Here is a 49,406-nt window from a genome sequence, read left to right as displayed (position 1 = left end):
CGACCGCTCCAACGCCTCCCACGACGTCTCCAGCAGCAACCGCTGCTGCGGATCCATCGCCAGCGCCTCCCGCGGACTGATCCCGAAGAACCCCGCGTCGAACTCCCCCGCCGCAGCCAGGAAACCCGCCTCACGCTGGTAGTAGCGGCCGGCACCGCGGCCGTGCGGATCGTAGGCGCCCTCGGTGTCCCAGCCGCGGTCGGCGGGAAAACCGCTCACCGCGTCGGTCTCCTCCGCCAGCAGCCGCCACAGCTCCTCCGGGCCCTCCGCACCACCCGGATAACGGCAGCCCATGCCGACGATCGCCACCGGCTCGTCCGGGTCGGCATCGAGCGGCTCGACGGACACGGCGTCCGTGGCGGACACGGCCGGCCCGCCGGTGAGGACGGTGTCCAGGTGGGCGGCGACCGCCTCGACGGTGGGGTGGTCGAAGACCAGCGTGGTGGGCAGGGCGAGGCCCAGTGCGGTCCGCAGCCGGTTGCGGAGGCCGACCGCCATGACCGAGTCGAAGCCGTGGTCCTTGAACGGGCGCCGCGCGTCCCACGCGGTCGGATCCTGCACGCCGGCCGCCGCGGCGGCCTCGGCCCGCACCAGGTCCAGCAAGCCGCGGCGGCGCTCGGCGGCGGGCAGGGCGCACAGCCGGGCGCCCTCGCCCTCGACCGCGTCGCCGGACGCCGGGTCCGGGCCGGACTCCCAGGTCTCACCGGCCTCGCCGATCGTGCGCGTCAGCTCCGCCGCTGCCTGGGACGCGGGTGCCCCGGCCGGGTGGAGCGCCGTCCAGTCCGGTTCCGCTCCCCGGACGTACAGCTCGCTCAAGGACCGCACGAACCGTTCGGCGGTGCCCGCCCCACGACGCAGGGTCTCTTGCACCGCGAGCTGCCGCCCGCCCTGCTCGGCGGTGGTCTGCAACGCCGCCGTCAGCACCGGGTGCGGGCTGATCTCGACCGCGATCCGGTGGCCGTCCCCGACCGCCGCGGCGACGGCCTGCCGGAACCGCACCGTGCTGCGCAGGCTGCGGCACCAGTAGTCCGCGTCGGTCACCTCGTCCCCGACGCGCCCGCCCAGCAGCGAGGAGTACAGGGGAACGGACGCAGGCACCGGGCGGATCGGTGCCAGGTCGGCACGGAGCCGGGGCACGATGGCGTCGATGTGCGGCGAATGCGCGGCGAGTCCCACCTCGATGCGCCGCGCCTGCACCCCGTCCTCGGTGAAGCGGCGCAGCATCTCCTCGGCGGCGTCGGCATCCCCGGAGACGATCACCGCGGTGGGGCTGTTGACCGCGGCGACGCTCAGCCGTCCCCGCCAGGGCGCCAACCGCTCCCGGGTCTCCTCCTCGGGGAGCAGTACGGACACCATCTCGCCCGTACCCGCCAAGGTGGCCTGTGCCTTGCTCCACAGGGCCGCGACCAAAGCGGCGTCCTCAAGAGTGAGCGCCCCGGCGACGCAGGCGGCAGCGACCTCGCCGAGGCTGTGCCCCACGACCGCGTCCGGTTCGATCCCGCAAGAGCGCCACAGTTCGGCGAGGGCCACCATGACGGAGAACAGGGCCGGCTGCACCACGTCCGCCGCCACCAGGGGCGGGGCGTCGGCATCGCCCCGCAGGACAGCGGCCAGCGGCCAGTCGATGTGCGGCGCGAGCGCCTCCTCGCAACGGCGGATCGCCGCCGCGAACACCGGCGAGGACTCCAGCAGCCCCGCCGCCATGCCCGGCCACTGGGACCCCTGCCCTGGGAAGACGAACACCATTCCGCCGGCGGCCGACTCCCCGGTCACGAGCCCGGGCACCGGGCGTCCGTCGGCCAGGGCCCGGGCGGCGGTGCCCAGTTGTGCCTCGTCCGCCCCCAGGATCACCGCGCGGTGGTCCCGGCCGGTACCGGCCTCGCGCAGCGCCTCGGCCACGGCGCCGGCCCTCCAGCCCGGCCGCTTCGCCAGGTGGTCGCACAGCAGCCGGGCCTGCGTGCGCGTCGTGGCCGGACCGCGGCCCGACAGCGGCCACACCCAAGGCGCGGCCGTGAAGGCGGCGAAGCGCGGTTCGGTCGCTGCGTGGTCGGACATTGTTCCCCCGTTTCAGGCGTGGACGCCGCGCGTCGGCTGGTGCGGCGCTGTGGTGACGGACTGGTGCGGCGCTGTGGTGACGGACCAGTGGGCTGCCACGTACCGCAGGCACGCGTCCCGGCCGGTCTCGGCCAAGACGGTGCGCCAGCCGTCCGGAACGGGGCGCCGGGCGGGCCAGAGCGACAGTTCGGCCTTGTCGTTGACCAGCACGGTGAAGCGGCCTTCAGGGTCGTCGAACGGATCGTCGGGCATGGTGGAACGGCTCCTGTCGGCAGGGGTGGACCGGATTCGGCGCGGGCGGCAGGCCCGTCACAGGACAGGTTCGGTGACCTGGTGGCGGGGGCCGCTCAGCAGTGCGGCGAAGGCGCGGGGCGTCGGGTTGGCGAACAGGTCGGCCAGTCGGAGTGCGGCACCGGTGGCCTTCTTGACCCGCTGGACGAGCTGGGCGCCCAGCAGGGAGTGCCCGCCCTCGTTGAAGAAGCTGGAGTCGGCGTCGATGTCGCCGCTTCCCAGGAACTCCCCCCAGACGCGCACCAGCGAGCCGGTCAGAGCGCTCTCGGCGGGCGACGGGCCCTCGGCCCCCTCCTCGGCGGCGCGCCGCTGCCCGGCGTGCTGGGCCGCCAGCAGCTCGCGGTCCGGGTGCCCGTTCTTGACCGGGAGGGCGAGGACGCGCACGACGTCCCGGGGCACCGCGGCGGCCGGCAGCGTCGCTACGCAGTGCGCGCGCAGCGATTCGGCCAGCGCGTCGTCGCTGCCCAGGTCCCCCTCGGCCACCACCCAGGCGGCCAGTGCGGGTCCCGCGCCGGCGTCCTCCGCCGGGACCGGCGCGACCGCGGCGGCGGTGACATCCGGGTGTGCCAGCAGGGCGAGTTCGGCCCGGTCGGCACGGTGGGCGCCGAACACCTCCAGCGTGCCGTCGCCGATCCAGCGCGCGGCGTCCCCGGTGAACCGCGGGGCGTCTTCGGACCCGAGGGCCAGTCGGCCGCGCAGCCCGGGCGGCAGCGGGCTCCCGTCGGGGGCCGCGACGAACGGTGCGGCCCCGGCCAGCGGCTCGCCGCCGGTCCGCTGCGCGCCTTTGGCCTCGGTCACGCGGCGGACGGCCACCAGTTGCCGCGTGCCGTGCGGGCGGCAGCCGCTGAAGACCTCCGCGCCCCGGTCGAGGAGTTGCGCGGCGGCGGCGGGCGGCAGCGGTCCGCCGGAGATGAGGACCTTCCGGCCGGACAGCGCCGCGCCCGAACCCGGCAGTTCCGCCGCCTCGTGCGGGGTGACCAACAGGACGTCGGGGGCCGCGGCGGCATCCGGTTCGACGGCGGTCCCGCCGCAGGCGAGCGCCAAGAACAGCTCGGTGACGCTCTCCGGGGTGCCCGAAGCCGCGGCCCAGCGCACCGTCGTGCCCGGCCCCGCACCGATCGACCGCGCCAGTTCGGCGGCGGTGGCGGCCACCCGCCGCGCTGCCGGAGAAGGGGCGCCGTCGAGCCCTGCGGCGGCCGGATCGCCCGGCGGTTCGGTGGAGGCGTTCCGCAGGGCCCGCAGGGCGGCCACGGCCTCCGCGGCCCGCTCGTCGCCGACGGCGGGAGCCGCCTGCCCGGTGACGCCGCGCCACAGCTGCGCGTAGCTGAGGTCGCCCGCGCGGGTGCGCAGCGCCGCCTGCCCGGGGGCAGCGCCGGCCGAGGTGCGCACGGCCTCGTACAGGCCCTCGGCGCGTCCGGGCCGGCTTCCGGCTTCGGGCACGGCCCGCCGGTCGGCGCCGCTCCAGCGGGACAGCTTTCCCACGGGGGTGTCCAGCGCGTCGGGCAGCCTGGTGAGCAGGTCGTCATAGCGGGCCACCAGCGCGGTGATGTCGGCCGCATCCAGTACCTGGGTGTTGAACAGCACGCTGAGCAGGGCGGTGTCCGCCGACTCGGATACGAAGAACTCCAGGTCGTACTTGCACGTGCCGTTCTCCACCAGGCGCTGCACCGCGGGCAGGCCGGCGACGGTGAAGGTGTTGCGGAAGTCGGTGGGCACGTAGTTGAACACGTGCCGGAAGAGGGTGTTGCGCCAGGCGGGCCGGTCGCCGCGGTCCTGCGGGAGGAAGGTCTCCGCCGGGACGTCCGGGTGGGCCAGGGCCTCGAAGAAGGCGGCGCGCACCTCGGCGGCCACCTCGCGCACCGTACGGTCGGGGCCGAGACCGGCCCGCAGCGGCAGCATGTTGACGTGGTAGCCCACGGCGTCCTGCGAGGCCGAGTCCCGTGTGCTGGCGGGTACGCCCACCACCAGGTCAGGGCCCGCGCCGTGCAGGGCGAGCGTCACGTAGTAGGCGGTCAGCAGCGCCACGGCCTTCGGCGCGCGCAGCTCGCGGCGCAGCCGGGTCACCGCGGCGTCCGCCCCGGGGGACAGCGGGTGGTGGTACACCTCGCCCGCCAGCGTCACCTCCGGGGCGCCGTCCTTGTCGCACCACAGGCCGAGCCCGTCCCCCCGGTAGCCGTCCAGGTGCCGCTTCCAGAACTCCAGGCTCTCCGCGGACGGCAGGCGCTCCGGCAGCGTCCGGCCGGTGCCGAATCCCTCCGGCAGCGGGGTGCCCGCACAGTGCGCCTCGTAGGCTTCCACGAGATCCTTCAGCACCACCCCACCGGACATCGCGTCGAAGACCAGGTGGTGGGCGACGAGGCAGACGGTGTCGGACTCCGTGCCGCTGAACAGCGCCGCCCTCAGCAGCGGCCCGCCCTCCAGGGCGAACGGCTGCGCGATGTAGCGCCGCAGCCGCTCCTCGCCCGCGGCCGGTTCGCCGTCGGCCTGCCGCAGTTCGAGAGCGACCTCGCCCTCCTCCCGTACGTCCAGCGCGAGGCCCTGCTCCGTCACGTGCGCGACGGTGCGCAGAGCGCGGTGCCGGGAGACCACGTCCCGCAGCGCACGCCGCAGGGTCTCGGCGGAGAGACGGCCGGCGACCTCGAAGACCACTGAGAGGTTGTTCACCGGGGTCTGCGCCACCAGCGTCTCCAGCAGCCACAGGTCGTTCTCGCGCCGGGTAGCGCTGCTGCTCATCAAGACAGCCCTCCGTTTCCGCGGGCCGCGGGGCCCCATCCGTACGAGGCGGTCGGTTCGCTGGGCTCCACACAGCGCCAGGAGGGCGCCGGCAGGTCGGCCCGCGAGGCCACGCCGAGTTTCCGGTATGCCTTGGTCAGGTGTTGTTCCACGGTGCTCACGGTGATGAACAGCCGCCTGGCGATCTCCCTGTTGCAGTAACCAGCAGCCGCCAGCGCGGCCACCCGCGACTCCGCGGGCGATACCCCCGCGAGCGGCAGCGGCACCGCGCGGGGTCCCCCGGCGGACGTCGCGCGCGCCGCCGGACGCTCCGGGGCCGGGGTGGCCGCGGGCGCCGGAGCAAGGGCGCCGAGGCCCTGGAGCGCCTCGGTGAGCGGAGGCCGCTGCGGGTCGGCCGCCGGTTCGGCCGGGGGCGTCGTGCGGGCCAGCGCCCGGAGCGCGCCGGCCGCCGCCGGCCGCACCTGGGGCTCTCCTCGCGTGGGGAGTGACCGCACGATCCGGCCGATGCTGCCGTGCGGGTGGGGCTGTGGTGCGGCGCTCGCGGTCATGGGAGATCACCGGCCAGCGCGCGCACGGTACGTCCGTGCAGGATGTCGCGGAGCGAGAAGTGCATGCCTTCCTTGCGGGCCCGCGAGGCGAGGCGCGCCGCCAGGACGCTGTCCCCGCCCAGCGCGAAGAAGTCGTCGTCCAGGCCGACCCGTGCGACACCGGTGAGTTCGCCGACCAGGTCGCACAACGTCCGCTCGGCCGCGGTCCCCGGCGCGGTGTAGCCGGTACGGGTAGTGGAGTCGGGCGCGGGCAGCCGCTTCGCGTCGAGCTTGCCGTTGGCGGTCAACGGCAGCGCCCGCATCAGCACGACGGCGGAGGGGACCATGTAGTCCGGCAGGCTGCTGCCGACGTGCTTGAGGACGTCGTGCGGTTCGATGTGCTCGCCTGTCTCCGGCACCGCGTAGGCGACCAGGCGGGCGCCGCGGCCCGGCTCCTCCCGCACGGTGACCACGGCATGGCGCACCGCGGGATGGCCGATGACGGCGGCCTCCACCTCGCCCAGTTCCACACGGTAGCCGCGGATCTTGATCTGGTCGTCCATCCGGCCGAGGAACTCCAGCTCGCCGTCGGGACGTTCGCGCACCACATCGCCCGTCCGGTACATGCGGCTGCCCGGTGGGCCGTAGGGATCGGCCACGAACTTGCCCGCCGTGAGGGCGGGCTGGTTCAGGTAGCCGCGCGCCAACTGGTCCCCGGCGATGTACAGCTCGCCGGTTCCACCCGGCGCGACCCGGTCCAATCCGGCATCGAGCACGTACAGCCGGGTCCCCGGGGTCGCCCGGCCGATCGGCACCGCGCCGGGGCCCACCTCGGCTCCGGGCGCCACCGTGCGCACGCAGCAGCCCACGGCCGCCTCCGTGGGGCCGTATTCATTGACGACTTCGGTGCCGGGGTTGGCGCGGCGCCAGTTGTCCAGCGTCGTCCCGGTGAGCATCTCGCCCCCGACGACGAGCTGCCGCGACGGCGAGCAGTGCGGGACGGCGTCCCGCAGGAGGGCGAGGTGCGAGGGAGTGACCTTCAAGAACGTGGGCGGCTCCTCCCCGGCCACCGGACGGCTGTCGGTGAGATCGGTGATCCGCACGGTGCCGCCCGCTGTCAGCGGCGCGTACAGCGTGGTCACGGCCATGTCGAAGGAGACGGACGAGTGCAGCAGGCAGACCCCCGCCACGCTCGGGTAGCTGTTTCGCGCATACGTCAGATACGCGCCCAGTGCCCGGTACTCGACCACGACTCCCTTGGGCCGGCCGGAGGACCCGGACGTGTAGATGACGTACGCCGCGTCATCCGGACCGCCCGGCCGGACCTTTTCCGTTTCACCCAGCGGGGCGGCGTCCTGAGCCTCCAGCTCGTCCTGGAAGTCCGGGGTGTGCCACCGGAGCACCGGCAGTTCGTGCCCCTCCGCGGCGGGCATGGGCACGTCGGCGACCGATGCCGAGGTGAGCACGGCGCGCGCCGCCGAATCGCTGAGCACCCATGCGACCCGCTCGTGCGGATCTTCCGGGTCCACGGGCACGTAGGCGGCCCCCGTCTTGAGGACGGCCAGCAAGGAGACGACCAGTTCGACGGAGCGCCCCAGCAAGACCGCGCACACGTCACCCGGCCCGATGCCCTTCCCGGCCAGCAGCCGGGCCAGTCGGTTGGCACGGGCGTCGAGCTGCGCGTAGGTCAGCTCTTCGCCGTCGGCCAACGCGACCGCATCCGGGGTGCGGGCGGCCTGCCGCTCGAAGGAGGCCGGCAAGCTGACGAGCTGGTCGGTCACCGCCTCACGCCTCCTTCGGCCGCAGTACCGCCGCAGCCGCAGCCGCGGCCTGGGGGGACCGCAGGAGTTCGTCGTGGCTGGTCTCGAAGCGCAGCTCTTCGACCGCCTGCCGGGCACCGGTGCTGGAGCCCACAGAGGTGATGGCCGTCGCCTCCCGCCAGCCCCGGGAGGGGTCGAGCTTCCGGGCGGCAGCCAGGTAGGACACGTACGCGCGGAAGAGGCCCAGCAACTCGGCGCCCAGGTCCTCGTCCAGACCCAGCCGTTCGAAGGCCGCGCCGCCCGCCTCCTCGTACAGCTCGATCAGACGGCCGCTCACCGCGTCGAACTCCTCGCCGTGCTCGGCCCGCACCTCCTCGGCCCGCTCCAGCAGCTGCTGCTTCTCCTCCGCGGAGAGCACGGACATCATCTCGGTGACCTTGCCGAAGTCCCGGTAGAGGCTGAGGGTGTTGGGCATCTCCGGGTCGAACAGGAGGAGCCGCGGTCTGCTGCCCTGGGCCTTCTCGATCTCGTCGGCGAGTTCCGAGGCGAAGACGCTGCCCACGCAGTAGCCGAGCACCGTGCTGACCGGCTTGCGCCCCTTGCCGGGGTACTCCCGCCAAAACGTCAGGTAGTCCTGGGTGGCCAGCATGCGGCGGTAGCTCTCCGCCGGTGGCACCGTCTGCCAGACCGCTACGGGTTCGGGCAGCAGACCGACCAGATCCCGGAAATTCGCCTCCAGTCTTCCCGTGACATCGAAGTCGACCGCAAGAATGATTTCTTTCTCGGGGCCTTCACCAATTTTTACCCAGGGATCAACTGTGTCGGTCATCTGCCTTGCTCAACTCCCTAAACTTCGCGAACCAGCGCCGGAGCCGAACACTAGCGCGGGTCCACAAAGGGGAGAACCCCTATTTTTTTCACCTTCGAAATACCAGCTGTACGGGGCCTGAGAAGAGATACCGAGTCATGCGGCTGGAGGCTGGACGACCGATCCGGCCGCATTGAAGTACACCTCACCGGGCAGCATCGCCACCGCATGACGGTTCTCCGGCTCGTGCCGTACATGTGCCACCACGCATTTCACAGCGCTGCCCAGCGGGTGGCCGCGAAGGACGCTCGCGTATTCCGTCCCGCCTTCCGCAGGATGCGGGATCACCCGGCGTCCCGCCGGTGAATCGATGAGAAAACGCATCAACCGACGGTACGTCGGATTGTTCATCCCCTCACCCAACGCGTTCGCAACCAGCGGCACCCGGAGAACCCTCCGGGGATTTCCATGCGGCACCGGGCCCAGCGCCCCGGGCAGGGCTGCACGGAAAGGAAAAGGGGACGCGAAAGGGAGAAGCGGGTGGCCCGCCCCATCGGGCCGGCCACCCGCCGGGCCCGCGTCATCAGCCCTGGGACTCCCCGCTCCCGAGCCTCGCGAGGGCGGCCCTCCCGGTCCCCGCCACGGCGGCGGTTCGAGCGGCCCGGTCCAGTTCACGGGCCGCCCAGTCGGGAATGTCGAGCCCCTCTTCCTGTGCGGCCCTCCGCCACGCCTCCTGGTGCTCCGGCGGGACCTGCAACCGCAGCAGGAGCGGGCTCGGCACCGGCCGCTCCGCCTTCCGCCCGGCCCGGATCTGCGCACGCAGCGTGTTGCGGGACCACTTCTGCTCCAGCGCCCGGCCGAGCCAGTACGTCTGCTCGTCGGAGGGCAGCGACGCCACCTCGGCGTGATGCTGGAAGCTGAGCCCGTACCGCCGGCGGGACAGCGGCACGTTCCTCGCGACCCAGGCGTAGTTGCGCAGCGTCTGGTAGTCGAGCGCGGACTCCTCTATACACCGGCGGTACCGATTGGAGAACCGTTCTTGCCCGTACACCAACCAGTCGCCCAGCCACCATGCCGATGAATTCGCCACGACCGACACGTAACCACCGAGCCGGCTCCAGGACCCGAAGCTGATGCCGTCGGAGATCGACATCCCGAGATCTGTCGTCCGGACCCCCTGGAAGTCCAGCGGGTCGCCCATCTCCATGACTTCCCCGGCTCTTCCTCCACGGCTCTTCCCGCTCGGTACTCCCGTACTCCGCTCTCGCCCGTCGCTCATTTCCCCGTTACCTTCCCTTTGTTCTGGCTTTCTTCAGCACGGCCCCACGCGCCTCGCCAGGGGTGCGACCACGCCGTCCCACCGCCCGATGACCCCGACGCCTTGGTGCCGGTTCACGCGGAGACGTCGTGCCGGTGCCCCAGGTCCCGCGCGGTGCGCTGTTCGATGACCTCCAGCACTTCAGGCGCATGTTCATCCACAAAGAAATGACCGCCCGGGTAGAAGAGCACTTCGGCGCCTCCACGGGTATGCCGACGCCATGCCTCGGCCTCGGTTCGCGTCGTCTGCGGGTCGCTCTCCCCGGTGAAGACCGTCAGCGGACAGCCGACTTGCGCGTCGCCGGCCGTATAGGTTTCCACCGCCTGGTAGTCGGCGCGCAACGCGGGGAGAAACATCGCCCGAATCTCCTCGTCCTCCAGCAGATTCGAATGCGCGCTCCCCAGTCTCCTGAGGTGGGCGACGATTCCCTGATCGCTGCGGAGATGAATGTTCTCCGTCCGCCGGCAAGACGGTGCTCTTCTGCCGGACACGAAGAGCCTGCGCGGGCCGCCCTGGCCCTCGCTCTCCAACAGCCGGGCGACCTCGAAGGCGAGCAGCGCGCCCATGCTGTGCCCGAAGAGGGCGTACGGCTTGTCCAGCCACGGGCCCAGTTCCTGCCGGACTCCGGCGGCCAGGCCCGCGAGGGAGCCGACCGGCTTTTCCCGCCGGCGGTCCTGCCGCCCCGGGTACTGGACGGCGAGCACCTCGGTCCGGGGCCCGAGGGCCTGGGCGACCGAGTGGTAGTAGCTGGCGGAGCCTCCCGCATAGGGGAAGCAGATCAACCGGGCCGCTGCCTCGGCCGCTGGGCGGTAGAGACGTAGCCACAAGCCGGTGTCGGGGGAATCGGGGGAATCGGGGGAATCGGGGGAATCGGGGGAATCGAGAGAAGAAGCCATGGCTAAACCCCTCCGGTCGGGCTGAACGGCAGGGCAGTGCAGCGTGGTTGGTCGCAGGTGCCGGAAGGGATACGCGGGAAGAAGGAGAACCGCCGGGCCGGAAGCCGCGCGGTGCGGTGGCCTCGGAGTCGTAGCCGGTGACGAGGAAGAGGGACCGCGCGCCGGCACGATGCGCGAACGACGGCCCACGCCGGCCCTGTCGATTCGCCGTCGGGGACACGTACGGGACACCGACGGGTACGGCGCTCCAAGCTTCCCGCCCGACCGCGTCGAAGACGGGCCGAGGTCCGTCTCACGAGGGCAGCCTCGTGGCACCGGCACACCCGGAAATACATGCAATTCCCCCATCCTGACCGACCCGCACGGCAACGAAATCGGTGGCTCCCCTGCCTCGGCGTCACCAGGGCGACACCGGCGCAGCAACATGCCGGGCATCAAAATCGCGGTCAGTGATGCAAGCTAACTTTTCGTGAGGCCACGGTCAACGGTCGCCTGCGGCCAGGGCGTTCGGCCCTTACACCGCGGCTGGACCCGGCGCACCCCGGCCGAACTGCGAAGATCCTCTGCGGCGGGCATATGACAACTGCCCGTCGAGCGATCATGTCCGTCGGTGACCTATCTCACTACCCTCGAAACTCACCGCCGACCAGCCCCACCTCGCCCTCGACCGCAACCCGGCCCCCGCGCGACGTGAGCCTTCCGGCCCGCACGGCCCGCACCCGCGCCGTCTCCATCTGTCCGCCCACCGGCTGTCCGCCCACCGGCTGTCCGCCCACCGGGGCGGCAAGGACCACCCCGGCATCCGACGAGCACGGTGGGCCCCGGCCCTCGGCGTGCTCGCCCGGCCTCGCACCGTGATGAGGTAGCGTCTGTATACAAACTGTATGCGAGGTTTGGGGGTTGCCGTGGCGTCCGGGCGGGAGAAGGCGTACGCGTATCTCAAGGAGACGGTGCTGACGGATCCCGAGATGCAGGGGGCCTTTCTGTCGGAGCAGGAGCTGGCCGACCGCATCGGCGTCTCCCGCACCCCCATCCGGGAGGCACTGCTGATGCTCGCGGCCGAGGATCTGGTCGAGCTGGTGCCCAAGCGGGGCGCCCGAGTGGCGGCGTTGACGGGGCGGGAGATCCGCGAACTGATGGAGCTGCGAGGCATCGTGGAGCGGTACGCCGCCCAGCAGTTGGTCGCCGGCGGCCGGTCACCCATGGAGGAGCTGCGCTCCCTGCTGGAGCGGCAGCGCGAGCTGACCGGCGCCGCACAGGCCCGGGAGTTCATCGCCGTGGACCACCGCTTCCACTCGGCGATGGTGTCCGCCGTGGGAAACGCCCTCCTGGACCGGCACTACGACGGCCTGCGCAGCCGCCAGGTGCGCGCGGGCGTGGTGGCCGTCTTCAGCCAACAGGGGCGCCAGGAAGACGTGCTGGAAGAGCACGGGGCCATCCTGGACGCCCTGGCCGCCGGTGACGCGCAGTCCGCGTGCGCCGCCATCGACCACCATCTGGAATCCACGCTGAAGGTGCTGCTCGCGGGCTAGGGGGACGCGGACTCTTGGCTCCGGACCGGGGCCGCTGACCGGGGTCTCCTCCGGTCAGCGGCCCCTGTCGTCCCGGTCAGCAGTCCCTGTCGCCGTCGTCGGCCGGGGTGTGCCACAGTGCGCCCGGGCGGTGGAATTCCAGTTCGGGCTTGTTCACCGCCACAGCTCCGGGCGGCGGTTGGCCAGCACGGAGGTCTTCTCCCGGACCGTGGTGACCTCCTCGGCGTCCAACTCGGCCACCAGCAGCTCCGGTTCGGCGCCCAGCGCGTGCCGGACGCTCCCGTCGGGCCCTACGACGCGGCTGTGGCCGATGCCCGTCGGTGCGGCGCCCGGTCCGGTGCCGGGGTCGGCCTGGCCGACGGCGGCGAGCCAGACGGTGGCGTCCAGGGCGCGGGCGCGGACCAGCAGTTCCCACTGGTCGAGCTTGCCGGGGCCCGCGCCCCAGGAGGCCGCCAGCAGTGTGGCGACGGCTCCGGCGTCGGCGTGGGCCCGGAACAGTTCGGGGAAGCGGACGTCGTAACAGGTGGCCAGGCCCAGTCGTAGGCCGTCCACCTCGATCACCGTGGTGCCGGTGCCCGCGGCGACGGTGTCGGACTCGCGGTAGCCGAAGGCGTCGTAGAGGTGGATCTTGTCGTACGAGGCTTCGACCCCGGGCCCGGTGGCCAGCAGGGTGTTGGCCACCTTGCCGCCGGGGGCCGGGGTGAACATGCCGGCCACGACGACCGTGCCGGTGGACCGGGCGATCTCGCGCACGCCGTCGGCCCATGGCCCGTCCAGGGGCTGGGCGAGCGGGGCCAGCGGGGTGCCGAAGCAGGCCATCGACGCCTCGGGGAAGACGACGGCGCGGGCTCCGGCGTCCGCTGCGCGCCGTGTCCACTCCCCGATGAGCCGGAGGTTCTTCTCGGGGTCGGGGCCGGTGGTGAGCTGGCTCAGGGCGATTCGCATGGTGCGGCTCCTCCGTATCGGGATCGGCGGGTGGCGTCGGTCGAGCGGGCTGCGGGGCCAGGGGGCGGCGGGTTGCGCGGGCGGGCTCGGGGGCGCGGTCAGCGGGTGACGGCGGTGTCCGCCGCGACCCGGGCCGCCGGTGCGGCGAGCTGGTCGTCCTCGTGGACGGCGGCTTCGGGGCCGCGTCCCAGGGCGACCCCGGCCAGGGAGACGGCCGAGGCGATCGCGATGTAGGCGGCCAGCGGTATCCAGGTGCCGTAGGCGCTCAGCAGTGTGGTGAACAGCAACGGCGCGATGGCGCCGCCGATGACCCCGGCCAGGGTGTAGGCGAGGGAGGAGCCGGTGTAGCGCAGCCGGGGCGAGAACTGCTCGGCGATGAAGGCGGCCTGCGGCCCGTAGAGGCAGCAGTGGATCACGAGGCCGACGACGACGCCGGTGGCCAGCGGGACCCAGGTGCCGCCGCCGATCATGGGGAAGAACGCGAAGGGCCACACCCCGGCGGCCACGGCGGAGCAGCCGTACAGCAGGCGGCGGTTGACGCGGTCGGAGAGGGCGCCGGCCAGCGGCATGAGGAAGACCTGGAGCGAGGAGCCGATGAGGACGGCCGCGAGGGCGGAGCCGCGCGACATGCCGAGTTCCTTGGTGGCGTACGTCAGGACGAAGACGGTGAACATGGCGTACAGCACGTCGGGGCCCACGCGGCACAAGATCGCGGCGAGCAGGGCGCGGGGCTGGGTGGTGAAGACCTCACGGATGGGCGCCTCGGGCCGGGTGTGCTCGGCCTCCATGGCCTTGAACACCGGGGTCTCTTCGAGCTTCGCCCGGATCCACAGCCCGAATCCGACCAGGACGCCGGAGAAGAGGAAGGCCACGCGCCAGCCCCAGGACTCGAACTGGGCCTCGGTCAGCAGCGCGCCGAGGGCGGCCAGGACGCCGTTGGCCAGCAGGTTGCCGGCGGGCGGGCCGACCTGCGCGGCGGACGCGTAGAAGCCCCGCCGCCGTGGGTCCCCGAACTCGCTGGAGAGCAGTACCGCGCCGCCCCACTCGCCGCCGACGCCGACGCCCTGCGCGAAGCGCAGCACGACCAGGGCGATCGGGGCGGCCACACCGGCCGTCGAGTACGCGGGCAGGACGCCGATCAGGAAGGTGGCAGCGCCGATGAGCAGCAAGGTGGCGATCAGCACCTTCTTGCGGCCGATCACATCGCCGAGGCGGCCGAAGACGAACCCGCCGAGCGGACGGGAGACGTACCCGACCGCGTAGGTGGAGAACGCCAGGAGCGTGCCGGTGAGCGGGTCCTCCGAGGGGAAGAACAGGTCGCCGAAGACCAGGGCAGCGGCGGCGGAGTAGACGGCGAAGTCGTACCACTCCAGGGCCGTGCCGGTCAGGCTCGCGACGAAGGCCCGGCGGACGCCGGATTGCTTCTCGGACGCCTTCGCCTCGTCCTGCGGGGTGTCGTGCATGGTTCCCATCCTTGCTCGGGGACATCGACCTTCCGGCATACTTCTTGTATACAGGTCGTATGCGCAAGCCCCGCGCGTGAAGTCAACCGTGAAGAAATCCGGATCCGCGGACAAATGCGGACCCGCGGACCGTCACCCGATCTCTGGGAGCGCCTCATGGCCGTGCTGACCTTCGAACTTCCCGACGGATCGACCCGCGAGGTCGATGTCGTCCAGGTCCTCAACGCCGGGTACGCCGGGCGCAGCCAGGAGGATGTCGCCGCGCACGTCGCGGAGCTGGCCGAGCTGGGCGTGCCCGGCCCGTCCGTGACACCGGCCCTCTACCCGGTCTCCCCCTACCTGGCCCAGCAGACCGACCGGATACAGGCACAGCACGGACACACCTCCGGTGAGGCGGAGTGGGCCCTCGTCGTGGCGGACGGCGGGGAGCTGCTGCTGACAGCCGCCTGCGACCACACCGACCGCGACCTGGAGGTGCACGGCGTGGCCTGGAGCAAGAACGCCGGGCCCGACGTGCTCGCCCGGCGCGCCTGGCGCCTGGCCGACGTGGAGTCCCGCATCGACGAGCTGACCCTGCGGGCCTGGGTCACGCACGACGGCGAGCGGACCGAGATCCAGCACGGCACCCTCGCCGAACTCCTGACCCCCGCCTACTGGGTCGATGTCCTGCGCTCCCGCGACGCGCTCGTCCCCGGCACCGTCCTGATCTCCGGGACCATCCCCATGACCCCCGGCGTCGATCAGTTCGCGGACGGCTGGAGCGTGGAGCTGAGCGACCCCGCCACCGGGGACACGATTCGCCTCGCCTACGACGTCCAGCCCATGCCCGCCCCCATCGGCTGACGCGCCGACCACTCGCGAACAGGCCATCGGCACTGCCCCACGCGGTCGGGGACCGCCGACGGCCGCGGGCGTCCCGCCGGATGCCCGGGGCGGCCCGGGCGCCTGGGGCCCTCCCACCCGGCAGGTGGGAGGGCCCCAGGGCTTCAGTCCAGCAGTTCCAGGTCACCGTCGCACCGCAGTTCCGGGAACGCGGAGTTGGCGACGACGGAGAGTTCGTAAGGGTGCCGGGTGCCCTTCTTCCACTGCCCGCCGGCCAGGCGCACGGTGGCGACGTTGGGTACGGGGCCACGGGTCCAGTCGAGCGGGCCCGCCATCGTGTCCAGGCGGGCCCGGGCGACCGCTTCGGCGACCGCCTTGCGGTCGTGGGGGTCGTCGGCCGTGGCCAGGGCGTGCGCGGCGACCTCGAAGAGCGCGTGCGCCAGGCCCAGCGGCTGGAGCCACTGGTTGCCCGTGGCCTGCTCGTAGGCGTCGGCCAGTTCGGCCGCCGACATGCCGTCGAACGCGGAACGGTAGGGGTGGCGGGGCGTCCAGTAGACCAGCGACGCCACGTTCGCCTCGGCCGGATCATGGGCTCCCGCCGCGCTGACCGGATAGGTGAGCCAGCGCGAGCAGGTGATCAGGCGGGGGCGCAGGCCGCGTTCGGCCGCCTGCCTGCGGAAGAGGCCCAGGTCCGTGCCGGTGGCCGCGCTGGTGACGACATCCACGTCCTCGGCGAGGAAGGCGGAGATGTGGTCTTCGAAGCCGGCCGCCGGCTCCTGGTAGCCGGGAGGGTCGATCAGGGTGTGGCCCCTGGCGGCGGCCGTTCGGGGAAAGCCCATCTCGGGGTGGCGTGACCAGTTGCCCTGCGGACCGCCGTTCCACAGGCAGCCGACCCGCCGTCCGGCCCCCGCCATCTCCCACATCTCGGCGAACGTCGCCGCGATGTCGTCCAGGCCCCAGCAGTAGTGGTAGGTCCAGTCGAAGGACCGCTCCAGGGTTGCGCCCCGGCCGAAGTAGTACACCTGCCAGGGGAAGGTGCTCGTCACACAGGGGGTCTCCAGGGCTTCGCAGGTGTCGGCCACCGCGGGGAGCACCTGGGTGCCGGCCAGGGTTACGACGATCTTCGCCTGCTCGTCACGGATCAGCTCCTCGGTCGCCAGCCGGGCGCCCTCGGGATCGGAGCGGCTGTCGCGGCTGACCAGCCGGACATCATGGCGCCGGCCGCCGTTGACCACGTGTCTCAGTCTCGGCTCCAGCAGTTCCTTCACGAACGTCAGGGGACTCCCCAGCTTCGCCAGCCTTCCGCTGTGTGCCACCACGACGCCGATGGTGAGCGTCTCGGCGTGCTCGCTGTCGGTTATTCGCATCCGGTGCCGGCCTTTCGGTTACGCGCATGAGGTCATACGGGCTCAGCAGTGCTCTCCGCACCGGCAGCCGCCCGGATTTCCGGAACTCCGGCTTCCCGCATACGGATGCGGCGATGCTATAGGAACGCATATACGTATTCCGGTCCGCGGGCCGGGCGTTCGGGCCGCGTCAGAGACCGCCGGCGTCCGGTGCGGCGGGGGCGACGCCCGGAGTGGTGGGACCGGCCGGCGGTGTGGTGGGGTCGGCGCAGGTGGTGGCCGGGGTTTTGTCTTTGGCGAGGAAGATGGTCTGCGCCATCATCCGGTAGCCCGTCATCCCCTCGCGCAGGGTCTCTATGGACTCCTCCGGGTGCACGGAGTCGATCACCGCGTTCGGGCCCACCGCGTTGAACTGGTGCGACACCCCGCGCGGAATCTGCATGTCCACCCAGGAGTTCGGCGGCACGATCACGTTGTGCCGGTCCCGGTGCAGACCGGGAGGCGTGCCGGGGAGCGCGTCGGTGAACGTGTCCAGCGGCCCGGGCCAGCCCGCCGTGGGGCGCACCGTGACCGGGGACAGGCTGGAGACCCGGATCGTGGTCCCGGGCCCGGTCATCATCCGCACGAACCGCAGCCCGGTGTGCAGATGCATGCGCGAGCACATGTCGCGTTCGGCGGTGTCGTAGAAGTCCATGAGGTAGCGGTCGGCGAAGAAGCCCTCGAAAGGGGGCTCCAGCATGAAGACATCGCCCTCCTCGAACTCCTGCGCCTGTTTGAGCGCACCGGCGGGAGCCGGGCTCGCCTCCTCGCCCGCGTGCGCGGTCCGCACGAGCCCGGCCAGGGCGTCGACCACGGCCAGGGCGACGTCCGCCGGCAGCTTCACCACGGGGGTCAGCCGGTTCCGGCCCGGGTCCTGGTGCCGGCGGACGTCGAGGATCTCGTCCTCGTGGTCGGGCGCCTGCTTCATCCGTTCCGTGCGGCCGGTCATCCCGGTGCTCTGGGTCATTCCGCAGCTCCACAGTGCTCGTTCGGTCCAGGGTCCGGGCGGCGTGCCCACAGCACGCCGCCCAGGTCGTGACGCCCGGCGCGCAGTACCGAGCAGCCGGCGGTGGTGAATCCGCGCTCGCGCAGCCGCGCGAGCAGCCGCCAGCGGTCCGGCCCGGTGTCCGCCCCGCCGGAACCGCTCGGTCCGCCGCCGGAACCGTCCGGTTGCGTGCCGGGACCGGTCACTTGCGCACGGTGGCCGCTCCCTTGTGCCGCGGGGCTCTTGGCCTGTGCACCGGGGCTGTTCGCACGCGGCCCAGGGCCGTCCGCCTGCGTCGCGGGGCTGTGCAGAAAGGCCAGCAGCACGTCCAGCGGACGGGCCGGGGCCGCACCGTCGGCGGCCGGACCGTGTGGGAGGACGAGCAGTGCGCCGTCCCCGTAGCGGGCTTCGGTGCCGAACGGCACCGGCGGGCCCTCGTACCCGTGGCGGGCCGCCACCTCGGCGGCGAGTTCGGCGTGCACCGCCAAGGGCCACTCGGTGCGCAGCGTGGTGAGCCAACGGGCCTTGGCCCGGCGGAATTCCGCGTCGCTCTCGCGGTGCCAGTGCTGCCGCAGGAAGTCGAAGGCGGCGATGACGGCTTCGGCCCCTTCCCCCTTTTCTCGTTCTTCCTCCGCCTGCCCCGGTGCCGCCGCTGACCCGTCCGGCATCGGCCGGGTGGCGGCCAAGGACCGCAGGGCGGGGTGATCGGCGCCCTCGTGCAGCAGTTCGTGTGCGGTGAAGGCGGCGTGGCGGAGCAGCCGTTCGTACCGTGCGGGGGCCAGGCGGCGCGCGGCGAGGGTGCGGCTCATCGCCGTGCGCCGGGGCTTGCCGGTGGAGGTCGCCAGGAATCCGCCGAACTGGAGCGCGACCGGCCGCAGCGGCGCCCGCTCGTACAGTTCGCGCACGGCGGCGACCGGCTGCCGCTCGTCGACGATCAGTCCGAGGTCCTGGCCGAGGGAGGGCTCGTCCACCGCGACCGCCGCGAACCGCCCGGACAGGCCCGCACGCCGCCAGCCGTGTTCGACATCGAGCGGGTAGTGCTTCTCCCCGCCCCGGTTGACGCGTTCACCGGCCCGCCCGCGCAGCACGAGCAGTCCGTCGCGCAGTTCGCCGAGGTCGCCGGTGCGCAGCCAGCCGTCGTCGGTGACCGTGGCGGCGCCGGCCCGGCTGTCCTGCCAGTATCCGGTCATCAAATCCGGGGTTCTGATCCACACCTCGCCCGATTCCAGGTGCAGTTGGGTATCGGGCAGAGGCTCGCCGACCGGCGGCACCCGCTCCAGGTACTGCTCACGGAAGGCGGCGTCGTCGAGCCGGGGCATGGTGAAGCTGAAGTTGACCGCCTCGGTCAGGCCGTAGCCCTGCCGCAGGCGCGGGCCGTAGCGGCGGTGGAAGCGGCGGGCGAGGTCGCTGGTCAGCGGGGCCGCCGCCGTGATCAGGTACTCCAGGCCCGCCGGCCAGTCGGGGCCCTCTTCCAGCAGGTCCGCCAGCAGCGCGGGCACGATGGCGGCGGTCCTGGCCCCGGCGGCGTCCAGCGCGGCGAAGTACCCGGCCGGGTCGGAGGCAGCCGTGTGCAGGGTGAGCGGCGCGCCGGTGAGGTGGGTGCCGAGCAGGGACATGACCAGCGCGTTGCAGTGGTACAGCGGAAGGCAGGTCCCGTGCGGACGTTCCGGGGTCAGCCCGTGCAGAGCCGCTGTCTTGGCCGCGTTGCCCAGGACGGCCTGCCGGCTGAGCATGATCCCCTTCGGCGGGCCGGTGGAGCCCGAGGTGAACATGATGAAGGCGAGGCCGTCGGGGGGCGTGTGGGCGTCGGGGAGGCCGGTGCGGTGCGGCCCCCGGGGGTCCACCACGGCTGTCGCCGAGACGCGCTCGGCGATTGCCCGGACCTCCGCTTCGGTGCTGCGCGGGTGCAGCGGAACGGCGACGAGGCGCAGTCCGAAGCAGGTGAGCAGCGTGTCCGCCAGCGCGCGGCCGTTGGGCAGCCGGATCACCACCCGTGCCCCGGCGGGCAGTTCGGCCAGGGCCCCGAGGCCGGGGATCCCGGACCCGGCGAGGGTCCCGGACCCGGCCAAGGTCTCGGGTCCGGTCAAGGTCTCGGGTCCGGTCACGCACTGCGGGCCGGTCGCCGTCCCGGCACCGGGCCCGGGCACGTCCTCGAACCCGGCTCCGGTGCCGGGTCCTGTACCCGTGCCCCTGCCCCTGCCCCTGCCCGTGCCTGTGCCCGTGCCGGTCACCGTGACCTCCTCAACAGGTCGCGGAGCTGCGCTCCGATGTGGTCCACGTGCTGCGGCTGCATCACCCGGTGGTGGGGGGCGGGGGTGTGGCCGACGGTCAGCTCGCCGCCGACGTGGGGCCGCCACAGTTCGTGGTGAGGGGTCCCCCTCGGCGTGGGCGCCGCCGCTTCTATGTAGGTGGTGTCCCCCGGGTAGCGCGGTGGACGGTAGGCGCGCATCAGGGTGTCGTTGTGGCGGGAGACGGCGATGACGCGGCCGATGTCGTCGCCGGTGAAGCGCGCGAACACGCTTCCCTCGCGGTGCAGCAGCGCGGAGACGGTCTCGAAGTCGAGGTCCTCCGTGGCGAAACGGGCGTCGTCCAGGCCCGCCGCCGTCAGCAGTACCCGGTGGACGCGCCGGTCGTCGATGGGCTCGGCCGGTCCGGTGCCCTCACCCGCCACCGTGTCCACCAGGAACAACGACCCGGCGGGTGCGCCGAGTTCGTGCAACCGGACCGCCATCGCGTGCGCCACGAGCCCGCCGAAGGACCAGCCGACCAGGTGGTACGGGCCGTCGGCGCGCACCGAGCGCAGCAGGTCCACGTAGTGCTCGGCCATCGCTTCGACCGAACCGGGCAGGGCGTCCACGCCGCCGGGGCCCTCCGCCTGGATGCCGTAGACGGGATGGTCCCCGTCGATGTGCCGCAACAGGCCGGAATACAGCCAGCTGAGGCCGCTGATCGGATGGACGCAGAACACCGGCGCGGCCCGGCCGCCGGTCCGGAACGGTACGAGGTGGGCCGGTGCGGCGGGCCGGGACGATGACTGCCCGAGCAGGCGGCTGAGCGCGGCGGGCGTGGCCGCCTCGAAGATGTCGCGGACCCTGGGCTCCAGCCCGAGTACGGTGCGCACGCGGTCGGCCAGCCGGGCCGCCAGCAGCGAGTGCCCGCCCAGTTCGAAGAAGTTGTCGCCCGGTCCGGCCCTGGGCACGTCCAGCACCTCGGCGAACAGTTCGCACATCAGGTGCTCGCGGAGGTTCTCCGGCGGCAGGCCGCCGGTGGCCGACCAGTCCGGCCGGGGCAGGCGGTCGCGCAGCAGTTTCCCGTTGGCGCTGAGCGGGAGCCGGTCCAGCGCGAGCAGCCGCGCGGGCACCATGTGGTCGGGCAGGTGCCGGGCCAGGTGGGCGCCCACCGCGCGCACATCGGCGTCGGCGGGGGTGACGTAGCCGACCAGGCGGCGGTCGTGCGCGCCCCGGTCATGGACGGTCACCGCCGCCCCGGCCACCTCCTCGTGGCGGGACATCACGGCCTCGATCTCGCCGAGTTCGACGCGGTGGCCGCGGATCTTCACCTGGTCGTCGGTACGGCCGTGGAAGCGCAGCGCTCCGTCGCCGGTCCAGGACGCCAGGTCGCCGGTGCGGTACATCCGCTCTCCCGCCGGGCCGAAGGGGTCAGGGACGAACCGGGTCGCGGTCAGCCCCGCCCGGCCGAGATAGCCCGTGGCCACGCCGGCGCCGGACAGGTACAGCTCACCGGACACGCCGGGCGGCACCGGCCGCAGCCGGGCGTCGAGCACATAGCAGCGGGTGTTCCACAGCGGGCGGCCGAGCGGCACGGTGGCGGTCCTCGCCGGGCCTGTCCGGTCCGTGCGGTCCAGTCGGCCTGCCTGGCCCGTCCCTTCCGCGCGGCCCGCCCCGCCGGTGCGGTCCACCTGGTGGGTGGTGGACCAGACGGTCGTCTCGGTCGGCCCGTAACAGGCCAGCAGCGAGGCGGTGAGGCCGCTCAGGGTTTCCGCCAGTTCCGTGGGCACCGCCTCGCCGCCGATGACCGCGCGGACATGGCGCAGCCGCTCGGGGCGCCGCGCCACGAGGACCTGCCACAAGGAGGGCGTGGCCTGCATGACGGTGACCTGGTGCCGCTCCAGCAGCGCGGCCAGCTCGTCGGGCTCTCGCAGCGCGCCCTGGCCGGCGAGGACCATGGTGGCCCCGGTGATCAGCGGGAGGTACAGCTCGGGCTGCGACATGTCGAAGCCGGCGGGCGCGGCGGCCAGTATCCGGTCGCCCTCCCCGACGCCCAACTGCTCGCGCAGGGCGGACAGCAGGTTCACCAGGGCGCCGTGCGGCACGACAACTCCCTTCGGCCGCCCGGTGGAGCCGGAGGTGTACATCACGTACGCCGTGTCCGGCGGCACGGCCACCGGTTGCGTGTCGCCGGGGGCGAAGGCGAGCCGGTCCTCGGCGGCGCGATCGTCGGCCGGGGCGCGGTCGTCGGCGGGAAGTCCGGCGAGGCTCTCGTCCCGCACCGTCGGGATGTCCCCGTTGCGCACCACCAGTGCGGGGCGGGCATCCGCCAGCAGGGCCGCGATGCGGCGCGGGGGCAGCGCGGGGTCGATCGGCAGGGCGGCGGCGCCGAGCGACTGGACGGCGAGCAGGGCGGCGGGCAGGTCGGGGTCGCGCCGCAGTTCCAGGGCGACCAGGGTGCCGGGGCCGACGCCGCGCGCGCTCAGCCCGGCCGCGATCTGCCCGGCCCGCTCCGCGAGTTCGCGATAGGTGAGCCGGGTGCGGTCGTGCCGTACGGCGCAGGTATCCGGCGTGCGCCGGGCCTGCCCGGCGAACAGTCCGGCCACGGTGGCCCCCGGCACCTCGCGGGCGGTGGAGTTCCACCGGCCGGTGATCCGCTCCCGCTCCCCCGGTACGAGGAGCGGAAGGTCGGCGACCGGGCGGTGGGGATCCGCGACGGCGGCCCGCAGCAGCACTTCCAGCCGGGTGAGCAGCAGCCGGGCGGTGGCGGGGGTGAACAGCTCGGTGTCGTACTCCAGCAGGCCCTCGATGCCGGCTTCCGCCCCGTCGTCGGCGTGGTGCTGGCGCAGGCTCCACAGCAGGTCCATGCGGGAGGCGCCGCCGTGCGCCGCGACCGGCTCGACGCGCAGGCCCGGCAGGTCGAACGTCGCGGGCGGGGTGTCCTGGAAGGCCAGCATCACCTGGAAGAGCGGGTGGGCGGAGAGGGAGCGCGGCGGATTGACGGCCTCGACCACCTGCTCGAAGGGCAGTCGCTGGTGGGCGAAGGCGTCGAGGTCGGTGGCCCGGACCCGCTCCAGCAGTTCGGCGAACGTCGGTGTGCCGCTGAGGTCGGTGCGCAGTACCACCGTGTTGACGAAGCAGCCGACGCTCTCGTGGAGCGAGGCGTCGTGCCGCCCGGCCACCGGTGTGCCGATGGGGATGTCCTCGCCCGCGCCGAGCCGGGACAGCAGCACCGCGAGGGCGGCGTGCGCCACCATGAACGGGCTGGTCCGGGTGGTGCGCGCCAACTTGGCCAGCGCGGCGTGCAGTTCGGCGTCCAGCGTGAACTCGACGGTCTCGCCCTGGTGCCGCGATACGGGCGGCCGGGGATGGTCGGCGGGCAGCGCCAGCGTCTCGGGGGCGCCGCGCAGCGTCTCTTGCCAGTACGCGGTCTCGGCGCCGTGGTCGAGGGTGCGCTGCCACAGCGCGTAGTCCGCGTACTGCACGGGCTCGTGCGCCCAGTGCGGGGTCCCGCCCGCGACGCGCGCCCGGTAGGCGGTGGACAGGTCGCGGGCCAGGGGGCCGAGTGACCAGCCGTCCACGGCGATGTGGTGCAGCAGGATCAGCAGCACGTGCTCCTCGGGCGCGGTCTCGCACAGCAGGGCGCGGACGGGGAGTTCGGCGCCGAGGTCGAAGACGTGGGTGGCCGCCTCGGCGAGCACGTCGGACAGCTCGGTCTCCGAGGTGGTCACCGTCTCGAACGGCACCTCCGCGTCCGTGCCGATGGTCTGGTACACCTCGCCGTCGATCTCGGTGACGGTGGTGCGCAGGCTCTCGTGCCGGGCGAGTACGTCGCCGAGTGCGGCACGCAGGTCCCCGGCCGAGAGGGGTCCGCTCATCCGCACGGCGAAGGACATGTTGTAGACGGAGTTGGGCCCGGCGAGGCGGCTGAAGAACCACAGCCGGCGCTGGGCGGCGGACAGCGGTATCCGCTCCGGCCGGCCGGACGGGACGAGCGGACCGAGCGGGGCGGACGGAGCGGACGGACCGAGCGGGGCGGACGGAACGGGCCCGTCGCACAACGCGGATTCCCCTGGACGCGCGGTCCGGTCGTGCCAGGCGGCGGGCGTGTCCGGCAGGTGCTGGGCCAGGTCCGCGACGGCCGGGGCGTCGAAGAGCGTGCGGATGCTCAGCTCGCAACCGGTCCGGGCCCGCACCCGGTTGATGAGCCGGGTGGCGAGCAGCGAATGCCCGCCCAGGTCGAAGAAGCTGTCCTCCGCGCCGACTTCGGGGACGCCCAGCGTCTCGGCGAACAGTGCGCACAGGAGGCGTTCCCGCTCGGTGCGGGGCGGACGGCTCACCGGGTGCGCGGTCTCCGGCCTCGGCAGGGCGCGGCGGTCCAGCTTGCCGTTCCCGGTCAGCGGGATCTCCTCGACCGGGAGGACGAAGGCGGGCACCATGTGCGCGGGCAGCACCGAGCGGGCGTACTCGCGCAGCGCGGCCGGTGTCGCGGCGGCGGTGTTCTCGGCTGCCACGGCGTAGCAGAGCAGCCGGCCGCCGTCGCCGTTGGCATCGGCGTCGGGGAGCACCACGGCACGTGCCACGGCGGGGTGCTGTTCGAGGACGCGTTCGATCTCGCCGGGCTCGATCCGGTAGCCCCGGATCTTCACCTGCTGGTCCGTGCGCCCCAGGTATTCGAGGGTGCCGTCGGTGCGCTGCCGGGCGAGGTCTCCCGAGCGGTACATCCGGGCGCCGGGCGCGCCGAAGGGGTCGGCGACGAAGCGGCTCGCGGTGAGGCCCGGCCGTCCCAGGTATCCCCGCGTCACTCCGGGGCCCGCGACGTAGATCTCCCCTGGGCAGCCCGGCGGCACCGGCCGCAGCGCGTGGTCCAGCACGTGCAGGCGCAGGTCGGGCAGGGCGGTGCCGATGACGCCCGCGCTCTCCTCTGGGTCGTCCAGCTCGGCGTAGGTGGCGTGCACAGTGGTCTCGGTGATCCCGTACATGTTGACCAGCGCGGGGCGTCCGGGGCCGTACCAGGAGCGGATGCGCGAGACCTCCAGCGCCTCCCCGGCGAACACGACGACGCGCAGCGCGGGCAGTGCGGGCAGCGCGCCGGTGGCCGATTCAGCCTCGGCGCCCAGGAGTTGGTAGAAGGCCGAGGGAGTCTGGCTGAGCGCGGTGACCCGCTCCCGGGCCAGCAGTTCCAGGAGGGCGCGGGGGGATCTGGCGGTGTCCTCCGGTACGACCACCAGCCGGCCTCCGCGCCCCAGCGCCGTCCACAGCTCCCACACCGAGACGTCGAAGGCGTAGGAGTGGAAGAGCGTGTGGACGTCGTCTTCGCCGAACCCGAAGCGGGCGTCGGTGGCCGCGAGCAGCCGGGCGACGTTGTGGTGCGAGACGACGACGCCCTTGGGGGTCCCGGTGGAGCCCGAGGTGTAGATCACGTAGGCGATGCCGCGGGGGTCCACGGGCAGGCCGAGGTCGTCCGAGCGGTGGTGGGCGGCCGGGTCGCTGCCGTCGAGCACGATGTGCGGGTGCGGCACCGCGAGCGGCTTCTCCGTCACGACGAGCACCGGGGCGGCGGCCTCCAGTACCTGCCGTACGCGCTCCCCGGGGTGGGCCGGGTCCAGAGGCAGGTAGCCGGCTCCTGCCTTCAAGGTGGCCAGCACCGCGACCACGAGGTCCGTGGAGCGAGGCAGTACGAGTGCCACCAGCCGCTCGGGGCCGGCCCCGCGTTCGACGAGGAGCCGCGCCAGGCGGTTGGCCCGCGCGTTGAGTTCCCCGTACGTGACTGTGGTGTCCCCGCAGGTGAGGGCCGGCGCCGTGGGCCGGCGGCCCACCTGCGCTTCGAACAACCCGGGCAGCGAGGGGAGTTCGGGGCGAGCGGGCAGACCGGGCGGCGGGGCCGGTGCGCTCGGCACGGACGAGGGCGTGGCCGGGGCGGGCGAGTCCGTGGCCGGGGCGGGGTCCGGCTCGGTCTCCGTGGCGGCCGGGGCCGTCGGCTCGTCGGGGAGCAGCAGGCCGATCTGCCCCAGCGGCGCCTCGGGCCGGGCGGTGATCCGGTCGAGCAGCGCGCGGAGGCGGTCGAGCAGGCGGCGGGCCTCGTCCTCGCCGAACAGGTCGGTGCTGTGGTCCAGGCGGAGCCGCAGGCCGCCGCTGTCCGGTGCGGCGATCAGGGTCAGCGGGTAGTGCGTGCCGTCCCGCCCCTGGATGCCCCGGAGTTCGAGGCCGGGCACGTCGGCGAACACACCGCGCAGCGCGTCCTCGTCAACCGGGTAGTTCTCGAACACGACGACGGTGTCGAACAGTTCGGCGTGTCCGGAGAGGGACTGGAGCCGGGTCAGATCGGCGTGCTGGTGGTCCAGCATGGCCGCCTGCTGGGCGCGCAGGTCCGCGAGGGACTCGGCGACCGTCCGGTACGGGTCGAGGCGGGCCCGCACCGGAATGGTGTTGATCAGCAGGCCGACGATCCGCTCGGCCCCGGGCAGTTCGGCGGGACGTCCGGAGACGGTCGCCCCGAACACCACGTCGTCCCGCCCGGTCAGCGCCCCGAGCAGCACCGCCCACGCCAGCCGCAGCACGACACCGGCGGTCAGTCCGTGCTGCCGTGCGAGGGCGTCCACCCGTTCGCCGAGGTCCGCGTCCGGCCCGGTCGTCACGGTGCGGCGGGCCCCGGACGGGCCGCGCCGGCCGGGGCCGCCGACCAGCGTGGGGCCGTCCACGGAAGAGAGCAGCGCGCGCCAGGCGGCCTCGTCGGCACGGGAGTCGCGCGCCGACAGCCAGTCGAGGAAGTCGCGGTAGGGGGTCGGGGGCGGCAGGGCGCGGCCGGCGTAGAGCGAGAACAGCTCCTCGATCAGGACGGGCATGGACCAGCCGTCCAGCAGGAGGTGGTGGGTGGTCAGCACGAAGGTGTGGCGCTCGTCGGCCCGGCGCAGCAGGGCGGCGCGGACCAGCGGGGGGCTGGCGAGGTCGAACCGGCGCCTGCGGTCGGCTTCGAGAAAGCCTTCGAGGTCACCGTCGGACGGGGCGGGCTGCTCCCGCCACTCGACGGTGAAGTCCGGGGCGACCACCTGCACGGGGCGCCCCGAGGGGCCGTGCCGCACCCCGGCGGAGAGCTGGGGGTGGCGCTGCAGCAGGCGGTGCAGCGCGTCGCGCAGCGCGCCGGGGTCCAGGGGTCCGCCGAGGTCGAAGACGAACTGGACGAGGTAGGGATCGGCGCCGTCGTGGTCGTAGAGGGAGTGGAACAGCAGCCCTTGGGCGAGCGGTGGCAGGGGCAGGGCCCCGGCCGCCCGGGAGCGGGCCCGGCGGGCGAGCGCGGTCAGCACGTCGGACCAGCGCTGGGCGAGGGCGGCGGTCCGCTCCTCGGGGAGCAGTTCGCCGGGCCAGGACCAGTGGGCCACCAGCCGGGGGCCGTCGGGGTGGTCGGCGATCAGCGCGTCGAGTTCCACGGCGTGGCTCATGGGCAGCCGGCCGCCGGTGGGCGCGCCTGCCACGGTGGCGTCGGCCACGGCGGCCCACTCGCCGTCGCCGCCGACGTCGAAGCGGCCCAGGTAGTTGAACGCGAACTGCGGTGCGGGGAGGGCGGCCAGCGCCGGGCCGCTCTGCGGGTTGAGGTGGCGCAGCAGGCCGTGGTCCAGTCCGGCGCGCGGCGCGTCGCGCAGGCGCGCGCGCACATTGGCCACGGCGCCGTCCAGTGCGGTCGGGTCGGTGCGGGCCTCCCGCCAGGAGCAGCCCGGGTCGAGTTCCACCGGAAGCAGGGTGGTGAACCAGCCGACGGTGCGCGACAGGTCCAGGTTGTCGGCGAACTCCTCGCGGCCGTGGCCTTCGATATCGGCGTACAGCGTGTCGGGCCCGTCCCGCCAGTCGGCGGCGGCCAGCGCGAACGCGGTGAGCAGCAGTTCGTTCACCGAGCAGTCGAAGGCCGCGGTGGCGTCGGCCAGCAGCCGCGCGGTCAGTGTGCTGTCCAGGGTGCGGGTGTGCCGTCGCCGGGTGTGCTCGGTGTCCACGCCGGGGTCCAGGGCGCGGGCGGCGACGGGGGGATCCACGGGCGTGGCAGCCGCCAGGCGGGGAAAGGCGGCGAGCACGTCGGGGTGGTGCGCGTGCTGGACCAGCGCCCTGGCCCACTGCGGGAAGGAGGTCCCGGTGGGCTGGAGCCGTGGGGTGCGCCCGTGCCGGACGGCTTCCCAGGCGGCCCGCAGATCCTCCTGGAGGATGCGCCAGGAGACCCCGTCCACGCACAGGTGGTGTGCCGTCAGGGTCAGTTCGCCCGGCTGCCCGTGACCGGGGTCGTGCCGGCGCGCGTGCAGCACCGGTCCGCCTTCCGGGTCCAGGGGCGCGACCGGCCGGTTCAGCTCGACGGTGACATGGGGCAGTACTTCCAGGTGCCACAGGCTGTCCACCGTGGTCAGGGAGAGCCGCAGCATGTCGTGGTGGTCGACGAGCGCCTGCACCACCGCGCGCGCCTGATCCCCCGTCATATCTGCCGGGGTGCGTACGGTCAGGGACTGGACGAAGCCCCCGATGGGGCCGCCGCGCTCACGCAGCCAGTGCATGATCGGCGTCAACGGGACGGTGGGGTCGGCGGCTTCGCCCAGCGCGACCTGCCGGCCCGGCCGGGGCCCGGTTTCGACACCGCGGGCGAGGCCGGCGACGGTGGGCGTGCGGAAGACGTCCGCGGTGCTGAGTGCCAGTCCGGCCCGTTGCGCGGCACCGGCGAGCTGGATCGCCTTGATGCTGTCGCCGCCGAGCTGGAAGAAGTCCTGGTCGGCCGGGACGTCCGCGAGTCCGAGCACCTCGCCGAACAGTTCGGCCAGCCGCTGTTCGGCAAAGGTGCGGGGCACGCGGGCCGCCGCCGCGCCGCCGGGGTCCGGTCCGTGGGCAGGCGGCTCCTGGGCCTCCGGCCCTCCGGCGTCCGGGCTCCCGGCGTCCGCGCTGCTGATGTCGCTCCGGGTGTCCGGAGGGACGGGTCCTCGGCCCGCACCCCTCGCGCCCCTCGCGCCGGGAGCGGGCCGTGCCGTGCCCGGGACGGGAGTTGCCGTATCCGGCACAGGAGTTGCCGCGCCCGTCGCGGGGGTCGGCGCGGCCGACACGGGGGTGGGCGCGCCCGGCGCGGGGGCCGGCGCGTCCGGCGCGGGCAGAGCCGCGCGGTCCAGCTTGCCGTTGCGGGTCAGCGGCAGCCGGTCCACGGCCACCACGGCCGAGGGCACCATGTGCGGTGGCAGCCGGTCGGCCAGCTCGCCGAGCAGTGCGCTCGTGCCGCCCGAGGCGGCCACATAGGAGACGAGGCGCCGCACTCCGGGCCGGTCCTCGCGCAGGATGGTCGCGGCCTGCCGTACGCCGGGCCGGGCCAGCAACGCGGCGTCGACCTCTCCCGGTTCGATGCGGTAGCCGCGCAGTTTGACCTGGCGATCGGCGCGCCCCGCGAACTCCAGCCGTCCGTCCGGGTTCCAGCGGGCCAGGTCGCCCGTGCGGTAGACGCGGGCGCCGGGCGGCCCGGAGGGGTCGGCCACGAAGCGCTCCGCGGTTGCCGCCGCTTGGCCGAGGTAGCCGCGCGCGACCCCCGTGCCGCCCACGTACAGCTCCCCCACCACGCCCGGCGGCACCGGCCGCAGCGCGTCGTCGAGTACCAGTACCCGCTTGCCGTCCAGCGGGCCGCCGATGGGCACCGAAGCGGCGTCCCCGGGCAGTTGCGCCGCGGTGAAGCGGGTGGCGAACACGGTGGTCTCGGTGGGCCCGTACCCGTTGACGACGGTGAGTCCGGGCAGCGCGGCACCCGCGACGCGCACCGCCGCCGGGGACACCACATCGCCGCCGGTCCACACCTGGCGCAGCCCGGCCAGGCAGGCGGCGTCCTGTCCCGCGACCGCCTGGAAGAGCCCGGCGGTCAGCCACAGTCCGGTGATCCCGGTGGCGGCCGTGATCCGGGAGAGGACGGCCGGGTCCAGCGGTCCCGGCGGGGCGACGACGACCTCGCCGCCGGTCAGCAGCGGCACCCACAGCTCCAGGTTGAACGCGTCGAAGGCGTGCGGCGAGTGCAGCAGCACCCGGTCGGCACCGCCTTCGGACCACCACCGGTCGGCGGCGAGCCCGGCCAGATTGCCCTGGGTGATGACCACGCCCTTGGGCCGTCCCGTGGAGCCGGAGGTGAACATCACGCACGCCGCCGTGTCCGGCGTGACGCGCGGCTCCGGTGCCCCGCCGCCGTCGCCGCTTCCGTCCCCGCCCCCGCTTCCGTCCCGCTGGTCCCGTACGTCCAGTTGCCGCATGCCGCGCGCGCGTGCCGATTCGGTGACCGGGTCCCGCGCGGTGTGCCGGTCGGTGAGCAGCAGCCGGGCTCCCGCGTCGGACAGCACCCCCTCTTGCCGGGCGAGCGCGTCGTCCCGTTGCAGGGGGACGTAGGCCGCGCCGGTCTTCACCACCGCGAGCGCCGCGACCGCCAGGTCCACGGACCGTTCGAGCAGCAGCGCGACGATCCGTTCCGGGCCCGCGCCGGCCGTGGCGAGCGCGGCGGCCAGCGCCGAGCCGCGTGCGTCCAGTTCGCGGTAGGTCAGCCGCTCGCCGGTCGCCGCGCAGCGCACCGCGAACGCGTCCGGGGCACACCGCACTTGGGCACGGAAGCGGCCCAGGGCGGTATCGGCGAGCGGATCGGCATCCCAGCCGCGCGGCACTTCGGCGTCGGAGCCGGGCGGAGCCTCGACGGCGGAGGCGCGCGGGACTTCGACGGCCGCTCCCCGGGGCGCTGCGGCGGCCGGTCCGTCCGGCATACCGGCGGAGGTGCCGCCTGGCGTACCGGCGAGAGCGGCACCCGGAGTGCCACCCGCCGGGCCGCTGGGCGGACCGGCGGAGGCGGGGCGCGCGCCCGTGCCCAGTGCGGTGCTGTGCCGGCGCTCGTTCTCGGTGGTGGCCGCGATCCGTGCCAGCGGGGTGCCCGGGTCCGCCTCCGCCAGCTGCCACAGCATGTGGGCGAAGCGGTCGGCGACATCGTGCAGCAACTCGGCGTCGTGGGTGGCCGGGTTGGCGTCGAAGTCGATGCGCAGCGGGCCGTCGCCACGGTCGTAGGCGACGATCGAGAGGTCCTCCGACGGTGGGGCCTGGAGGTTGTGGACGGTGGCCGTCGCCGGGCCGAACCGCAGCGGCCGGTCGAAGCGCTGGATGTTGAGCACCGGGCCGAAGAACCTGCGGCCGTCGTCGGGGAAGCCCAGCTCGCGCCGCAGTCGCTCGCCTCGGTAGCGCTGGTGGTGGCGTACCGTCCGCAGTTCGCCGGCGACCCGGCCGAGCAGCACGCCGACGGTGTCCGCCGGGCCGGTGCGCAGGCGCAGGGGCAGGACGTTGGCCGACATCGCGGGGACGGCACGCGCCAGTTCGGGCGGGCGGCCCGCGACCGGCAGGCTCAGCACGAGGTCGCGGCTGCCCGTCATCGCGTGCAGATGTGCCGCGGTCGTCGCGGTGAGCAGCCGGGTCCAGCGGTGCCCGAGCCGCTGTGCGCCGGCCCGCAGCCTGGCGAACTCCCCGGCCGGCAACACCCTGGTCAGCCGCAGCGAACGCGCCGCGGCCGGGGCCGGTCGTGTGCCGAGGCTCAGGACCTCGGGGTGCCCGGCCAGCCGCTCCAGCCACCAGTCGCGGTCCCCCTCGCGCGCGGCGCTGTCCCGGTAGGCGGCTTCCGCCTCGACGAGGGTGCGGAGCCCGCTCCAGCCGCTTTCCGGGACGGCCCGGCCGTCGTACAGACAGCTGTAGATCTCGGCGACTCGTTCGGCGAACAGGGCCATGCCCGCACCGTCGAGGGCGATGTGGTGCACCCGGTGGAAGACCAGCGAGCGGTCGTCGGCGACGCGCAGCACGGCCCCCCGGAACAGCGGCCCGGCATCGCTGTCCCCGGCGGCGGCCAGGTCGGCCCGCATCCACTCCAGTGCGGCGGCCTCCGGATCGGGCATGCCACGGAGGTCGGCCACCTCGACGGTGTGCGCCGGGTCGCGGCGGAGGCGCTGCACCGGCATAGGGCCTGTGGATCCGCCGACCGCGCCGGGCGTCGCCTCGGTGATGCGGACGTTGACCGCCTCGCAGTCGGCCGCGGCCCGGGTGACCGCGGCGGCCAGGAGCCCGGCGTCGGCGCCGCCGGCCAGGTCGAGGTACTCCGCCCACTGGTAGGCGCCGGGTGCGCCGAGTCCGGCACGCTCCGCGAGCCAGATCCCGAGTTGAGCGTCGGAGAGTTGGATTTCAGGGCCGTTGTCGGGCATGGAGCGAGCATCCCCATCGGTCGTGTCGGCTGGCGCCGGTGACTGCCGTCGGAAGTGGCCGTGTGGGTCGGGTGGAACGGGAAGCGGGACCGGCTCATCGAAACACAACAGGCAATGGAACAGTAAAGCGTTGGCAATATGATCCATCTCACGATTACCGGCCGAGACCTCAACTCGGCGCCGCGGAAAGCGGATCGCTCCACGGGGACGAAACGTCCGACCGGGCGGTCCGGGCGCATCGGCCGCCGGAGCATCTGGCCGGAACGAAACCATCAAATGGCTGGTCCAGGCCGTTCGGTAGAGGACGCACGCTCAATCGGACGGACCCGGGACCCGGTCGCACCCGCGCTTCCGAGGTGAACATCCCCTGAACTCGGCACCATTCCCCGAAGAGGCGTTTCCCCGCCCGTCAACGGGAGAGAAAGAGGGGGCAAACCGTAAAGCAGCGACCGCCCACGGGGTTTGCGGCAGCCGTCCCGCCAACGGGCCGTTCCCGGCGGGAGAGAGCACACCGAGAAGGAGTGACCGGATGAGCAGCAATCCCTTCGAGGACCCGGAGGGCACCTACCTGGTCCTGGTCAACGACGAGGGGCAGCACTCCCTGTGGCCCTCGTTCGCCGACGCTCCGGCAGGCTGGCAGACCGTCCTCGGGGAGACCAGCCGCGACGCGGCGCTCGCGTACATCGAGACCCACTGGACCGACATGCGCCCGCGCGGCCTCGCCCGGGCCATGGACAGCGGCGCCTCGGAGGCCGCGACTGTTGAGGGGGCACGGCACGGTTCGCTGTAACGCCCGTGGGGGGGCGTCAGTTCTGCTGCCCGCCCGCCGGGCAGCAGCCGCGCTGCCGCCTGCCGCCCAAGAAGCCGTTGCTCTGTCGATCACGGTGATCACTGGTTCGAGTGCAGTGACTCGGTTGGGTGATCTCCAGTCGAAGCAGGCATGAAAGCAGGGCCTCCTGCCCAGCTCGGGATTGCTGAAGTCCTTCGAGCGTCAGGAGGCCCTGTGCCACAGTCTTGCGTTCCGTCGTCCTCGTCCAACTCGGTTGCCCGGTCGCGTGATTGCCTCGTGCCCCTGTACGGCAATATGGGGGATCGTTCGGACAGACGGCTCGGTATCCGTCGGACATGACGGACGCCGAGTGGGCCCAAGTCCGCGATGCCCCTCCGGTCCCGGCCTGGCTGGGGGCCGGGGCGGACAGCCCGAGGTGTACTGCCACCCCCGGATGATCGACGCCGCGGCCGGCCCGTCCGCGAGGCTGAACCTGCCGGACTCCGTCCGCACGAGACCTCCCCGCTCCGCCAGGCGACCGGCCCGCGAACGCACCACCCCCTCGATCTTCGACGGCCTCAGCTCGATCCCCAGCGCCTCCGCGATCTCCCGGCAGATCATCGGTTCCCGGCCCGCCCGCTTCGCCTCGGCCGGCACCGCGACGCTCCGCTGACGCTCCACCGCCGGCGCGCGCACTTCGGCCCCCGGCCGCCACCGCGGCACGACCGGACCCGGCCGGGCCGGCGCCACGGCCTGCGTCGCCGTCTCCGCGTTCACGACCGGTCCGTCCACCGGCGGCTCGGCGAGGCCGATGCGACCGGAGCATCCCTCAGGCCATCGCGGTCGCGAGGCCCGGCGGCCGGGCAGGCCCGGCGAGCGAACCGGGGGACGAGGTGGCGGGTGGCACGGCCGCCTCACGCCGCACCGTCACACCGCACGGCTCACGGCTCACGGCCACGGTTCACGGCCCACGCCCCCGGCCACGGCTCACTGCCCACGGCCACGGCTCACGCGGAGCGGTCCGGTGCCCCGACCGCCCGTCGCGTCGCACCGCGTGAGGCTTCCGCCGGGCCGGTCTCCTCGGGACCGCCGCCGGGTGCCGCGTCCACCGGACCGCCCCGCGCCCCCGGCCGCCCCGCCGCGCCCCGGTGATCGCGCCGCAGGACCAGCGCCGCGATCGTGACCCCGGCGGCCACACATCCGGCGGCGGCGAGCATCGTCGCCGACTGCGCGTCGGTGAAGGCGCGCCGCGCGGCCTCCGCTGTCGCCCGGCCGGTGCCGGGGTGTGCGTCGGCCCGCTCCAGCGTCGCGGCGAGCGAACCACGGGCCCGCGCCGGTATGCCGGCGGGCGCCCGGGCCCGGTACACGGCGGCCAGCAGGCTGCCGAGAGCCGCCACGCCGAAGGCGACGCCGAACTGCTGGTGGGTGTCGTTGAGCGCCGAGCCCAGGCCCGCCCGGTCCTTGGGGACGGCTCCCAGAACGGTGCTGGCGACCGCCGGGCCCGCGAAGCCGTTGCCCCCGCCGACGAGGAACAGCCCCACCGCGACGAGCGCGAACCCGCTGCGCGGGGTGAGCGCCGCCAGGAACAAGAACCCCGCCGCCGTGCCCGTGAACCCGGCGACGACGGAGAGCCGGTGCCCGATCCGGGCAGGAGCCCGGCCTCCGGCCAGCGAGCCCAGTACGATCCCCGCCGCCATCGGCACCGAGGCCACACCGGCCTCAAAGGGGTCGAGGCCGCGCACGAGTTGGAGGTACTGGGCCAGGATGAACAGGGTGCTTCCGGTGCCCAGCGAGATGATCGTCACCGCCGCACTGCCCCCGGCGAACTGGCGGTCTCGATACAGGGACAGATCGACCATGGGCGTGGCCGAGCGCCGCTGGCGGCGCAGGAAGCCGCCTACGGCGAGCAGTGCGACCAGGGCGCTCACCAGGACGGGGAGGCGGGCGAAGCCGCCCTCTCCGGCGAGGATGACCGCGGTGGTGAGCGCCACCATGCCCACGGTGATCAACGACGCGCCCGCCGGATCCACCCGCCGGGCCCGGCCGTCGCGGGATTCCGGGACCAGCCGGAGGATCGCCACCACCGCGCAGCAGACCACCGGCACATTGATCAGGAACGCTCCGACCCAGCTCCACACCGCCACCAAAGCGCCCCCCAGCACGGGTCCCAGCGCCATCGCGACCGAGGCGACCGCGCCCCACACGGCGAACGCTCTGGGCCGTTCGCGGGCGGGGAAGACGTGCACCAGCAGGGCCAGCGTGGCGGGCATCACCAGTGCGGCGCCCACTCCCATCAGCGCCCGCATCGCCACGAGCCACCACACCGACCAGGCCAGTGCGGCGGCGGCGGAGGCCACGCCGAGCACCACCAGCCCGGTGACCATGGCCCGTCTGCGTCCCCACCGGTCGGACAGGGCCCCGGCGGTGATCAGCAGGCCGGAGAAGACGACCGCGTACGCGTCGAGCACCGCCTGGAGTCCGGCCGTCGAGGCGTCGAAGGCCGCCGCGATCGAGGGCAGGGCCACGTTGAGGACCGTGTTGTCCACGACGATCACCAGGAGAGCGGCGCACACGGCCACGAGAATGGCCCGACGCCGGGGATGCCCCTCGTCGTTGTCGTCGTTGTCGCCACTGTTGCCGTTGCCGCCCGCGTCACCGGACGCGCCGTCGGCTCCGACTCCGTGGTGGCCGGTCGTAGTGTCCGTGCCGTCCGCGCCGCCGTTCTCCGGCGCACATGCCCCGGACGCGGTGTTCGTGCCCCCGTTCCCGGACGCGCCGTTCGGCTCGCCGGTACCGGACGCACCGCTCACGTCGTCGTCCCCCGGCGCGCCCCGGTGTCCCTCGATGTCCTGCACCGCGCCTCCCCTCCGTCCCGTCCTACGGTGACGGACTCGCCCTACGGTGACGGACTCCCGGTCCTCGCGCACCACACCCGGCGGCGCCCACCCGGCACGCACGCGGGCGCCCACCCGGTGCCCGCGTGGGCACCGGCATTCGCACCGGCATCGGTGCCGGTGGGCGCCGGGGGCCGGGGTCCGAATAGAATCGCCTTTCATGCCGAACCCTGACGCACTGCTCGTCGACCTCGCCACTGTGGTGGAGTCCGAGCAAAGCAATCAGATGTCTCTCACCGTGGTCACCGGCGGCGCCGTCATCACCGGCCGGCTGGCACCGGAAGCCGTGTGGCGGCAGCGGGTGTCGGAGGTCCTGACGGACTCCGAGCGCCTGGGACCGTTCTCCGGTGTCTTCGCCCTCGACCCGGGGCAGGACCGCCCCGGCCACGGCCGGGCCCCCACCCACCTCCACTTCCATATCGCCCGCATCCTGCAAGGCAGCATCGGAATCCCGGAGACGGGCGGGATGTACCGCGTCGCCATCGAGGACGTCAGCGCCTGGACCGTGGGCGACTTCAGCTACTCCGACCACTGAACCGTTCCGGTCGCGGCCGGTGGATCCGGCCGCGACCGGCCTTTCGCCGCGGCCGTCCTCCGGACGGGCGCGGCACTTCAGGCACGACCGGGCTGTCCCGCACGGTCCGCCGAGAAGGGGCCGCCGGGAGCGAAGGCCCGTTCGGCGAAGCGTTCCCCGATGCGGCGGTGGCCCGCCGCGTCCGGGTGGAGCTGGTCGGGCAGCGGCAGTTCGGCGAAGTCGTCCTCGCCGTAGAGTTCGCGGCCGTCGAGGTAGCGCATGTGCGGATCCTCGTCCGCCCGCTGGGCGACGATGCGGGCCAACTCGTCACGGATGACCCCGAGAGTGAGCTTCCCGCTCGCGCGCTCCGCCGGGTCCCCCGCGGCGGTGAACCGCATCAGGCCCTCGCTGATGCGGCTGAAGTCCGGGGCACAGGGCCCGGGGGTGTCCTCGTGGATGGGGCACCAGATCGGGGAGACGACCAGCAGCGGCGTGGTGGGGTGCCCCTCGCGGATGGTGTCGAGGAAGCCGTGCACCGCGGGCCCGAAGGCGCGCAGGCGCATCAGGTCGGCGTTCACGATGTTGATGCCGATCTTGACGCTGATCAGGTCGGCGGGGGTGTCCCGCAGCGCGCGGGCGGTGAACGGGTCGAGCAGCGCGCTGCCCGCCAGCCCCAGGTTGATCAGTTCCACCCCGCCGAGGGAGGCGGCCAGCGCGGGCCAGGTGGTGGTGGGACCGGCGGCGTCGGAGCCGTGGCTGATCGAACTGCCGTGGTGCAGCCACACCTTGCGGCCCGGATCGGGCGCGGGCTCGACGGGCGCGTCGGTGCGCAGCGCGATGAGTTCGGTGGTCTCGTTGTGCGGCAGCCAGATCTCGACGTCCTTGACGCGCTCGGGCAGGCCGGTGAAGGCGAGGGTGCCCGCCGCTCCGGGCTGGACCTGGGCGGTACCGGCACTCATGTCGATGGTCAGGGTGTTGCCGCCCTTCACGCTCGCCCGGCCGGCCGGATTGCCGTCGACGAGCAGTTCGTACACCCCGTCGGGGCGGGGCGGGACGTTCACGTAGGACCGCTTGGTGGGCAGCGTGTCCAGTTCGACGGCGGTGGCCCGGGTACGGAAGGCCAGCCGGACGCCCGAGGGCTGGGACTCGGCCATGGCCAGCTGCGGGTCGGCCGACTGGGCGCGGGCCCGCGCGGGCAGCCGATGCGGCAGTATGCCGTGCGCGGTGCGCTCCAGTTCGAGGGCGCCGCGCAGGAGTTCCTCGGTGAGGGGGGTGGTGATCCAGTCGCGTTCAGTGGTCATGACTCGTCCGTCTCATAGGTTTCGGGCTGCCCGTTCGCCGCGGCGTGTGCTCGCTTTCGGGCTGGGCGCTGTCGCGGTCGTTCGCCGTCGCGGACGGTTCCGGGCGTCGGTGGCGCCGTTCCGGGCGTCGGTGCGGACGGTTCCGGGCGTCGGTGCGGACGGTTCCGGGCGTCGGTCAGACCGCGGGCCAGTTGCGCAGCAGGGCATCGAGCGCGTCCAGCGTCCGCTCCCAGGTCACCTGGGTGTCCGGGGTGCTGTGACTGAATCCGCCGCCCATCTCCAGGCTGACGTAGCCGTGGAAGAAGCTGCCCAGCAGCCGGACCGCGTGTGTCTGGTCCGGCTCCGCCAGGTCGTAGCCGCGCAGGATCGCCCGCGTCATCTGCGCGTGCCGGACGCCCGCGCCGGCGGCGGCCGTCTCCGGGTCGAGCCGCAGCTGGGCGGCGGCGTAGCGGCCGGGGTGTTCACGAGCGTAGTCGCGGTAGACGTTCGCGAACGCGGCCAGAGCGTCCTTCCCGGCCCGCCCGGCCAGCGCGGCGGCGCACCGGTCCGCGAGTTCCTCCAGCGCGAGCAGGGCGATCCTGGTCTTGAGGTCCTGGGAGTTCTTCACATGCGAATACAGGCTCGCGACCTTGACATCGAACCGCCTGGCCAACGCCGAGACGGTCACCTCGTCGAAGCCGACCTCGTCGGCGAGTTCCGCTCCCGCCCGGGCCAGACGTTCCGTGGTCAGCCCTACTCGTGCCATAGCTTCCCTCCCGTTCAGCGGAGCCCATCATGCATTTGCCTAATACCTTTAGGCAAATGAGCATGTGGTGAGCCGATCACCGAAGGGCTATGAGCGTTGAGCGCGGGCGGCCCCGAGAGCCGCCTCGCCCCGGACTACGACAGCGTGTCGGACACCACGGACGCCGCCTTGGCGATCAGCTTGTCGTCGGCCTCGGCACCCTTCTGCGAGCGGTAGGACATGATCGCGACGACGACGGGCGCCGCGTGCGGGCGCCAGATCACGGCGATGTCGTCGCGGGCGCCGTGATAGCTGCCCGTTCCGGTCTTGTCACCGACCGTCCAGTTCTTGGGGACACCGGCCCTGATCAGGGCATCGCCCGTCGAGTTGGTCCGCAGCCACTTCGCGAGCTGCTTGCGTTCGCCCTCGCCCAGGGCGTCGCCGAGGACGAACGCGCGCAGGTCCTCGGCGAAGGCGCGCGGCGTCGTCGTATCCCGCGTCTCGCCCGGGGTCCACCGGCTCAGCTCCGGCTCGTGGCGCTCCATCCTGGTGACGTGGTCGCCCAGCTTCTCCAGCACGGTGTCCAGGCCCTTGGGCCCGCCCAGGTGGTCGAAGAGCAGGTTGGCCGCGGTGTTGTCGCTGTAGCGGACGGCGGCGTCGCACAGTCCGCCGAGGCTCATGCCGGTCTTGACGTGCTTCTCGGTCACCGGGGAGTTGGGGATCAGGTCGTCCCGGGAATACGTGACCCTCCGGTCCATACCGGCGAGTGAGTACTTCCGCAAGATCGCTCCTGCGGCCAGCGCCTTGAATGTGGAGTTGTAGGAAAACCGCCGGTCTCCCCGGTAGGCGACCTCGCGCCCGGTCCCGGTGTCGAGGGCGTAGACGCCCAGCCGCGCGTCGAACTTCCGCTCCAGCTTCTTGAACTCGACGGCCGACGCCTTCCGTTCCGCGGACGTGCCGGACGACGGCGAGGCGGCGGCGGACGACGGCGAGGCGGCGGCGGACGACGACGGGGAGGCCGTGGAGCCGTCGTCTCCGCATGCCGTCGTCGACGCGACAAGGGTCAGCGTGGCGAGCGTACCGAGCGCGGTACGGCGGGCGCGGGTGAGCTGCGTGGTCCGCATGGTCCGAAACCTCCGGATCGCCCCCGGCGCACGAACGCGCGGGCGTACAGGCGCACGGGAGGGGTGTCGCGCGCCCCTGCCCGGGGCGCGGCGATGGATGTGCCGCCAGCCTCACCTGGGGCCCGCTATGCGGTCCAATACGCTCGCGCGCCGTTTCATGCCGATCCCGCATAGGGTGCTGGGGTGGATCTGGTGGGAGCGTGCAGGGCGTTCGTCAGCGTGAGCGAGCGCGGCAGTTTCACGGTGGGGGCGGCTGCGGCGCGGATGTCGCAGCCGGTGGCCAGCCGTCGCGTCGCGGCGCTGGAGGAGCGCTTCGGTGAGCCGCTGTTCGAACGCACCGCACGGCGGGCCGTTCTCACCCCCTTCGGCCGCGACATGCTGCCGGCCGCCCGGCAACTCGTGCAGACCGCCGATGTGCTGCTGCACGAGGCGGAGGCCGCCGGACGCAAGCCGTGGCGGCTGGCGGTTCCCGGTATCTGCTCCACGGCGGCCCTCGCCCGCCTCGTCGCCGAGGCACGCGGGAGCGGCGTAACGCTCGACCTCCGCGTCGCACCCCCGGCCCGGCGCACGGAGCTGCTCCGCGCACAGCAGGCCCGCGCCGCGCTGCTCGCCGTGCCGCCGGACGAGGCCCGCTGGACTGTGCCGCTCGGGGTGGCCGGGGTGCGGGGGCCCGGTTCGCGGGGGGCCGCCGTGCAGCGCGTCCACCTGGAGACGCTGCGGCTCGGCCGGGCGGACCCGGGCCCGGCCCGCCGGCTGTGGATCCAGCCGGAGGACGACGTTCCACACATCCGCGACCCGCTGACGCGCCTGCGCGACGCGGTCGGACTGCGACCCGCCCAACTCGTCACCGCCAGCGACCTGACCTCGGCTGCGGCCGAAGTGCTGTGTACCCGCGACCTGTTGCTGTGCTCCCCCGCGCAGGCCCAGGAGTTGTCGCTGGAGTGGCGGCCCCTCGGCGAGATCGCCCTCAGCCGGGGCTACGCGCTGGCCGTCGCGGCGGACGGCAACCCCGGGCACATCGAAGCGCGCCTGGGCGACGCCCTCACCCGCTGCCTGGGCGCAGTCCCCCGGCGGGGCCCCGGAGCGGGGACGGCGACGAACGGGACCGACGACGGTGCGAACCCCGGGGCGGCGGACGAAGCGGACGACGACGGAGCCCAGCTCGGAACGGACGACGCGACCGGGGCCAGAGCGCAGCTCGGGGCGGGCGGCCAGGCGCACACCGGAGCGCCGGCGTGAACACCGAGGCACTGCTGCACGACCTGCGCGAACAGCTGCGCGACGGCGGCCTGCACGGCTGCCTGCTCGTACGGGACCTCCACACCGGCGACGAGCTGGGCATCGACGCGGACACCCAACTGCCCGCCGCCTCCCTGGTCAAGGTCCCGCTCGCGCTGGCGACCGTGGAGCGGGTGCGGCGCGGCGAGCTGGACGGGGCGATGCCGCTCGACGTGGCGCCGGGACGGATCAGCACGCCCGGCCCGACCGGGCTGACCCGGTTCCGGCACCCCGCGCGGATCGCGCTCGACGACCTGCTCTACCTGAGCACCTGTGTGAGTGATGGAACGGCGGCCGACGCGCTGTTCGAGCTGACCCCGCCTGCTCAGGTCGCCGCGATCCTCCAGGAATTCGGGCTCCGGGGGCTCACCGTCCGGCACGGCATGCGGGAGCTGACCGAGACGCCGGTGGAGCGGTTCGACGCGGCGCAGGCCCATCTCGCGCACGCCCTGGCCATCGAGTCCGGCACCAGCGGGCGCGGCCACCGGGTCCCGCAGCTCGATACGACCCGCGCCAACACCGGCAGCGCACGCGCCTACGCCGAGTTGCTCCAGGCACTGTGGACGCCCTCGGCCATTCCCCCCGAAGTGGCCGCGCGGATACGGGAACTCATGGCGAACAACCTGCTGCGGCACCGGCTCACCCCGGACTTCAGCTCCGACGCCAGCAGGTGGTCCTCCAAGACCGGCACGCTCCTCAACCTGCGGCACGAGGTCGGCGTCGTCGAGCACTCGGACGGCCAGAGTTTCGCCGTCGCCGTCCTCACGGAGTCGCTCGTTCCGGCCGGGATCCAGCCCGGCGCGGAAGCCCTCATGGCACAGGTCGCCCGCGCTCTGCGTGATCACCTCCGCCAGCTCTGACTACTGAGGGGGCCCCGGGGCCCCGGGGAAGCCGGGGGCGACGGGCCGACGGCGACCACGGGGACGCGGGGGACGACGCAATCGCCGAATGGGCGCGCGGAAACTCCTTCGCACCGGCAGGGCCCCGCTCCCTACTATCCGGCCATGGACCCGATCCACCCGCTCCCCCACCGGGCCGGGCAGCACGCGCCGCCCCCGCCGCCGGGCCTGGCCGAGCGCGCTGAGCTGCTGCTGGGCGGGCCGCTGGGACGGCAGCTGCTGGGTGCGTTCGTCGATCCGCTCCTGGAAGACGCGCTGTTCGCGTCCCTGGGGCTGGGCGAGATTCCGGGAACCGCGCTGTGGTCCGTCGATACGACGTCGGTCCCGGCGCGGGTCACCCGCGCCCAGCGGCGCAAGCGGCGCGCGTGGCACCAAGTACCGGCCGCCGAGGTGCGGGAGGCCGTGCGGGCCGCGGTCCGGGAGGGCGGGTGGCACCGGATCGGCGAACTGACCGAGCCCGAAGCCCTGGCCGAACTGGGCTCCGAGTCGCTCTCGTTCGGGTTTACGGGCAGCTGCGAGGCGCTGTGGGGCCTCAGCGCGGTCGCGGCGGAGGAACTGCGTCCGGTCGCGACGGCGCTGGCCGGGTCGCGGGCGGCTTTCCGCTGGTGGGACCCGGTCCACCGCGCGGACCAGCGTCAGCTCGTATGGCCGGGAACGACATCGCGACCGGAGCCGGGACCGGGGCTGGCCGGCATCGAGGACGCCGTACGGCGGGACATGGCGCGGGAGCGGGCCGAGAACGCGCGCGGCCTCAAGGACCGCCCCCGCAAGGGCGAACGCGACCTCGGGGCGATCTGGTGGTCGGCGCCCGACTTCGCGCAGAACACCTGGACCACCGGCGCGCGCGAGGATCTTCCGGCCCTCGAACTGGGGCACTTCATCGACACCTTCGTGCCGTTCGACGAGAGCACCGCGACGGTGGGCAGCCTCGCGATCGGCGCGCGGGCGCGGGTGGCCGAGATCCGGGGCCCCCAGGACTGGCAGAACCTCGTCGCCCGCTTCCCCCGCGACGTGACCGGCACCCACGACGGCGAGTGGCGGACCTGGGCGGACGCGGACGGGCCCTGGTACCTGCCCGACTGGGAGGCCGTGGCGGCGCACTACGACGGTGTACACGTCACCATCGGCGGCTTCCTCGCCGCGTGCGGCCTGTCCCGCCCCGTGCTGGACGGCTATACGGTGCTCGCCGGCTGGGTCCCGGACGCCACGCTCTGGCTCCGCGACGTGACCACTGCCGTCAGAAGGCTCGGCCAGTGGCACGGCGACCTTGGGGACGCCTGCGACTGGGACGACATCCGCGACGGCTGGCACCCGGACCGCTGAACCAGGACGAGGGCACCGTGAAGGGCGGCGTGCGCCGCGTTCCGCCGCCCGGTCCGATGTGCCCCGGGCGGCGGTCGCGGGGTGTCAGCGGCCGAGGGCGCGCTGCAACTGCCGCTTGTTCATCTGGGAACGGCCCTCGATGCCCCGCTGGCGCGCCTCGTTGTAGAGCTGGTCGCGGGTGGGGCCGCCCTGTGAGCCGGTGTGCGAGTGCTGGCCGCCGCGCTTGGGGGCCGGCTTGTCGCGGACCGAGGTGCGGCTCGCGCGCTTGGCCTCGCCGGACTGGGCCCGCTCCTTGTTCACCGTACGGGCCGCCATTTCCTTGGCCCGACTGGTGGATGCGCCCTGCCGTTGTGCGCCCTTCTTGATGTGCTCGTACTGCCGCTCACGCTTGGAGTTCGACCCTGAAGGCATGATTCCTCCGTACTTCTGGCGTCCGTTTTGACACTCTCGCCCATGTTCGGCTCTTGCAGTCCGGACGGCGACCGCAGGAGTCTTCGCCGCCCGTGTGCCACACGGCGCAGGCGTTACACATGGCGGCTTACGGGACGCCGCCGGGACGCGATACCGGGCGGAGCCGGGGTAACCGGCTGAACGGGTGACGGCGCGCCCCCTCGTCCACCCGGCCCCGGCCCGCCGCCCACTCGGTCGCTCGGTCGCTCAGTCGCTCAGTCGCTCAGCGCCAGGTGGAGCCCGAAGCCGACGATGACGGTGCCGGTCACACGGTCGAGGGCCTGCTTGGCGGAGGGTCTGCGCAGCAAGCCGCTCACGGCCCTCGCGCATCCGATCAGCAGCATCGACCAGACGAAGCCGATTCCTATATGGATGACGGTCAACAGCAGCCCCGTCCCGAAGTGCGGCGCCCCCACGGGGATGAACTGGGGCAGGACGGCGACATAGAAGACGCCGATCTTCGGGTTCAGAACGTTGGTGAGAGCCCCCTGCCGCCAGCCGCCGAGCACGGAGTCGGGGCCCGCGCTCAGCTCCGGGCCCCCGCTCGGCCCGGGGGATGTGGCGGACTCGCCCGCGCGCTTGCGGCGGAAGGTCTCGGCGAGCATCCGGGTGCCCATCCACACCAGGTAGGCCGCACCGGCCCAGCGCAGGATGTCGTAGGCGAGCTGTGAGGCCGTCAGCACGGCGGTGATCCCGGCGGAAGTGAGAGCGCCCCACAGCAGAAGCCCGGACTGTATACCGAACATCACGCCCTGAGCGCGGCGGCGCTGCCCTACCGCGGCCGTGCGCAGGATGAGCGCGGTATCCAGCCCGGGAGTGACGGTCAGCAGCCCCCCGACCAGCGCGAAGGACCACAAGGCGGTGCTCAGGTTCATGTTCACGAGCGTACGCGCGGCCTGTGACAGCGGCCCACCCTCGCGAAGTCCCTCCCGTTCACCGGGCCGTCAGCCGATGCGGCGCCTCTCGAATCAGTCGGTGCGGCGCATCTCGAACCAGGTCGTCTTGCCGCGCGGCAGCAGATCGACGCCCCACCTGTCGGAGAGGGTATCGACGAGGAAGAGGCCCCGGCCGCTGGTGTCCAGGTCGCCCACCGGCAGCAGACACGGCAGACCCCGCGAGGGGTCGCGTACCTCGACGCGGATCCAGCCGGTGCGCCGCAGCATGCGCAGGCCGATCGTGTGGGCGCCGGTGTGGCGCACCGCGTTGCCGACCAGTTCGGAGACGAGCAGCACGGCGTGCTCGGTGAGATGGGCGGGGAGGGCCCAGCGCAGCTGGAGGACGGAGCCGGTGAGCTGCCGGGCCAGTCGCGCGGATTCGGGAAGGTTCGGCAGCGGAACTTCCCGTACGGTCGGATCGCCGATCCGGTCCAGGAGCCTGCTCACCCGTTCGCTTTCCGCCAACGGCTCCCCTGGGTCTTCCGGCACCCGTTCGGTCACGCCCGCAACATCTCCCTGACCCGCCATGGCCACCATCATGGCGCCAGGTGAGAGACGCCGGGGCCGGTTCGGTGGGATCGGGAGCGGGGGAAGTCCGGGGGAAGCCGCCCCTCCGGGCGGCCACCGGGGCTGTCCGGAGCCCGCCCGGAACGGCGGGCGCGCCACCTGACCAGGCAGGACACCACGTACGCAAGTGATCACAACGCGCCACACCCGTACCCGAATCGAGGAAGGGACCGGCAGAAGCTCGGTCCCCCACAGGTGGGGCGCAGAGAGGGAGCGCGGCGCGCCACCCCCAGCCACCCCACCCGGTGCCACCCGAGCCCGTGCCACCCCGCCCCGTGAAGCGACTACCCGAACGGCACGTGGCCCGATGGGTCCGCTCGGCCGCTGGTGGCGGGGGCACCGGGCCCTGCGGTGGACCACGCCGGTCGCCGTTCGGCGATCAGCGGAACCTCGCCTTGCCGGGGCCCTCCTCCACGAAGCTGCGCATGCCCCTCTCGCGGTCCTCGGTCGCGAACAGGCCCGCGAACCAGTTCCGTTCGATCGCGAGGCCCGTTTCGATGTCCGTCTCCAGGCCGGAATCGACCGATTCTTTCGCGGCGCGCAGCGCGAGCGCGGGGCCGCGCGCGAGGCGGGCCGCCCACGCGTGCGCCTGCTCGTAGACCTCCGCGTCGGGGACGACCCGGTCCACCAGGCCGATGCTGTGGGCCTCGTCGGCCGCCACCTGGCGCCCGGTGAAGATCAGGTCCTTGGCCTTGGACGGGCCGACCAGCCGGGAGAGGCGCTGGGTGCCGCCGGCGCCGGGGATCAGGCCGAGCAGGATCTCGGGCTGGCCGAACTTGGCGCCCGCGCCGGCGATCCGGAAGTCGGCGCACAGGGCCAGTTCGCAACCGCCGCCCAGCGCGTAGCCGGTGACGGCGGCGACGACGGGTTTGGGGATGCGCGCGACGGCCGTGAACGCCTCCTGGAGGGCCCGGGAGCGCACGACCATCCCGGCGTGGTCCATCTCGCGCATCTCTTTGATGTCGGCCCCGGCGGCGAACACCTTCTCGCCGCCGTAGAGGACGACGGCCCGCACATCCTCGCGCAGCGCGGCCTCTCCGGCCAGTTCGCGCAGCAGGTCCTGGGTGGCGATGTCGAGGGCGTTCATCTTGGGACGGTCCAGCCGGAGGGTGGCCACGCCGTCCGCGATCTCCAGACGTGCGGTCCGCGGGCCCGGCTCGTGCGCGGCGGGGTCCGCGCCGCGTTCCGTATCAGCAGTCATGGAGGGAAGGTTAACGGCCGTTACGCGGCGCGGACCCGGTGCCGTTCCTCACAGCACCGGGCCCACGCCCGGACGGTCTCCTCCGCGCCCCCTCCCCCCCTCCCCGCGCCTTGGCCGGGGAGGGTTTCGCTGAAGGACCAGCGCTGAGGAACTGGCGCTGAGGGCGCGTCGCCGTGGGGCTGTCAGTGGAGGGCTATTGGGGTGCCTTCCACTTCGCCCAGTCCATGTTCCAGCCGTTGAGCCCGTTGTCGGGCTGAATGGTGGCGTCCTGGGAGTTCTTGACCTCGACCACGTCGCCGATCATCGAGTTGTCGAAGAACCAGGCGCCGGGCGTGCCGTTGGCGCCGCCGCCGCGTCTGTCGAACAGGCCCACACAGCCGTGGCTGGCGTTGACCTGGCCGAACTGGGACTGTGCCGTCCAGTAGTTGCCGTGGATGAAGGTGCCGGAGGTGCTCAGCCGCATGGCGTGGGGCACGTCCTTGATGTCGTACTCGCCGCCGAAACCGACCGTGTCGCCGTTCATCCGGGTCACCGGATGCTTCTCGCTGATGACCATCTTGCCGTTGTACGTGGGATTCGACGGACTGCCCGAGGTGATCGGCACCGTTTTGATCTTCTCGCCGTCACGGGTCACGGTCATCGTCTTCTTCTTCGCGTCGACGACGCTGACCTGCTGGCGCCCGATGGTGAACTTCACCGTCTTGCGCTGCTTCCCGTACACCCCGCCGGAGCCCTCGACACCGCTCAGGTTCAGGTCCACCGAGACCTTCGTGCCGGACTTCCAGTAGTCCTCGGGGCGGAAGTCCAGGCGCTGGGCGCCGAACCAGTGGCCCTCGACCTCCACCCCGGGGTCGGCGGTGACGGATATCGCCTTCTCGACCTCCTCGCGGTGCGCGATCGGCCGGTTGAAGTTGATGGACACGGGCATACCGGCGCCGACCTTGTCGCCGTCCTCCGGCGTGAAGTAGCCGACGAAGGTGTTCTTGGGGACGAAGGTGGTGAACGCCGCGTGCTTGGCCGACGTGCGCCCCTCCGAGTCCTTGGCGATCGCATCGACGCTGTACTTGGTGCCTGCCGCGAGGTGTGTGCGGGGCTTCCAGGCGGTGCCGCCGTCGGTGATCTCGCCCTTGACCGGGACGTCCTTGCTGTCCTTGACCTTCACTTCGGTGAGCTTGCCCTCGGCCGCCGAGACCCGCAGCGCGCCGGAGGTGGCCACCTCGTCGGCCCCGTCCTCCGGCGCGATCTTCACCACGGCTTTGGACGCCTCCTTGGCGGGGTCGCCGCCACCGCCCTTGCCGTTCGCGCGGGCGCCCGAACCCGCGCCTCCTCCCCCGCAGGTGGTCAGCACAAGCAGCAGCACGACCAGCAGGAGGACCAGCCCGGCGGCCGAGCCGCCGATGACCCGGGCGCGGCTGTCTCCCCCGACGGCATCCAGCTTCAGCTTGTTTCTGGCCATGGTCTTCAGGTCCAAGACGGCCTCATTCCTCGTGTCCCCATCACAAGGGCCGCGCCTGCGCGGCTCCCCCGAACGCATACCAGTCCCTGGAACCGACGTGAGTATGCCCTGTCAGACAACCACACCCCGGTGACAATCGACTTCCGCCGCACGTCACCTTTCGGTCGCGGTTTCGGGGAGGGAAAGGGGAGGTGAGGCGGCGCTTTGGACGCTTCGGACGCGCGGCGGCAGACCGTCAGGAACGGGCCGAACCCTGTGCACAGCGGCGGAAGTTCCTGAAGCGGAAGGCGCCGAGGGGTCAGGAGCCGCCCGCCTGGCCGGGTTTGTCCGCGAGACGGCTGCGGGTGACTGGTTGATCAGTCCAAAGCGGAACCGGACTGCCAGCGCTCCCACGCCATGTTCCAGCCACCGAGCCCGTTGTTGGCCGCGACGGTCCTGTCGTGCGAGCCGCGCACCGTGACCAGGTCACCGACCAGGGAGTGGCGGAAGAAGCGGCCCGCCGGGGAGCGGGGGCTGCCGCCGCGCTTGTCCGCCAGGCCGACGCAGCCGTGACTGGTGTTCTTCTTGCCGAAAACGTGCGAGTCGGCCCAGTAGTTGCCGTGCAGGAAGGTGCCGCTGCGGGTCAGGCGCATGGCGTGCGGCACATCGTCGATGTCGTATTCGCCGCCGAAGCCGACCGTTTCACCGTTCATCCGGGTCACCGGATACTTCTCGCTGATCACCATCCGACCGTTGTAGGTCGGGTTCTTGCGCGTCCCGGCCGTCACCGGGAACCGCTCGACGACGCGAGCGCCCCGGCGGACCGTCAGGGTGCGCCGCCCGACATCGACGACGCTGCGCTGGTCACGGCCCACCCGGAACCACACCGTCTTGCGCTGCACCCCGTAGGCGCCCTTGCCGCCGCGCACATCGCGCAGCCGCAGATCGAGAGTGACGCGGGTGCCGGGGCGCCAGAACTGACGCGGCCGGAAGTCGAGGCGGGAGCGCCCGAACCAGTGTGCGGCGACGGGTACTCGGGGCACGGCCGAGACCTGGATGGCGCGCTCGACGGCGGCGCGGTCCTCGATGGGCCGGTTGAAATCCAGGGAGACGATCATCGCCGTACCGACGGTCTGACGGTGCTCGGGCCGGAAGAAGCCGATGAAGCGGTGCGGCGGAACCTTGGTGGTGAAGGTGGTGTGGCGGGCCGTCCTGCGCCCCTCGCCGTCCACGGCCACCGCGTCCACGGTGTACTTGGCGGACAACTCCAGCCCGTGACCGGCCGTCAGGTCCGGGCGCCAGCCGCGCCTGTCGGCGGAGAACCTGCCCGGCACGGCGCGGGCGCTGCCGTCGCCCCTGCGCACCATCCGCACGCTGCGCAGCGTGCCCTCGGAGACGAAGACCTTCACGGTGCCGTGGGCGGGGACTCCGCGGGAGCCGTCGTCGGGTGAGACGCGGATGGTGTCCCCCGGCGGCTTGCTGTCGTCCGGAACGCCGCACCCGGCGGCCACGACGGCGTACATCACCGCCATGACGGACAGCGCGGCGCGGACGGCGAGGGCGCGCACGGCGAACGTGCGGGCGCCGGGCCCGGCGCGGCGCGGGGTGCGGAGGCGGGCATGGGAGCGGGCGGGGGCGTGGTCCGCGCCGTGGGCGCCGGCCCGGGCCGGCGCCGCGCCCCCGTCCTGGTCCCGCTCCGCCGCTGCCGTCCCCGTGACAGCGTCCCTGTCCGCTTCCATCGTGCTCCCGCTCTCCGTCCGGCCCGCTCCGCTGTCCCCCGGGGGAGCGACGGCGCTGTCCACGGCGGCGTGCGCTCCCCCAGATGAACGGCACAACGAACCGTGCGCGCAGGGGACACCTCGATCACACGTGTGAGCCGGGTTTCCCCGCCGGGAAGGATCCTGGGGAGGGCCGTCGCGCGGTACGGGCCGGGACGCCGCACGCCGCGCGGGCCGGCCGAGCCGCGAGCCGCTGGAGGCGGTCACGTGTCCTACCCATCCGAACCCGGGGCACCGGCCGAGGGAACGGCCGT

33 protein-coding genes and 1 pseudogene (1 of these 34 cut by a window edge) are annotated in these 49,406 nt (G+C 73.3%); 9 read left to right on the top strand and 25 right to left on the bottom strand.

Features of this window, described 5'->3' with window-relative positions; translation table 11 throughout:
• From ABD339_RS08375 to ABD339_RS08335, 9 genes and pseudogenes are all read right to left on the bottom strand, one after another.
• On the bottom strand, window positions 1–2,055 hold a 2,055-nt coding region (locus ABD339_RS08375; protein ID WP_344563765.1), incomplete at its 3' end, for an acyltransferase domain-containing protein.
• 12 nt (window positions 2,056–2,067) lie between these two features.
• Window positions 2,068–2,307, bottom strand: a complete 240-nt coding sequence (locus ABD339_RS08370) for an MbtH family protein (protein WP_344563763.1) — start codon at window positions 2,305–2,307, stop codon at window positions 2,068–2,070.
• A 57-nt stretch (window positions 2,308–2,364) separates the two neighbouring features.
• Entirely contained in the window at window positions 2,365–5,079 is a 2,715-nt protein-coding gene (locus tag ABD339_RS08365; protein WP_344563761.1) for a condensation domain-containing protein, read from the bottom strand.
• Window positions 5,079–5,324, bottom strand: a pseudogene (locus tag ABD339_RS08360) (helix-turn-helix domain-containing protein); the annotation flags it as partial. The pseudogene ABD339_RS08360 and the gene ABD339_RS08365, both read right to left, overlap by 1 nt.
• Window positions 5,325–5,623: 299 nt before the next feature.
• Window positions 5,624–7,387 carry a non-ribosomal peptide synthetase gene (locus tag ABD339_RS08355; protein ID WP_344563759.1) on the bottom strand — a complete coding sequence of 588 codons (1,764 nt, stop codon included), beginning with the start codon at window positions 7,385–7,387 and terminating at the stop codon, window positions 5,624–5,626.
• 4 nt (window positions 7,388–7,391) lie between these two features.
• The gene (locus ABD339_RS08350; protein WP_344563757.1) at window positions 7,392–8,195 is read right to left on the bottom strand and encodes an HMG-box domain-containing protein; all 804 of its coding nucleotides are present in this window, start codon (window positions 8,193–8,195) and stop codon (window positions 7,392–7,394) included.
• 135 nt (window positions 8,196–8,330) lie between these two features.
• The gene (locus ABD339_RS08345) at window positions 8,331–8,558 is read right to left on the bottom strand and encodes a YbaK/EbsC family protein (RefSeq protein WP_344563756.1); all 228 of its coding nucleotides are present in this window, start codon (window positions 8,556–8,558) and stop codon (window positions 8,331–8,333) included.
• A 199-nt stretch (window positions 8,559–8,757) separates the two neighbouring features.
• The gene (locus ABD339_RS08340; RefSeq protein ID WP_344563754.1) at window positions 8,758–9,381 is read right to left on the bottom strand and encodes an LmbU family transcriptional regulator; all 624 of its coding nucleotides are present in this window, start codon (window positions 9,379–9,381) and stop codon (window positions 8,758–8,760) included.
• Window positions 9,382–9,566: 185 nt separating this feature from the next.
• Window positions 9,567–10,388 (bottom strand): thioesterase II family protein, encoded by an 822-nt coding sequence (locus ABD339_RS08335; protein ID WP_344563752.1) that lies wholly within the window; start codon window positions 10,386–10,388, stop codon window positions 9,567–9,569.
• Between the two features lie 884 nt (window positions 10,389–11,272).
• Between ABD339_RS08335 and ABD339_RS08330 the strand changes: the two genes are divergently transcribed.
• Window positions 11,273–11,920 carry a GntR family transcriptional regulator gene (locus tag ABD339_RS08330; RefSeq protein WP_425575926.1) on the top strand — a complete coding sequence of 216 codons (648 nt, stop codon included), beginning with the start codon at window positions 11,273–11,275 and terminating at the stop codon, window positions 11,918–11,920.
• Between the two features lie 153 nt (window positions 11,921–12,073).
• On the opposite strand, the gene ABD339_RS08325 is transcribed toward ABD339_RS08330, so the two are convergent.
• Complete coding sequence (locus ABD339_RS08325) at window positions 12,074–12,865, bottom strand: carbon-nitrogen hydrolase family protein (RefSeq protein ID WP_344563750.1); 792 nt, start codon at window positions 12,863–12,865, stop codon at window positions 12,074–12,076.
• Window positions 12,866–12,963: 98 nt separating this feature from the next.
• Window positions 12,964–14,328, bottom strand: a complete 1,365-nt coding sequence (locus ABD339_RS08320) for an MFS transporter (protein ID WP_344563748.1) — start codon at window positions 14,326–14,328, stop codon at window positions 12,964–12,966.
• Between the two features lie 156 nt (window positions 14,329–14,484).
• Between ABD339_RS08320 and ABD339_RS08315 the strand changes: the two genes are divergently transcribed.
• Window positions 14,485–15,171, top strand: a complete 687-nt coding sequence (locus tag ABD339_RS08315) for a DUF2848 domain-containing protein (protein ID WP_344563746.1) — start codon at window positions 14,485–14,487, stop codon at window positions 15,169–15,171.
• Between the two features lie 143 nt (window positions 15,172–15,314).
• Here the strand turns inward: ABD339_RS08315 and ABD339_RS08310 are convergent, their stop codons facing one another.
• The 4 genes from ABD339_RS08310 to ABD339_RS08295 all read right to left on the bottom strand — a co-directional run bounded on the left by ABD339_RS08310 (window position 15,315) and on the right by ABD339_RS08295 (window position 31,960).
• Complete coding sequence (locus ABD339_RS08310; protein WP_344563744.1) at window positions 15,315–16,517, bottom strand: ABC transporter substrate-binding protein; 1,203 nt, start codon at window positions 16,515–16,517, stop codon at window positions 15,315–15,317.
• Between the two features lie 169 nt (window positions 16,518–16,686).
• Complete coding sequence (locus ABD339_RS08305) at window positions 16,687–17,502, bottom strand: hypothetical protein (RefSeq protein ID WP_344563742.1); 816 nt, start codon at window positions 17,500–17,502, stop codon at window positions 16,687–16,689.
• Window positions 17,499–19,751, bottom strand: coding sequence for a class I adenylate-forming enzyme family protein (locus tag ABD339_RS08300; protein ID WP_344563740.1), 2,253 nt, complete (start codon window positions 19,749–19,751; stop codon window positions 17,499–17,501). Before ABD339_RS08300 ends, ABD339_RS08305 begins: the two co-directional genes overlap by 4 nt.
• Window positions 19,748–31,960, bottom strand: coding sequence for an amino acid adenylation domain-containing protein (locus ABD339_RS08295; protein WP_344563738.1), 12,213 nt, complete (start codon window positions 31,958–31,960; stop codon window positions 19,748–19,750). The genes ABD339_RS08300 and ABD339_RS08295 overlap by 4 nt, the downstream gene beginning before the upstream one ends.
• A gap of 529 nt (window positions 31,961–32,489) precedes the next feature.
• On the opposite strand from ABD339_RS08295, the gene ABD339_RS08290 reads away from it, so the two are divergent.
• Window positions 32,490–32,750, top strand: coding sequence for an MbtH family protein (locus ABD339_RS08290; protein ID WP_344563736.1), 261 nt, complete (start codon window positions 32,490–32,492; stop codon window positions 32,748–32,750).
• A gap of 433 nt (window positions 32,751–33,183) precedes the next feature.
• A complete protein-coding gene (locus ABD339_RS08285) occupies window positions 33,184–33,402 on the top strand; it encodes a hypothetical protein (protein ID WP_344563735.1) in 219 nt (72 codons plus the stop codon).
• A gap of 334 nt (window positions 33,403–33,736) precedes the next feature.
• Here ABD339_RS08285 and ABD339_RS08280 read toward each other — a convergent pair whose 3' ends face one another.
• Window positions 33,737–35,584, bottom strand: a complete 1,848-nt coding sequence (locus tag ABD339_RS08280; RefSeq protein WP_344563734.1) for an MFS transporter — start codon at window positions 35,582–35,584, stop codon at window positions 33,737–33,739.
• 199 nt (window positions 35,585–35,783) lie between these two features.
• Between ABD339_RS08280 and ABD339_RS08275 the strand changes: the two genes are divergently transcribed.
• Window positions 35,784–36,158 carry a hypothetical protein gene (locus ABD339_RS08275; protein WP_344563732.1) on the top strand — a complete coding sequence of 125 codons (375 nt, stop codon included), beginning with the start codon at window positions 35,784–35,786 and terminating at the stop codon, window positions 36,156–36,158.
• Window positions 36,159–36,235: 77 nt separating this feature from the next.
• Here the strand turns inward: ABD339_RS08275 and ABD339_RS08270 are convergent, their stop codons facing one another.
• The 3 genes from ABD339_RS08270 to bla all read right to left on the bottom strand — a co-directional run bounded on the left by ABD339_RS08270 (window position 36,236) and on the right by bla (window position 39,286).
• The gene (locus tag ABD339_RS08270; RefSeq protein WP_344563730.1) at window positions 36,236–37,438 is read right to left on the bottom strand and encodes a GDSL-type esterase/lipase family protein; all 1,203 of its coding nucleotides are present in this window, start codon (window positions 37,436–37,438) and stop codon (window positions 36,236–36,238) included.
• 175 nt (window positions 37,439–37,613) lie between these two features.
• Window positions 37,614–38,183, bottom strand: a complete 570-nt coding sequence (locus tag ABD339_RS08265; RefSeq protein ID WP_344563728.1) for a TetR/AcrR family transcriptional regulator — start codon at window positions 38,181–38,183, stop codon at window positions 37,614–37,616.
• Between the two features lie 134 nt (window positions 38,184–38,317).
• Window positions 38,318–39,286, bottom strand: a complete 969-nt coding sequence (gene bla / locus ABD339_RS08260; RefSeq protein ID WP_344563726.1) for a class A beta-lactamase — start codon at window positions 39,284–39,286, stop codon at window positions 38,318–38,320.
• Window positions 39,287–39,469: 183 nt separating this feature from the next.
• Here bla and ABD339_RS08255 point away from each other — a divergent pair, with 183 nt between their 5' ends.
• The 3 genes from ABD339_RS08255 to ABD339_RS08245 all read left to right on the top strand — a co-directional run bounded on the left by ABD339_RS08255 (window position 39,470) and on the right by ABD339_RS08245 (window position 42,786).
• Window positions 39,470–40,525, top strand: coding sequence for a LysR family transcriptional regulator (locus ABD339_RS08255; protein ID WP_344563724.1), 1,056 nt, complete (start codon window positions 39,470–39,472; stop codon window positions 40,523–40,525).
• A complete protein-coding gene (locus ABD339_RS08250; protein WP_344563722.1) occupies window positions 40,522–41,424 on the top strand; it encodes a serine hydrolase in 903 nt (300 codons plus the stop codon). Before ABD339_RS08255 ends, ABD339_RS08250 begins: the two co-directional genes overlap by 4 nt.
• A gap of 144 nt (window positions 41,425–41,568) precedes the next feature.
• Complete coding sequence (locus tag ABD339_RS08245; RefSeq protein ID WP_344563720.1) at window positions 41,569–42,786, top strand: hypothetical protein; 1,218 nt, start codon at window positions 41,569–41,571, stop codon at window positions 42,784–42,786.
• A gap of 84 nt (window positions 42,787–42,870) precedes the next feature.
• Here the strand turns inward: ABD339_RS08245 and ABD339_RS08240 are convergent, their stop codons facing one another.
• From ABD339_RS08240 to ABD339_RS08215, 6 genes are all read right to left on the bottom strand, one after another.
• Window positions 42,871–43,197, bottom strand: a complete 327-nt coding sequence (locus ABD339_RS08240) for a plasmid stabilization protein (RefSeq protein ID WP_344563718.1) — start codon at window positions 43,195–43,197, stop codon at window positions 42,871–42,873.
• 254 nt (window positions 43,198–43,451) lie between these two features.
• A complete protein-coding gene (locus ABD339_RS08235; RefSeq protein ID WP_344563716.1) occupies window positions 43,452–44,111 on the bottom strand; it encodes a LysE family translocator in 660 nt (219 codons plus the stop codon).
• A 93-nt stretch (window positions 44,112–44,204) separates the two neighbouring features.
• Window positions 44,205–44,699, bottom strand: coding sequence for an ATP-binding protein (locus tag ABD339_RS08230; protein WP_425575925.1), 495 nt, complete (start codon window positions 44,697–44,699; stop codon window positions 44,205–44,207).
• A gap of 418 nt (window positions 44,700–45,117) precedes the next feature.
• Window positions 45,118–45,939, bottom strand: a complete 822-nt coding sequence (locus ABD339_RS08225) for an enoyl-CoA hydratase/isomerase family protein (protein WP_344563712.1) — start codon at window positions 45,937–45,939, stop codon at window positions 45,118–45,120.
• A gap of 193 nt (window positions 45,940–46,132) precedes the next feature.
• Entirely contained in the window at window positions 46,133–47,410 is a 1,278-nt protein-coding gene (locus tag ABD339_RS08220) for a L,D-transpeptidase (protein WP_344563710.1), read from the bottom strand.
• Window positions 47,411–47,751: 341 nt separating this feature from the next.
• A complete protein-coding gene (locus ABD339_RS08215; protein ID WP_344563810.1) occupies window positions 47,752–48,906 on the bottom strand; it encodes a L,D-transpeptidase in 1,155 nt (384 codons plus the stop codon).
• A gap of 453 nt (window positions 48,907–49,359) precedes the next feature.
• Here ABD339_RS08215 and glgX point away from each other — a divergent pair, with 453 nt between their 5' ends.
• Window positions 49,360–49,406 carry the beginning of a glycogen debranching protein GlgX gene (gene glgX, locus ABD339_RS08210; RefSeq protein WP_425575924.1) on the top strand. Its footprint extends 2,569 nt past the window's final position, so only the first 47 of its 2,616 coding nucleotides appear in the window; it begins with the start codon at window positions 49,360–49,362; the stop codon falls past the right edge of the window.

The organism is Streptomyces axinellae (assembly GCF_039532135.1).
Lineage (GTDB): Bacteria > Actinomycetota > Actinomycetes > Streptomycetales > Streptomycetaceae > Streptomyces > Streptomyces axinellae.
This window is presented reverse-complemented; position numbering and strand designations above follow the sequence as displayed.

What these genes read in the sequence shown, in the direction of transcription:
- ABD339_RS08370 (WP_344563763.1), bottom strand. Translation starts at nt 2,307, where the DNA reads ATGCCCGACGATCCGTTCGACGACCCTGAAGGCCGCTTCACCGTGCTG.
- ABD339_RS08365 (WP_344563761.1), bottom strand. Translation starts at nt 5,079, where the DNA reads ATGAGCAGCAGCGCTACCCGGCGCGAGAACGACCTGTGGCTGCTGGAG.
- ABD339_RS08350 (WP_344563757.1), bottom strand. Translation starts at nt 8,195, where the DNA reads ATGACCGACACAGTTGATCCCTGGGTAAAAATTGGTGAAGGCCCCGAG.
- ABD339_RS08345 (WP_344563756.1), bottom strand. Translation starts at nt 8,558, where the DNA reads ATGCGTTTTCTCATCGATTCACCGGCGGGACGCCGGGTGATCCCGCAT.
- ABD339_RS08340 (WP_344563754.1), bottom strand. Translation starts at nt 9,381, where the DNA reads ATGGAGATGGGCGACCCGCTGGACTTCCAGGGGGTCCGGACGACAGAT.
- ABD339_RS08335 (WP_344563752.1), bottom strand. Translation starts at nt 10,388, where the DNA reads ATGGCTTCTTCTCTCGATTCCCCCGATTCCCCCGATTCCCCCGATTCC.
- ABD339_RS08330 (WP_425575926.1), top strand. Translation starts at nt 11,273, where the DNA reads ATGCGAGGTTTGGGGGTTGCCGTGGCGTCCGGGCGGGAGAAGGCGTAC.
- ABD339_RS08325 (WP_344563750.1), bottom strand. Translation starts at nt 12,865, where the DNA reads ATGCGAATCGCCCTGAGCCAGCTCACCACCGGCCCCGACCCCGAGAAG.
- ABD339_RS08320 (WP_344563748.1), bottom strand. Translation starts at nt 14,328, where the DNA reads ATGCACGACACCCCGCAGGACGAGGCGAAGGCGTCCGAGAAGCAATCC.
- ABD339_RS08315 (WP_344563746.1), top strand. Translation starts at nt 14,485, where the DNA reads ATGGCCGTGCTGACCTTCGAACTTCCCGACGGATCGACCCGCGAGGTC.
- ABD339_RS08310 (WP_344563744.1), bottom strand. Translation starts at nt 16,517, where the DNA reads ATGCGAATAACCGACAGCGAGCACGCCGAGACGCTCACCATCGGCGTC.
- ABD339_RS08305 (WP_344563742.1), bottom strand. Translation starts at nt 17,502, where the DNA reads ATGACCCAGAGCACCGGGATGACCGGCCGCACGGAACGGATGAAGCAG.
- ABD339_RS08295 (WP_344563738.1), bottom strand. Translation starts at nt 31,960, where the DNA reads ATGCCCGACAACGGCCCTGAAATCCAACTCTCCGACGCTCAACTCGGG.
- ABD339_RS08290 (WP_344563736.1), top strand. Translation starts at nt 32,490, where the DNA reads ATGAGCAGCAATCCCTTCGAGGACCCGGAGGGCACCTACCTGGTCCTG.
- ABD339_RS08285 (WP_344563735.1), top strand. Translation starts at nt 33,184, where the DNA reads ATGATCGACGCCGCGGCCGGCCCGTCCGCGAGGCTGAACCTGCCGGAC.
- ABD339_RS08275 (WP_344563732.1), top strand. Translation starts at nt 35,784, where the DNA reads ATGCCGAACCCTGACGCACTGCTCGTCGACCTCGCCACTGTGGTGGAG.
- ABD339_RS08270 (WP_344563730.1), bottom strand. Translation starts at nt 37,438, where the DNA reads ATGACCACTGAACGCGACTGGATCACCACCCCCCTCACCGAGGAACTC.
- ABD339_RS08265 (WP_344563728.1), bottom strand. Translation starts at nt 38,183, where the DNA reads ATGGCACGAGTAGGGCTGACCACGGAACGTCTGGCCCGGGCGGGAGCG.
- bla (WP_344563726.1), bottom strand. Translation starts at nt 39,286, where the DNA reads ATGCGGACCACGCAGCTCACCCGCGCCCGCCGTACCGCGCTCGGTACG.
- ABD339_RS08245 (WP_344563720.1), top strand. Translation starts at nt 41,569, where the DNA reads ATGGACCCGATCCACCCGCTCCCCCACCGGGCCGGGCAGCACGCGCCG.
- ABD339_RS08240 (WP_344563718.1), bottom strand. Translation starts at nt 43,197, where the DNA reads ATGCCTTCAGGGTCGAACTCCAAGCGTGAGCGGCAGTACGAGCACATC.
- ABD339_RS08235 (WP_344563716.1), bottom strand. Translation starts at nt 44,111, where the DNA reads ATGAACCTGAGCACCGCCTTGTGGTCCTTCGCGCTGGTCGGGGGGCTG.
- ABD339_RS08230 (WP_425575925.1), bottom strand. Translation starts at nt 44,699, where the DNA reads ATGGCGGGTCAGGGAGATGTTGCGGGCGTGACCGAACGGGTGCCGGAA.
- ABD339_RS08225 (WP_344563712.1), bottom strand. Translation starts at nt 45,939, where the DNA reads ATGACTGCTGATACGGAACGCGGCGCGGACCCCGCCGCGCACGAGCCG.
- ABD339_RS08215 (WP_344563810.1), bottom strand. Translation starts at nt 48,906, where the DNA reads ATGGCGGTGATGTACGCCGTCGTGGCCGCCGGGTGCGGCGTTCCGGAC.